General features: G+C 42.3%; 52 protein-coding genes and 3 pseudogenes (2 of these 55 cut by a window edge). 30 read left to right on the forward strand and 25 right to left on the reverse strand.

Annotation, left to right across the window (positions count from 1 at the left end; translation table 11 throughout):
* Positions 1-826: the 3' portion of a hypothetical protein gene (locus AACU25_RS33985; protein WP_096583257.1), read on the forward strand. It extends 134 nt beyond the left edge of the window; the window shows 826 of its 960 coding nt (coding positions 135-960); its start codon lies off the left edge, out of view; it ends in the stop codon at positions 824-826.
* A gap of 77 nt (positions 827-903) precedes the next feature.
* Here the strand turns inward: AACU25_RS33985 and AACU25_RS33990 are convergent, their stop codons facing one another.
* From AACU25_RS33990 to AACU25_RS34000, 3 genes are read right to left on the reverse strand one after another with little or no spacing between them, the layout of a single operon-like run.
* Positions 904-2,718, reverse strand: coding sequence for a recombinase family protein (locus tag AACU25_RS33990; protein WP_321206709.1), 1,815 nt, complete (start codon positions 2,716-2,718; stop codon positions 904-906).
* Between the two features lie 18 nt (positions 2,719-2,736).
* Positions 2,737-2,982: a recombinase family protein gene (locus AACU25_RS33995; protein ID WP_321206710.1), complete on the reverse strand. Its 246-nt coding sequence runs from the start codon at positions 2,980-2,982 to the stop codon at positions 2,737-2,739.
* An 11-nt stretch (positions 2,983-2,993) separates the two neighbouring features.
* Entirely contained in the window at positions 2,994-3,434 is a 441-nt protein-coding gene (locus AACU25_RS34000) for a hypothetical protein (protein ID WP_096583259.1), read from the reverse strand.
* A gap of 35 nt (positions 3,435-3,469) precedes the next feature.
* On the opposite strand from AACU25_RS34000, the pseudogene AACU25_RS34005 reads away from it, so the two are divergent.
* Positions 3,470-4,615, forward strand: a pseudogene (locus AACU25_RS34005) (group II intron reverse transcriptase); the annotation flags it as partial.
* A gap of 368 nt (positions 4,616-4,983) precedes the next feature.
* Positions 4,984-6,933, forward strand: coding sequence for a nucleoside/nucleotide kinase family protein (locus tag AACU25_RS34010; protein WP_190445782.1), 1,950 nt, complete (start codon positions 4,984-4,986; stop codon positions 6,931-6,933).
* A gap of 114 nt (positions 6,934-7,047) precedes the next feature.
* Here AACU25_RS34010 and psbA read toward each other — a convergent pair whose 3' ends face one another.
* Together psbA and AACU25_RS34020 are read right to left on the reverse strand one after the other, a co-directional pair.
* Complete coding sequence (psbA, locus tag AACU25_RS34015; RefSeq protein ID WP_096583261.1) at positions 7,048-8,133, reverse strand: photosystem II q(b) protein; 1,086 nt, start codon at positions 8,131-8,133, stop codon at positions 7,048-7,050.
* Positions 8,134-8,253: 120 nt separating this feature from the next.
* Complete coding sequence (locus tag AACU25_RS34020; protein ID WP_321206712.1) at positions 8,254-8,595, reverse strand: DsbA family oxidoreductase; 342 nt, start codon at positions 8,593-8,595, stop codon at positions 8,254-8,256.
* A gap of 68 nt (positions 8,596-8,663) precedes the next feature.
* On the opposite strand from AACU25_RS34020, the gene AACU25_RS34025 reads away from it, so the two are divergent.
* Entirely contained in the window at positions 8,664-9,182 is a 519-nt protein-coding gene (locus AACU25_RS34025; RefSeq protein WP_096583263.1) for a rhodanese-like domain-containing protein, read from the forward strand.
* Between the two features lie 61 nt (positions 9,183-9,243).
* Here the strand turns inward: AACU25_RS34025 and AACU25_RS34030 are convergent, their stop codons facing one another.
* The 4 genes from AACU25_RS34030 to AACU25_RS34045 form a co-directional block, all read right to left on the reverse strand.
* Entirely contained in the window at positions 9,244-9,834 is a 591-nt protein-coding gene (locus tag AACU25_RS34030; protein WP_096583265.1) for a class I SAM-dependent methyltransferase, read from the reverse strand.
* Positions 9,835-9,865: 31 nt separating this feature from the next.
* Positions 9,866-10,945 carry an NAD(P)H-dependent flavin oxidoreductase gene (locus AACU25_RS34035; RefSeq protein WP_096583267.1) on the reverse strand — a complete coding sequence of 360 codons (1,080 nt, stop codon included), beginning with the start codon at positions 10,943-10,945 and terminating at the stop codon, positions 9,866-9,868.
* A 187-nt stretch (positions 10,946-11,132) separates the two neighbouring features.
* Positions 11,133-11,390: a hypothetical protein gene (locus tag AACU25_RS34040; RefSeq protein WP_190445783.1), complete on the reverse strand. Its 258-nt coding sequence runs from the start codon at positions 11,388-11,390 to the stop codon at positions 11,133-11,135.
* A gap of 210 nt (positions 11,391-11,600) precedes the next feature.
* On the reverse strand, positions 11,601-11,810 hold the full coding sequence (locus AACU25_RS34045; protein WP_096583269.1) for a hypothetical protein: 210 nt from the start codon (positions 11,808-11,810) through the stop codon (positions 11,601-11,603).
* A 216-nt stretch (positions 11,811-12,026) separates the two neighbouring features.
* On the opposite strand from AACU25_RS34045, the gene AACU25_RS34050 reads away from it, so the two are divergent.
* Positions 12,027-12,458: an RrF2 family transcriptional regulator gene (locus AACU25_RS34050; protein ID WP_096583271.1), complete on the forward strand. Its 432-nt coding sequence runs from the start codon at positions 12,027-12,029 to the stop codon at positions 12,456-12,458.
* 288 nt (positions 12,459-12,746) lie between these two features.
* On the opposite strand, the gene cysK is transcribed toward AACU25_RS34050, so the two are convergent.
* Both cysK and AACU25_RS34060 read right to left on the reverse strand, forming a co-directional pair.
* Entirely contained in the window at positions 12,747-13,706 is a 960-nt protein-coding gene (gene cysK / locus AACU25_RS34055; RefSeq protein ID WP_096583273.1) for a cysteine synthase A, read from the reverse strand.
* A gap of 17 nt (positions 13,707-13,723) precedes the next feature.
* The gene (locus AACU25_RS34060) at positions 13,724-16,420 is read right to left on the reverse strand and encodes a cyclic nucleotide-binding domain-containing protein (RefSeq protein WP_199347332.1); all 2,697 of its coding nucleotides are present in this window, start codon (positions 16,418-16,420) and stop codon (positions 13,724-13,726) included.
* A 255-nt stretch (positions 16,421-16,675) separates the two neighbouring features.
* Between AACU25_RS34060 and AACU25_RS34065 the strand changes: the two genes are divergently transcribed.
* The 9 genes from AACU25_RS34065 to AACU25_RS34105 all read left to right on the forward strand — a co-directional run bounded on the left by AACU25_RS34065 (position 16,676) and on the right by AACU25_RS34105 (position 22,188).
* On the forward strand, positions 16,676-17,077 hold the full coding sequence (locus AACU25_RS34065; RefSeq protein WP_096583275.1) for a heavy metal-responsive transcriptional regulator: 402 nt from the start codon (positions 16,676-16,678) through the stop codon (positions 17,075-17,077).
* Positions 17,078-17,079: 2 nt separating this feature from the next.
* Positions 17,080-17,310 (forward strand): thioredoxin family protein, encoded by a 231-nt coding sequence (locus AACU25_RS34070; RefSeq protein WP_199347333.1) that lies wholly within the window; start codon positions 17,080-17,082, stop codon positions 17,308-17,310.
* Between the two features lie 60 nt (positions 17,311-17,370).
* Positions 17,371-18,372 (forward strand): permease, encoded by a 1,002-nt coding sequence (locus tag AACU25_RS34075; RefSeq protein ID WP_096583279.1) that lies wholly within the window; start codon positions 17,371-17,373, stop codon positions 18,370-18,372.
* Between the two features lie 140 nt (positions 18,373-18,512).
* A complete protein-coding gene (locus AACU25_RS34080; protein ID WP_096583281.1) occupies positions 18,513-18,725 on the forward strand; it encodes a YgaP family membrane protein in 213 nt (70 codons plus the stop codon).
* Between the two features lie 50 nt (positions 18,726-18,775).
* Positions 18,776-19,312 (forward strand): cytochrome b6-f complex iron-sulfur subunit, encoded by a 537-nt coding sequence (gene petC / locus AACU25_RS34085; protein WP_096583283.1) that lies wholly within the window; start codon positions 18,776-18,778, stop codon positions 19,310-19,312.
* Positions 19,313-19,465: 153 nt separating this feature from the next.
* Positions 19,466-19,897, forward strand: a complete 432-nt coding sequence (locus tag AACU25_RS34090) for an NAD(P)/FAD-dependent oxidoreductase (protein WP_321206713.1) — start codon at positions 19,466-19,468, stop codon at positions 19,895-19,897.
* 275 nt (positions 19,898-20,172) lie between these two features.
* Entirely contained in the window at positions 20,173-21,000 is an 828-nt protein-coding gene (locus tag AACU25_RS34095) for an MIP/aquaporin family protein (protein ID WP_096584431.1), read from the forward strand.
* A gap of 60 nt (positions 21,001-21,060) precedes the next feature.
* Positions 21,061-21,552, forward strand: coding sequence for a GNAT family N-acetyltransferase (locus AACU25_RS34100; RefSeq protein WP_096583285.1), 492 nt, complete (start codon positions 21,061-21,063; stop codon positions 21,550-21,552).
* Between the two features lie 33 nt (positions 21,553-21,585).
* Positions 21,586-22,188, forward strand: a complete 603-nt coding sequence (locus AACU25_RS34105) for a VOC family protein (RefSeq protein WP_199347334.1) — start codon at positions 21,586-21,588, stop codon at positions 22,186-22,188.
* Between the two features lie 453 nt (positions 22,189-22,641).
* Here AACU25_RS34105 and AACU25_RS34110 read toward each other — a convergent pair whose 3' ends face one another.
* Entirely contained in the window at positions 22,642-23,562 is a 921-nt protein-coding gene (locus tag AACU25_RS34110) for an AraC family transcriptional regulator (protein WP_096583287.1), read from the reverse strand.
* A gap of 221 nt (positions 23,563-23,783) precedes the next feature.
* Here AACU25_RS34110 and AACU25_RS34115 point away from each other — a divergent pair, with 221 nt between their 5' ends.
* On the forward strand, positions 23,784-24,614 hold the full coding sequence (locus AACU25_RS34115; RefSeq protein ID WP_096583289.1) for an oxidoreductase: 831 nt from the start codon (positions 23,784-23,786) through the stop codon (positions 24,612-24,614).
* Here the strand turns inward: AACU25_RS34115 and AACU25_RS37100 are convergent.
* The 4 genes and pseudogenes from AACU25_RS37100 to AACU25_RS34125 form a co-directional block, all read right to left on the reverse strand.
* Positions 24,598-24,768 (reverse strand): GFA family protein, encoded by a 171-nt coding sequence (locus tag AACU25_RS37100; protein ID WP_479688187.1) that lies wholly within the window; start codon positions 24,766-24,768, stop codon positions 24,598-24,600. The two genes, AACU25_RS34115 and AACU25_RS37100, sit on opposite strands and share 17 nt — an antisense overlap.
* Before the next feature lie 378 nt (positions 24,769-25,146).
* Entirely contained in the window at positions 25,147-25,662 is a 516-nt protein-coding gene (locus tag AACU25_RS37040; RefSeq protein ID WP_422641123.1) for a class I tRNA ligase family protein, read from the reverse strand.
* A gap of 48 nt (positions 25,663-25,710) precedes the next feature.
* Positions 25,711-27,072 (reverse strand): annotated as a pseudogene (locus tag AACU25_RS34120) (class I tRNA ligase family protein); the annotation flags it as partial.
* A gap of 170 nt (positions 27,073-27,242) precedes the next feature.
* Positions 27,243-28,430, reverse strand: a complete 1,188-nt coding sequence (locus tag AACU25_RS34125; protein WP_096583293.1) for an RNA-guided endonuclease InsQ/TnpB family protein — start codon at positions 28,428-28,430, stop codon at positions 27,243-27,245.
* A gap of 233 nt (positions 28,431-28,663) precedes the next feature.
* Here AACU25_RS34125 and AACU25_RS34130 point away from each other — a divergent pair, with 233 nt between their 5' ends.
* On the forward strand, positions 28,664-29,884 hold the full coding sequence (locus AACU25_RS34130) for a protein kinase family protein (protein WP_321206714.1): 1,221 nt from the start codon (positions 28,664-28,666) through the stop codon (positions 29,882-29,884).
* A gap of 61 nt (positions 29,885-29,945) precedes the next feature.
* Here the strand turns inward: AACU25_RS34130 and AACU25_RS34135 are convergent, their stop codons facing one another.
* The 3 genes from AACU25_RS34135 to AACU25_RS34145 form a co-directional block, all read right to left on the reverse strand.
* Entirely contained in the window at positions 29,946-30,476 is a 531-nt protein-coding gene (locus tag AACU25_RS34135; RefSeq protein WP_096583297.1) for a DUF6022 family protein, read from the reverse strand.
* A gap of 75 nt (positions 30,477-30,551) precedes the next feature.
* Complete coding sequence (locus AACU25_RS34140; RefSeq protein ID WP_096583299.1) at positions 30,552-31,370, reverse strand: helix-turn-helix transcriptional regulator; 819 nt, start codon at positions 31,368-31,370, stop codon at positions 30,552-30,554.
* Between the two features lie 948 nt (positions 31,371-32,318).
* A complete protein-coding gene (locus AACU25_RS34145) occupies positions 32,319-34,139 on the reverse strand; it encodes a pentapeptide repeat-containing protein (RefSeq protein WP_199347336.1) in 1,821 nt (606 codons plus the stop codon).
* A 236-nt stretch (positions 34,140-34,375) separates the two neighbouring features.
* On the opposite strand from AACU25_RS34145, the gene AACU25_RS34150 reads away from it, so the two are divergent.
* From AACU25_RS34150 to AACU25_RS34190, 9 genes and pseudogenes are all read left to right on the forward strand, one after another.
* Positions 34,376-35,686 carry a restriction endonuclease-related protein gene (locus tag AACU25_RS34150; RefSeq protein ID WP_096583301.1) on the forward strand — a complete coding sequence of 437 codons (1,311 nt, stop codon included), beginning with the start codon at positions 34,376-34,378 and terminating at the stop codon, positions 35,684-35,686.
* Complete coding sequence (locus tag AACU25_RS34155) at positions 35,679-39,218, forward strand: pPIWI_RE_Z domain-containing protein (RefSeq protein WP_096583303.1); 3,540 nt, start codon at positions 35,679-35,681, stop codon at positions 39,216-39,218. The genes AACU25_RS34150 and AACU25_RS34155 overlap by 8 nt, the downstream gene beginning before the upstream one ends.
* On the forward strand, positions 39,208-42,036 hold the full coding sequence (locus tag AACU25_RS34160) for a pPIWI_RE module domain-containing protein (protein WP_096583305.1): 2,829 nt from the start codon (positions 39,208-39,210) through the stop codon (positions 42,034-42,036). Before AACU25_RS34155 ends, AACU25_RS34160 begins: the two co-directional genes overlap by 11 nt.
* 41 nt (positions 42,037-42,077) lie before the next feature.
* Positions 42,078-42,224 (forward strand): annotated as a pseudogene (locus tag AACU25_RS34165) (ISAs1 family transposase); the annotation flags it as partial.
* Positions 42,225-42,336: 112 nt separating this feature from the next.
* A complete protein-coding gene (locus tag AACU25_RS34170; protein ID WP_096583309.1) occupies positions 42,337-43,539 on the forward strand; it encodes an AIPR family protein in 1,203 nt (400 codons plus the stop codon).
* Between the two features lie 497 nt (positions 43,540-44,036).
* A complete protein-coding gene (locus tag AACU25_RS34175) occupies positions 44,037-44,453 on the forward strand; it encodes a XisH family protein (RefSeq protein ID WP_096583311.1) in 417 nt (138 codons plus the stop codon).
* Positions 44,441-44,776, forward strand: a complete 336-nt coding sequence (locus tag AACU25_RS34180; protein WP_096583313.1) for a XisI protein — start codon at positions 44,441-44,443, stop codon at positions 44,774-44,776. The genes AACU25_RS34175 and AACU25_RS34180 overlap by 13 nt, the downstream gene beginning before the upstream one ends.
* 769 nt (positions 44,777-45,545) lie before the next feature.
* On the forward strand, positions 45,546-45,743 hold the full coding sequence (locus AACU25_RS34185) for a DUF2811 domain-containing protein (protein ID WP_096583315.1): 198 nt from the start codon (positions 45,546-45,548) through the stop codon (positions 45,741-45,743).
* Positions 45,744-45,801: 58 nt separating this feature from the next.
* Complete coding sequence (locus AACU25_RS34190; RefSeq protein WP_096583317.1) at positions 45,802-46,170, forward strand: calcium-binding protein; 369 nt, start codon at positions 45,802-45,804, stop codon at positions 46,168-46,170.
* A 34-nt stretch (positions 46,171-46,204) separates the two neighbouring features.
* Here AACU25_RS34190 and AACU25_RS34195 read toward each other — a convergent pair whose 3' ends face one another.
* Entirely contained in the window at positions 46,205-47,131 is a 927-nt protein-coding gene (locus AACU25_RS34195; protein ID WP_321206862.1) for a hypothetical protein, read from the reverse strand.
* Between the two features lie 422 nt (positions 47,132-47,553).
* Between AACU25_RS34195 and AACU25_RS34200 the strand changes: the two genes are divergently transcribed.
* Positions 47,554-47,778 (forward strand): hypothetical protein, encoded by a 225-nt coding sequence (locus tag AACU25_RS34200; RefSeq protein WP_190445994.1) that lies wholly within the window; start codon positions 47,554-47,556, stop codon positions 47,776-47,778.
* A gap of 46 nt (positions 47,779-47,824) precedes the next feature.
* A complete protein-coding gene (locus tag AACU25_RS34205) occupies positions 47,825-48,367 on the forward strand; it encodes a heavy metal-binding domain-containing protein (RefSeq protein WP_096583321.1) in 543 nt (180 codons plus the stop codon).
* Between the two features lie 875 nt (positions 48,368-49,242).
* Here AACU25_RS34205 and AACU25_RS34210 read toward each other — a convergent pair.
* The gene (locus AACU25_RS34210) at positions 49,243-49,440 is read right to left on the reverse strand and encodes a ribbon-helix-helix domain-containing protein (protein WP_096583322.1); all 198 of its coding nucleotides are present in this window, start codon (positions 49,438-49,440) and stop codon (positions 49,243-49,245) included.
* A 309-nt stretch (positions 49,441-49,749) separates the two neighbouring features.
* On the opposite strand from AACU25_RS34210, the gene AACU25_RS34215 reads away from it, so the two are divergent.
* Complete coding sequence (locus tag AACU25_RS34215) at positions 49,750-50,502, forward strand: antirestriction protein ArdA (RefSeq protein ID WP_096583324.1); 753 nt, start codon at positions 49,750-49,752, stop codon at positions 50,500-50,502.
* Between the two features lie 73 nt (positions 50,503-50,575).
* Here the strand turns inward: AACU25_RS34215 and AACU25_RS34220 are convergent, their stop codons facing one another.
* The 4 genes from AACU25_RS34220 to AACU25_RS34235 all read right to left on the reverse strand — a co-directional run bounded on the left by AACU25_RS34220 (position 50,576) and on the right by AACU25_RS34235 (position 53,804).
* Complete coding sequence (locus AACU25_RS34220) at positions 50,576-50,827, reverse strand: hypothetical protein (RefSeq protein WP_321206863.1); 252 nt, start codon at positions 50,825-50,827, stop codon at positions 50,576-50,578.
* A gap of 486 nt (positions 50,828-51,313) precedes the next feature.
* Entirely contained in the window at positions 51,314-52,147 is an 834-nt protein-coding gene (locus AACU25_RS34225; RefSeq protein WP_096583330.1) for a hypothetical protein, read from the reverse strand.
* Positions 52,148-52,188: 41 nt separating this feature from the next.
* Entirely contained in the window at positions 52,189-52,674 is a 486-nt protein-coding gene (locus tag AACU25_RS34230; RefSeq protein WP_096583332.1) for a hypothetical protein, read from the reverse strand.
* 2 nt (positions 52,675-52,676) lie between these two features.
* Positions 52,677-53,804 (reverse strand): ParM/StbA family protein, encoded by a 1,128-nt coding sequence (locus AACU25_RS34235; protein WP_321206864.1) that lies wholly within the window; start codon positions 53,802-53,804, stop codon positions 52,677-52,679.
* A 490-nt stretch (positions 53,805-54,294) separates the two neighbouring features.
* On the opposite strand from AACU25_RS34235, the gene AACU25_RS34240 reads away from it, so the two are divergent.
* Both AACU25_RS34240 and mobF read left to right on the forward strand, forming a co-directional pair.
* Entirely contained in the window at positions 54,295-54,738 is a 444-nt protein-coding gene (locus AACU25_RS34240; protein ID WP_321206865.1) for a hypothetical protein, read from the forward strand.
* Positions 54,738-57,671, forward strand: the 5' portion of a protein-coding gene (gene mobF, locus AACU25_RS34245; protein ID WP_096583336.1) for a MobF family relaxase. It continues 1,713 nt past the right edge of the window; 2,934 of the gene's 4,647 nt are visible here — the first part of the coding sequence; the start codon lies at positions 54,738-54,740; the stop codon falls past the right edge of the window. The genes AACU25_RS34240 and mobF overlap by 1 nt, the downstream gene beginning before the upstream one ends.

The raw sequence follows: 57,671 nt of genomic DNA on the forward strand, positions 1-57,671 counted from the left end.
CGGTAGCATACCCAATGTGCTACCAAGTGAGCTATCAAGTACGCCAAAGCGAATTGAGGATTTAGAGGTGAAGGTGAGTAGTCTGCTTTCTGATGTAGCAGTACTCAAGCAGGCAATGAGTCAGTATACCTGTCAAGGTTCTGGTGAAGACTTATCGCACAACGAATGTCTGCATCAACCTGATAACTACGAGGCATTAAGTGAGCCACCAAACGAATCACCCAACATAATCCTTGACTTGACAAACGAAGCTGTAGTTACCTCCGAGAGTATATCTAGAAGTGAGCTACAAATAACTGGAGCAGATGTTGACACTGAATTATTGAAGTCATCTATTACTGAAACCTTATCCGCCAACAGTGAGCTATCAAATGAGTCACTATTGGTCACACCAACTGCCGAATCTATTTTAAACTACACACTATTTGAGGAGAACACGCCTCCCCATAATGAGTTACTAAGTGAGCTACCATCAAGTGACTCACTGGAATCGGTCAATAGTGAATCACTTACTGACTCACTTGATGGTCTACCACTGTCTGAAGAAAATAATCATCCCAAAGTATCATCGGGCAATAGTGAGCCACTTAATGACTTACAGGATAGCTCACTAGAGCCAGACGAAAGTAAAAATTCCCTGCAAATTCTATCTCACCTGACTGGTGCAGCTTTAGCCAGAAGACTAAATGTTTCTCCCAGCACCCTTCGTCATAAGAAGAATGCTCCCAATTTTGGGCAATGGACTTCTGTTCATGATCCAGATGGAATTGCTTGGCATTTTGATGGTGAAAAATTTATCGAAAAGCCCTCACCCGATATACAGTAAAACCCCTGGAGTAGAAAATTACTCAAAGGGGTTAACAGTATTCCAGCTATTGTTTTCAGCTCACTATCAAACTGGTATTATTCAGATTTAACTGGCACACGGCGGATTTTTTCACGTAAAGTCTCTAAAACTTCGGGTGTAACTATATGCCACCAAGGGCTTTTGGGAGTTTCCTGGAAACCCTGAATAATTCCTTTTTCTCGCCAGTAATGGATGGTATGAATTCCAACACCCAGTTTTACAGCAAGAGCACTGGTGGAATAGTAACCTTCCGGACTGACCCCTGATTTGGCAACATTTGGATCACTTAAAGGCTTATCAATACCAAATTTCCAACGAATCCATGCTATACCTTTTTTGGTAAAAGCTCGCCCAGTAGCATTCACTAAACCCCGACGATTCAGTTCCGAGGCAATTTCGGTATCAGTTCGACCAGGAGTTAATTCTTCAATGAGCTCAATGATTTGCTTGGGTGTTCGGAATTTTTCTGCATTTGTTGGGCGTGTCGCAATCAATTCGCTTGTAACTCCTGTATGCCAGAGTATTTGGATACGAGTAGAGCGTTCTGGAGTATCTATTGGGGTGATAGCAACTTGTTTTACTAACAACCCTAGTATTTGTTTACGCTCAAGGTTAGTCGTAGTACTGGCGTGCCAAAGTGTGGGAATATCGTTGGCTAACTGTAAAATTTGTTGCCGTTGCCCTGCTGTTAATTCCAGCCTTTCTACTTGATGGGCTTTCTGGTATGCCTCTTCTAATTGCGCTAGCTGTTGTAATTTTTCATTCCAACGCCTTTCTAGTGTACGGGCGACTAAACGATTCTCTGGCTCGGTTGCATCATATTGACGAAAAGCTCTGTCAGCTTCGTAACGTGCCCTTTCAAGTCTTAGTTGCCATGTTTTATCTGCCTCATGTGCTTGATTTTCAAGCTCAGATAGCACTGCAAGGGAAATGTCTAGTTGCTCTTCCGTAAAAGCTGACAGCACATGAGCCGTTACGGCTGTATCAATTGCTGCTCCCGCAACGCTCCAGCAAGCACCGACGCTACCATCAAGTTTACGAGCTTGGGTACATTCATAAGCTGCCCTACAACCACCATTACCGTGGTAGCGAGGACTCATTTTTCGTCCGCATTTACCACAAATTACTAAACCTTGAAGAAGAGCAAAGCCTTCCCTTGGTGTTCCTGGACATCCATCAGACATAGAAATTGGGCAATTGCGTCTGAGTTGCTCACAATTAGATTCATACTCTGACCAACTAATATAAGCCTCGTGAGCGTTGTGAATTACAACTTTCCACTCCTGTTGGGGTAGTAGTTGGGTTTTTACCTTGGTTATTTGTCCATTCTCAATCACGTTAAGACTGCGTCGTCTACCATACACATAGGTTCCCGTATAAGTAGGATTACGCAGTAAGGCAGTTATGCGGCTAAGATTGGCTGGCCCCCAATGAAGTGTACCAATATCCCCAGGTCGCCAACGTCTTCTTGGGAAAGGAATTTGATTCACACAAAAGTAGCGCATCACCTTAAATGCCGTTCTAAATTCGCGGAACTGTTGAAAGGCTAACTGTATTGCGGCAACTACACCTTCATCTGGGTCTAACACCAATTTTCCTTCTGGGTCGTAGACATAGCCAGTAGGTGGAGAGCAGCGCAGTTCTCCTTTTTTCGCCTTGTTGAGTTTGGCTCCTTGTAAGCGTAGACGCATACCGTGTAGTTCTGTGTGGCTCCAAGTTCCTTTAAACCCCAGTATCACTCGGTCGTTAAAATCATTTGGGTCATAAATTCCGTCGTGGTCGATAACCAAGGTATCTGTAAGGGCACAGATATCTAAAAGTTTATGCCAATCTGCTTGGGAACGAGAAAATCTTGAGGCTTCCAGAGCCAAAACAGCCCCCACCTCCCCTCAACCAACAGCAGCCATTAGTCGATGAAAATCTTCGCGTCCCGTTGTAGTTTGACCACTTTTACCAAGGTCACTATCCAATACGGATATTTGACTCTTGTCCCAACCCAAGGTTAATGCACGGTCAGCTAGAGCATATTGTCTTTCAGTACTTTCACGGTTAAATTCTACCTGAGTGGGTGTTGACTGTCTTAAATACACAACAGCACGGCGTTCCAGATGCCTCGAACTAATTTTATTATTCATCTGGTTCACTCCTAGTTATCGCGTTCTGTGTCTGTTGAGTGGAGAGGATTTTGTCCACTAACCTTGCTGTTAGCTTTATGAGGCGATTTAGCCTTTCTGAGTTTTTGGCTTGAGCGGTTGCTAGTAGATGCTTTTTTCTCATTTTTTTTCTTGTGTTCGACTTCAATATCATCAAGAACACAAGAAGATTCGGACGTGATAATTTGCGATCGCGCTGCTACCCATTCACTCAATCGCAGTAGTTTTTCAGGTAAAAACTTCTCAACTCTTTGGGTTGTGAAAACTTGTTGTGTCCATAGGTCAGTTTCCGTTGCTGGTAGAGATAAAAATCCTCCCAATGGATTTTCCACAGTTACTTTCATCTCAATCCCTACTTTGCGGATTTGCTGTACTACAACGGACTGACCATACAGTGGATGAATGGGATTGGTGATTGTGACACAACTTCCCAAAAGTGACTTGAGGTTATGTGCAGTCTTATTATATTGTGCCCACTATTGCAGATAGGGCTTGGCAAGCAATCGCCAAGTATGCACTGGAACCAGCACATGAAGCAACGTTCCACGCCCGGAGCTACGGCTTTCGACCAGGACGAAGAGCGCACGACGCACAAAAAATCCTGTTCCTCCACCTAAATTCCAGGGCAAACGGAAAGGAAAAACGAGTCATCGAACTCGATATAGAAAAATGCTTCGACCGGATAAATCACTCAGCCATCATGGAAAGACTCATCGCCCCAAAAGGCATCAAAATCGGAATCTTCCGATGTCTCAAAGCAGGAGTCAACCCAGAATATCCCGAACAAGGAACCCCGCAAGGGGGAGTGGTGAGTCCCTTATTAGCTAACATCGCGCTCAACGGGATAGAAGACATACATCATGCAGTCCGTTACGCAGATGATATGGTCATTCTACTCAAGCCTAATGATAACGCAGATAGAATACTTGACAAAATCAGCCAGTTTCTCGCCCAACGAGGAATGAACGTCAGTAAAAAGAAAACCAAGCTGACCGCTTCGACAGATGGGTTTGATTTCCTCGGCTGGCACTTCAAAGTGCAAAGCAACGGAAAATTTAGATGTGTCCCTTCAGTGGATAACTTCAAAGCACTCCGTAAGAAAGTAAAACACATCGTCAACAACTCGAGTTATGGAGCCACAATCAAAGCCAAGAAATTAGCACCTGTGGTCAGAGGTTGGAGGAACTACCACCGCTACTGCAAGATGGACGGCTCACGATTCTCGCTGTACCACATTGAACACAGAGCGCTCAAGGTATTCAACAAGGAAGCTAAACAGAACCGCAAATCCAGCAAAACATTGCTAGAAAAAGCGTTCCCCTCAATTCCTTACTCCGAAAATAAACACGTCAACGTCAAAGGGGACAAGTCACCATTCGACGGAGACCTCGCCTACTGGAGTGAGCGTAACAGCAAGCTCTATGACGGAAAAACCTCTGTTTCCCTAAAACGGCAAAACCATAAATGTGGGCATTGTGGATTAAAAATGCTCAGTGAAGAGAAGGTACACCTACATCATGTAGATGGAAACCACAACAACTGGAAAAACAAAAACCTTCTAGCTATTCACGAAAGCTGCCACGATTATATCCACATGGGCAAAAACGGAAGTTAAGAACATCGAAAGCTGGGTGCAGGGAAACTTGCACGCCCAGATTGAACAGAGAGGTGCGGCGGATAACACCGCCCATCGACTCTAACGAGTCAGAATGCAATTAGTGGCGGGTCTGAATTCCCCACTCTCTTACAAAGTTCAGATCGGAGGAAGCCTCCGCTCTGACTTTGCGCTAATTGTAGACCGCTAAATTTTTAATTTAGCGGGGGTCTTAAACCCACTTATTCATTCCGCCCTACGGGTTCGGCAGTTCCTTTAAGCGGGGGAACCCCGCCAACGGACTGCCTCACCAGTCGTACAGAATTCATGACTTTATTCTGACTCCTGACTCCTGAATTCTATTTTGATAATCAGTATTGGTGAACTCTATGGATTTTCTCAATTATCAGCCAGACTCTGCATCTCATCAAAACCAGACTCATCAGAGCAGCCAAGTACCATCTTTAACTACGCTAGAAACTGCTCGACTCAGAGAAGATTATCCTTCTATTGAACACCTGGAAGCAGGAAATGTTGCGGCTTGGTTAGTTGAACGCACCGATCAGCTATTAATTAGAGCCAAAGATGAGCGAGCCGGGATGAACTTATCGAAACTGATCACTCTTGCAGGTGGGGCAATTGGAGCGGTATGTTATGCAACCAGTCCTTTGGCACCCATCGGTGCCTTAATTGCCAGTGCTGGGTATGTTTGGGCGGTTGCAACTGACATGAATGCTTCCCATCAGTTTGCTCCCATACCTTTTATTAGAGGTAACTTCTTCGAGTTTTTATCAGCAATGGGTGATAGTCAGGCTAGAGAAGAATGGTTTTCAAACCAAAACGAATTTGTTGACTTGATGCATCATTTAGAACCGTGCGAGCGTTATGAATTTGCCATGCTCAGGCAGCACACCCATACTTTAACTGAGTTTATTAATATTGTGGAACCTGGGAAACGCTTTTACGCTTACCGATATTTGCTGGATTGCTTTGTCAATTTTCGCGGTGTCTTCCCTACGTTTGACCAACTCAATCAGCATCTTGCCAAAGTTTCATTTGACCCCAGGGTGAACTATCACCATGTTCAAGCGATTCAACAAATACGCCCACCACAATTAGAAGCACCTCAAATTAACTTACCGCCTCCGCCTATTGCTCACTTACCTTTATCTGCACCAACAACTGATTTACCGCTTGGTATTCCTTGCTCACCAACTTCAGAAACTAACACACACATTGATGAATACAGCCCCCAAGCTCCTCAAACACTTGATGTGATTGAGAAGATGTCACAACGGATTTCTAACCATTTAATCATAGGTATTCCTGGGGCTGGAAAAGGTTTGCTTGTCAGTAATGCTTTGCGGCGAATTAAACAGTTGCATCCGCAGACTACCATTTTCTACATTGACCCCAAAAACGACCCAAAGGAAACTGGTTATTTCTCTGGTTGTGTAGATGTCCTCAAACGGGCTTCTACTCCATCTATGACTCCTGTTGAAATTGTCAGTTGGTTTCAAAACTGCATCAAAGAATTCGATGCCCTCAGGGGTGACAAGTTGCTGGCTTTTGATGAAGGGACACAGATTGGTAGTCAGTTCAAGATTGCTAAACAACTTGATTGGCTCAAGGGCAAATTGACCAGTTATACTTCCTGTGGTGACTCAGCAGGGATTAGAGTTTGGATTTTAGCCCAGAATCCCCATACTGAAGATTTAGGCATTAGCGGCGGATTGCGCTCGCAGTTTACTCCCCTGGCAATTGTTTCTGCTGTGAATATTGCAGCCTATAGTGCCATGATTTCTACTGGTTTTATCCCCAGTTCTCAGAAAATCAGTGATGCCAAACTTCAGGAGTTCATTGATGCTTCACCTGTAAATCGAGCAGTTTATCATGGTGGTCTCAATCGTTGGTTTGCAATGCCTAAGCTGGAAAATCATTCTGGCTATGACCGTGATTCCAGAACTTTTCTTGAAGGATTTCAGCCGCCCACACCAGGAGAATTTCTCAGTTCTGATATCGACACTATCAAGAGATTGGAGTCAAGTTTCTTTACTGATGAAGCCGTTTCGGATTCCTTACCTGGCGAAACGGCGAAATATTCATCCGAAACGCCGAAACAACGCGAAATCAATAGTTTCAGTTCACAAGAACAGCGTTTCACCCGTTTCGCCTTACTCCGAAACGAGGCAATAGCGGAGATTTTGCGCTTGCGAAACGAAATGAACCTCAACCAGACCCACATCATCAGAATCCTTTGGGATGCAAGACCTGGGGAGAATGAGGCTTATCGAAACGCTGTTTCGGAATATAAAGACCTGATGGTAGATTGTGATTAAGAGTAACTATTAATACGGATGTATTCTGTTCGATAAAAAGCAACCCGAAGCATTTTTAACTTGGGTTGCTTACATTGTTTTTGAGGAGTTAGAACGAACTGAATCCAAAATTCATTAACCGTGAATGGCAGGAGCAACTAAAGCTACAGGTTGAATATCTCCAGCCGCTAAATCTAAGGGGAAGTTGTGAACATTGCGTTCGTGCATGGTTTCCATTCCCAAGTTAGCGCGGTTTAAAACATCAGCCCAAGTATTAATTACACGACCTTGAGCATCAAGAATAGAGTTATTAAAGTTTAAACCATTGAGGTTAAAAGCGAAAGAAGATACGCCTAAGGCAGCACACCAGATACCAATTACTGGCCAAGCACCTAAGAAGAAGTGTAAAGCACGACTATTATTAAAAGATGCGTACTGGAAGATTAACCTGCCGAAATAACCGTGAGCCGCAACAATATTGTAAGTTTCTTCTTCTTGACCGAATTTGTAACCGTAGTTTTGGGATTCAATTTCAGAAGTTTCCCTAACTAAAGACGAAGTGACTAAAGAACCGTGCATGGCAGCAAATAAAGCACCACCGAAAACACCAGCTACTCCCAACATATGTAATGGGTGCATGAGAACGTTATGTTCTGCTTGTAGCACAAACATGAAGTTGAAAGTACCACTAATCCCTAAAGGCAAACCATCAGAGAAGGAACCTTGACCTACAGAGTAGACTAATAGTACCGCAGTAGCAGCAGCAACAGGTGCGCTGTAGGCGATAGAAATCCAAGGACGCATCCCTAAGCGGTAAGATAATTCCCACTGCCGACCCATGTAGCAGAAAATACCAATCAGGAAGTGGAAAATAATTAACTGGTAAGGGCCGCCATTATATAACCACTCATCTAAGCTAGCTGCTTCCCAAATGGGGTAAAAGTGCAGACCAATAGCATTGGAACTAGGCACAACCGCAGCAGTAATGATGTTATTGCCATAAAGTAAAGCACCAGCGACAGGTTCGCGAATACCATCTATGTCTACAGGTGGTGCAGCAATGAAAGCGATGATGAAACAAATGGTTGCTGTTAAAAGTGTGGGAATCATCAGTACACCAAACCAACCAATGTACATACGGTTGTCAGTACTGGTAACCCAATTGCAGAATTTCTCCCAAAGATTGTTACTACTTTGGCGTTGTTGCAGAGAAATAGTCATAATGTTTAATTCCGAGGTTAATCGTTGTTCAAGGCAAGTTAACCTTATTTGTATTATAACCATATAGTTATATAGCTTGTCAACAAAATTGTTGAAGTGACTAGCGATCGCTTAACATCCTTAACACCAGGATTGTTCTCCCGGAGGATTGTGCAGTAACTCCCGAATATTGGCTTCAATCACCCGGTAGCCTACATTGCCGTTGAGTTTCTGCCGTCCTTCATTAAAAATCAGGGTGGGACTAACTGTAACCGTATGCTCTTTGACTAATTCAAAATCTTTGGATAGCTCGGCATAAGCTTCACCGCTATCGATCTGAGCTTGGATAGCTGCGATCGGCAGTCTTAATTCCTCCGCAATTTGAAATTGCACCTTGCGGTCAGAAACATCTGCCAGTTGGGTAAAAAACGCCTCCCGAAATGCCCTGGTTGCTTTTTCAAATACCTGTTGATTTTGCTCCACTAAACCCTTCGCTTCTAGTATTTGAAAGTTAAAACACCTGCGAGTGCTACCTATTTTAGGAGAAATTTATGAAGTTTCAAAAGTCAATCCAAACTCTACTGCTCGCCATTGTTTTGTCGTTCTGTCTGTTTTTAAGTATTCAACAAAACTTGATGGCATCGGAAATTTCCACTTCATCTGGCTCAATAGCTGAAACTGATATTTTGTCAGATCCCAAAGGATTTCCTAAATTGGAATCAGCCATAGATCAGTATCTCATATCAATACCATCAGGATATTATACGATCGCCAAGGTTGAAGACTTAAAAAGTTTGATGGCAAGCCGTCAGCCGTTATTGGTTGATGTGCGAGAGCCGTCAGAGTATCGGTCTGGTCATATCCCTGGCGCAATCAATATTCCGCTCCGAACGCTAGCTCGTAATCTAAGTAAAATTCCCAACGATAGTCCTGTGGTGATGTACTGTTCTACTGGCTATCGTTCTTCTATGGGGGTGATGACATTGCATCTGCTTAATTATGATAATGTCCAGGGTTTTCCACCTAGCTTTGCAGGTTGGAAGGCTTCAGGGGAGGAGATCGCCAAGTGAACAGAAGCAAATCTGGTCAGCGTACCAGATGAATTCAAAAGCTATCCTCAACTGGCGGAAGCTAGCTTTGTTTTCTACCAAGAATTTGAATGACTGCGGCTGTGCCATTGTGGTAGCGCCCTTCGAGTAAATCTCGTTTCACTTCCCTAGCAATTTCCCAGTGGAGATCAGCTAGTTCCTGTTGCAACGTGGCAAGAGAAGGGAGCATATCTAGATTTTTAGGGCCACCCGTATTGTATTGTAGTTGTTCAGGTGCAAAAGCTTCGAGTACGAAAACACCATTCGGTTTCAATCCCATCACAGCTAGGCGGTACACTTTAGTTCGCAACTCTGAGGGCAGATGGCAAAATATCGAAATAATCCCATCCCAAGATTGAGGTGCGATCACAAAATCGGCGAGATCACTTTGGATAGTTGCGATCGCTACTTGTTTCTCTTGCGCTAGTTTTTGAGCTTTTGCTAGTCCCACACTAGATTGATCTACAGCTACCACTTCATAGCCTAAAGATGCTAGATAAGTTCCATTCCGTCCCTCTCCCTCTGCCAAACAGAGGATTTTCCCTTGGGGAATTTTGGATGCTACCGAAACGAGAAAATTATTTGGTTCAATACCGTAGATATATTCTGAAGTCCCAAAGCGTTCATCCCACATAATTACTCAACCTTAATCAATCCACTGCCGATTAGCTAACAAGTTCCCCAATTAATTCTGCAACAGACATAATACATTCAGCACGTCCAGCATTACTCCCAGCAAAAATTAAACCATTTTCCACATCACCACGGGCAGCTTTATCTAATGCTTGTACAATACAATAGGTTTGTTGATTATCTCGGCATTGGCAAACCTCTAAGCAGTTGGCGATACAGCGTTTTTCCAAATCTGGAGAACGAGCGATTGCTTTTTCCACAAAAGTATTTTTTAATGCCCTTCCCGGCATTCCCACAGGAGAAGGTATAATTACCACATCTTCGGGGCTGGCATGAAGATGAAACTCCTTGTAACGAATATCTGCATCACATTCATCGGTGGTAATAAAGCGAGTCCCCATCTGTACCCCTTTAGCACCCAAAGCCAACATCCGATCAATATCAGCACGATTCCAAACTCCACCAGCTGCAATCACTGGAATATCTGTACCAACTTCTGAACACAGATATTCCACCAATTCTGGAATGACTTGCTCCGCATTGAAGGCAACATTCCCTAACTCTTGGTATTTTGCACCCAAATGACCCCCTGCTGTATTCGGGTTTTCCACCACAAAGGCATCAGGTAAACGTCCATAATTACGTTCCCACTTCCGGCTAATCACCTTTGCAGCACGAGTACTGGAAACAATCGGCACTAGTGCGACATCTGGATAACTCTCTGTATATTCCGGTAGATGTAATGGTAAACCAGCACCAGAAATTATTAAATTCACACCATGCTCTACGGCTATACGTACCAGAGTTTCATTATCTCGCGCTACCATCATCGAGTTAATCCCAATCACCCCATTTGGACTAATTTGACGAGCTTTCTGGAGTTCATCAATTAATGCCAAGCGATTTGCTTCAAATAACTGATTTTTTCGGTGTTTAAAGCTGAAATAGGGAGAATTGAGTCCTAATCCCACGGCAGAAACAATACCAATCCCACCTGCATTAGCCACAGCACCAGCCAGATTCGCTCCAGAAATTCTGATTCCCATTCCCCCTTGAATAATCGGGTAGCGGGCAATATGTTTACCAATAATTAGTGGTGGAAGTATTGTCATATTTGATTTTTAATTTCTTAACTATGAAGTTTTGAAAGTTACCAGCAGTTCAAAGTATCTTCTTTGTGCTTTAGCGTCTACTTGATGAAAAGTAGAAAAGTGCTTTGATAAAAAACTACTAAGATACTAAATATTTTCCTGTAGCAGTATACTAGAAAAGTACTAACCTTTTTCATTATATAATCATTTAGTTATATAAGGGTAGCGTTCGGCAGATTTTCCTTGGGTTTAGTTTCAAGGTTAGAGGAGTTTGACTGTAGATTAGTCGGGTGTGCCAATGATTTTCTAGCTGTGGCAATCGCCGTTGCTGACGATTCTGCATCAAAACCGAAACTGCAAACAAAAAATAACCAAAAGTTTTCTCAAGTCTATTAGCTGTAACAAATTTAGTTAAGTACGTACTTAACATTGTTCCCACACTAGCAGCCACAATGACAGACAACATAGTATTTAGCCGAGATACGGATACCGTTGGCGAATTCCCTAAACAGATAAACTGAACCAACTAGTTCAGTAATAAAACGATTTATTTTACACAAAACTTGATATTCGCGAGACTTACGCAATCAAGCAGTGGTTAAATTTCTTTGTCAGGTCTATGTTTTGGGCGTTAAAGTTCCGGTTGAGTTCCGGAAGTCAATCGGAACTTAGCTAACTATATGCATTCTGTTGCAACAAGACGGTTGAGGAAAATTTTCCACAAGCGTTGACATTTTTGAGAAGCAGTGTTTAGGTACTCCTGTCTGTGGTGCATCATCATCTCAAGCACGATGGCACTGGCACTACTTATTACATTTGCGATCGCTTGAATTAAAAGTTGAGGTTCGATTGGTTTGGCAATATGTCGCTGAAATCCTGCCGCCATTGCCTGCTGATAATTAATTTTTCCGGCATCAGCAGTAAGTGCGCTCGCTCTGATTGTACAGACGATCTAGTGAGGGACGCTGAGGTGAAGGGCAATGCAGGCTTAATTTTATTAAATAAATTTATTTGCGTTTATTAAGCGAAAAATTTTAATATTAAACTATTAAAAAAATTAATGCTCTCTAAAAATTTGAATTTCGCTTTTTAAATTTACTTTATGGAACTTTCGCATAAATTTGAATACGCTCTGGTTGCTATGTTAGAAATTGCCAAAAGCTACAAAAGTAGAGAACCACGACAGATTAAAGAGATAGCAGAAATACAAAATATACCTGTTAGATATCTGGATCAACTGCTGGGAATATTAAGAAGTGGTGGTCTAATTAAAAGTATACGTGGTGCCAAAGGTGGCTATATTTTAGCACGAAAACCTGAAAATATCTCAGTGCTTGATGTTTATAGATGCATTGAAAGGTTAGATGATGTTGTATCAGTTTTTGACACTAAGATTAAATCACCAAATGTGGCTCAGGAAATCTGGCAAGAAGCAACTGATGCAGCGCAGTCGGTTTTACAGAAATATACGCTCTTTGACCTTTGTGAAAAACTAGCAGTTCGTAAACAAATGGAACTTATGTACTATATCTAGACGTAAATTGGCATAAAGATTATGTATCATGTTAGATATTTAATTTGATATTGAAGTGTTATATACAACCAGAATTTCATAGCTTACTAAAAGCTGCACAGTTCGATATAGAAAGTGCAACCAAATTTCGTTTTAGTCTGGTGTGGGAAAGATGATTGCTAAAGCTATACCACAGAGTTAGTATATAGCAATCCGCTCTTGTATTTGCGAAATCTTACATCAAGGATTGTTGATTGTTAACAGCTAAAACCGATATTTTTCCACAGATGAAATAGGATTAATACATTACTAAATTACCTCTATTATTTCTGTGCTAGTTTGGTTCCACATGACCGTGCTGAGATAGCGTTCTCCAGCACTGGGTTGGAGAATCAAAATTCGTTGCTGATTGTAGTGATCTCGCTTTCCTATTTGTAACCCAGCATAAACCATTGCACCTGTGGAGATCCCACTAAGGATGCCTTCTACTTGGGCTAATTTTCGTCCTGTGTCGTAAGCTTGCGTCTCGCTGACTGTAAAAATTTCATCGATGAAATCGACTCGCAAAACATCGGGAATGAACCCTGCACCAATACCCTGTAAATTATGTTCCCCTGCGGATTTACCACTTAGCACCGCACTATTAGCGGGTTCAACGGCAATTATTTGGAGGTGGGGATTTTGCTGTTTGAGATAGCTGCCAGCACCGGTGAGAGTGCCGCCTGTTCCTACACCGACAATTAACATGGCAATGTCACCATCAGTATCCTGCCAAATTTCTGGCCCAGTGGTATCGTAATGGATTTTGGGATTGGCGGGATTGCTGAATTGATGGGGTGAGAAAGCATTGGGAATGGTGGTGAGAAGTTGATTCGCATGGGCGATCGCTCCTTGAATATCTGCGGCGGCCGGAGTTAAAATCACCTCTGCACCATAAGCTTGGACAATTTGCCGTCGTTCCTGGCTCATGTTTTCTGGCATAGTCAGAATCAAGCGATAGCCCTTGGCGGCACATACCATTGCTAACCCAATCCCGGTATTTCCAGAGGTGGCTTCGACAATGGTGGAAATTCCCGGTTGGATTAACCCCGTCCGTTCTGCTTCTCGCATCATGCTGATAGCAATTCGGTCTTTCACCGACTTGGCAGGATTCATCCCCTCCAATTTCAGGACAATCTCCGCCACACAGCCAAACAGCTGCGGTAAGCGTTGTAGTTTTACCAGGGGAGTATGTCCAACAATTTCTGTAATGTCATGATAAATTCGCATTCAGAAAATTATGTAATTTACTCTAAAATCATCAACCGAAACAGGAATGCTGTAAAACCCAACATCAATAAAAGATGGGGAAGATTTTTAAATATTGGTCGCTGAGTAATTCGTAACAGGGGATAAGGGCTGAAAATCATTGCTGAGAGTAGCGTTACCCCTTGGAGAAATTGAGCCACATCCCAACTCCAGGTAAGTGTGGGTAAGGAAGCACCACTAAATCCTAAGGTTCTGGCTACTACAAGTAAAATTTGCCCTGCTTCCATCATGGCAGCGGGAATGTAGTGAGCGAGATTGGCTGCTAAAGTGAAGGGAAGATAGGCGTAGATGATGGTGAGATAGTGCGGTTGCTCTGGATCGAAGAAACGAGCGATCGCATGAGTCAAATAAGTCAAGATGGCGGGAATAGCCAAAAATACTAGGGCAATGGGAATGCTCATCAGTAAATGATCGGCATCGATGGGAATCCCACCCCATCCCAACCATCCCAGAATTGTCTGGGTATGGTGCATGAATACGCCACCAAACAATAACAGCAACAAAGCCGCTTCTGCCCAGAAACCGCGATGATTGTCTAATAAATCTGATGCCGGAAACCTAAGATTTAATTGTGCTGAACGATTGGGACAGGCTTTCAGGCAAGTCATGCACAGCATACAGTCTCGGTTATCTTGCAACTGTGCTGGGTGGGAATAAAGGGGACAGCCGCCTGTAGCCTGTCCTTCATTGGGTAAAGCATCGGCAAAGGTCACGGGTGTAGCATCACTGCCCTTATAGCAGCCAAAGGTGTTGCACTGACTGCCACACACCTGTTGCGTTGAGCGTAACTCCACCATTGAGAGTTTAGCAAACATTCCATTCATGCCCCCAATTGGACAGAGATAGCGACACCATAACCGCCGTTCATAAATCAGGCTAAAAATCACGGCTCCGGCTGTAATCACCACCAGTAACCAGGCAGAAAGATAGGCATGGTGCGGTAAATCCCAGAGTTTTTCCCACAGATAAATCGCCACAAAACCTGCAAACAAAATCCAGGCTCCCCAACGGTTGAGCCATTGGGTATTCCACGGGAGTTGTTGACGCGGCCATAGCCACAGAGACAACCTTCGCAACCATTCGCCAGTAATCATAAATGGGCAGACAGCACACCAAAGCCGACCGACAAAGGCAAACAGAAACAAATACCCAGGCCACCACCATGCCCAAAATAAATTCAGGGTGACGCTGCTCTGGCGTTCTTGGGGGCCGATAAATCCTAGCACCGTCACAGGCACAAAAACTGCCATCATCACCACCCAGATGCCTTCGGGATACCACCAACTCAATAAAACTCGTCGCAACCAAGGGACATGAGTTAACAAGTCAAGGCGAAACGCATTCTTTGTGGATTGCACCGACCACAAGGCCTGCTCGGGAATGACTGTATGACCAGATGGTGTCATAATCACAGCGCGGTGCAAAATTTCTGCCAGTTCTGATAAGTTGCCGGGATAGTCGTAACTGAGGAGACGGCGTAGATTGGATTGATCTAGCCTTAACAACGAGCGATTCTGTTCTCGGCAGAACTGAGAAAGAAAGTAACGGGCAAAGTCGAGGATATCTGCTTTGCGTTGGGGTAGAGTAAAGAGTCTGATGGTGATGGCCTTAACATCGGGCAACTCTAGTTTGTGAGGAGATGCCAGGATTAGCCGTACCCAAGACTGGATGGGTTGAGGTGGTTGAGTTGCCAAATCCGTTTTGCTGACAATGCCATGATTGGGCAGCACTAATCCGGTTTTGAGATAGTGAATTAAGCGAGTGCGATCGCCTTCACTCAAAACTTGGACATTTTCTAACAGCAGAGTACCCCGCTCCAAGAGTTCCAAGATGCCAGGTTGCTGACCGATTCTACCAAACAAAGTATCGGTATTCAGCCGACCATCTTCAGAACGTGGCAAATTAGCACAGTCCATTTCTGCAAAGGGTTGCGTTGCCAATGCAGAACGAGCATGGATTAGCCCTGCTACAAAGGTTTTACCTGTACCTGCTTGCGCCTGTAAAATTACAGGTTGGAGATTTGCGGCTGCTTGATGAATCTGCTGTGCGAGTTTTTGGGCTGCTTTACTACTGCCGAGAATGCTGGCTTCGTTAGGAACAGCTTGAATGTAGGATTTTAAACCTTGGATTCGCATCTGTTCTTTAGCAATGCGCGCCGCATATTCATGCAAATCTTGATCGAGGAGGGAATGAATTACCTGTTGTATTGCTGGGTATTCCCCAATTAGGGTTTGAAACTGAGCTTGGGGGAGAAACCAAATTTCACTTTTGGTAAGGGCGATCGCACTGGTTTGATAATTGCCCTCAACCGCATTGGCAACTAGTGTATAGCCAAACAAATCTCCGGCATTGCGGTAACGAATTAGCGATTTCCCAATGAGGGATTGACGGAAGATTTCCACACTTCCCCATTTGATCAGGTACATACCAATGGGCGTTTGTCCTTCCTGGTAAATAAACGTTTGTGGTTCTACATGAAAGCAGTAAAAAGATTGAGCGATCGCCTGTAATACTTCTTTGGGCAATTTACCCCAAACCCGATGAAAACTTAGCCAACTGCTACATTCAGCCACTAACGACTCATTCAAAGTTACAGCACTAGCGTTGTCTGTTCCCAAAGGGGATATTTGTCCTAGCATTACCAGAACTGGCTCTCTTTGAAGACTATTGGTCAAAGTTTCTCCAAAATCCATAACGCTATTTTATCGCCGTAACTCGAATCATCAGTACATCTTAACTGTACCTATTCTGAGTGCTTTCGCTGGCATTGATGAGCAGTTAAAAGCAGATGATTTTGCTGGCTACCACACTCCGTTTCTACGGGCGCAAAATCTGCTCTCGAGCGTGACAAAATTTAACGATTCAACCCTTGACTTTATACCAAAGTATAAGGTTTAGAATCAACACACTTGGATCGGGAAGGGTACAAAATGCTGCAAGTTGGTGAAGTCTGCCGCAAAATGGGCTTGAATCCGCAAACCATTTATTTTTATGAGCGAATTGAGCTAATTCCTGCACCAAAACGCACAGAATCTGGTTATCGTCTGTTCAGTGACAAAGATGTCGAACGCCTAAGTTTTATCAGTCGGGCGAAAGCATTAGGCATGAGCCTCGATGAAATCAAAGATATCTTGAAACTCAAGGATGGGCGATCGCTCACTTGCCAAGCCATGCAAGCACGATTGCTGAAAAAATTGCAGGAAATCGAAGACAACATTCGACAACTCCAGGGATTGCGGGATGAACTGTTACCTTTAGTTGATCGCTGTCGTCAGAATGCAAACCATCCCGATCCCAGTCATGAATGTGTTGTCCTAGAGGAGAGTGAATAACTATGTTAAAAGTGGAAATTCTCGGTCAAGGTTGCAAAAAATGCCATCAGCTAGCAGCCAATGTCCAAGAAGCGATCGCTACTCTCAAAATTGATGCTGAAGTTACACATATTACAGACCCGATGGAAATTGCTCAACGGGGTATCATAACCACTCCAGCTCTAGCCGTTAATGGCAAAGTGGTTAGTAAAGGTCAAGTTTTACCTTCCGAGCAAATTCAAACACTTTTGTAGTGAAGTCTGCGTTCTTTGCTCCTGTCCCCAGTTTACTGCTATTTCTGGAAGGACTTTCTGATGTTTGACTTATTCTATCCCTTTGACTGGCTCTCGACCCAAATTGTTACCCAACTATTGAGACTATCACTCACATCACAATTAGGAGCCAGTTTGCATTTCTTCTTCTACGATGTTCCTAAAGTATTGACCTTGCTGCTGGCGATTAGCTTTTTGGTGGGTACGGTGCAAAGCTTCCTACAACCGGAACAAGTTCGCTTTTGGCTAGGTGGGAAGCGCACCTTAATGAGTAATATGATGGCGGCAACAGTAGGGATTTTTACTCCCTTTTGTTCCTGTTCGGCAGTGCCTTTATTTATGGGATTTTTAGCAGCAGGCGTACCTTTAGGGGTAACTTTTTCTTACCTCATTTCTGCCCCAATGGTGAATGAAGTTGCAGTAGTCTTACTATGGGGCTTGTTTGGGCTAAAGGTCACCTTATTGTATATTGGCTTTGGTGTAGGATTGGCGATCGCTACAGGCTACATTATCGGCTTACTCAAGCTAGAAAAATGGGTAGAACCTTTTGTTTGGGAACTGCAAAAAGCCAGATGTGAGCAGCCAAATAGCCCAGAAGAGTTTGAGACAACTCAATTAACATGGGGCGATAGATTTAAACAAGGACAGTTTCAAGCGAGCGAGATTTTTAAGTCAGTCTGGATATATGTAGTCATAGGCATAAGTGTGGGCGCTGGGATTCATGGTTACGTTCCTACAGAATTGATCACTCGTTGGGCTGGTGCAGATAATCCTGTTGCTGTTCCCATTGCAGTTATCTTAGGCGTTCCTCTCTATGCCAATATTGCCGGAGTTCTGCCGATTACTGAAGCTTTAGTCAACAAAGGAATGCCTTTGGGAACAGTGCTATCTTTTACAATGGCTGTGACAGCGTTGTCATTTCCTGAAATAGTTATTCTCAAAAGGGTACTAAAACCTCAATTGTTGATAGTATTTGTGACGCTCATCGCCTTGGGAATTATCAGTATTGGTTATCTATTTAATTGGTTGCTGACTTTGAGATGAGAAAAGCGTAGAAGAAGCGATCGCCCCTAAATTTACTTTGTTATTATATAGCTAATTAGTTATATTAAATCAAGTTACAAAAACAGGATTGCAAGACCAACAAGGTATTTGCAATCTGTTCAACATGGGAGATTGCAGCTATGAAAACGAATGTTGGCTCGCTAGATCGCCTGATCCGCGTGTTGTTAGCTTCGGTGTTGTTTTATCTGGAGCTATTACTTTACAAAGGTACAGGATTGGGTATTGGCTTAATCGTTGCAGCTGGGGTATTGCTGCTGACTGCCCTGGTAGGCTTTTGTGGTCTTTATAGCCTTCTGGGTATTCGTACCAGCCAAACCAACGAACAACTTTAACGACTCTTGGGCAAATTACTGTTAACTCATCTGTATCTAGGAGGCTCATCATGGATAATAGTTTTCCTCTCGACAATCCATCCCTATCACGGCGGCAGTTACTAAATTTTTTGACTGGAGCAACCGTTGCTGCTACGGCTGGTTCTGCGCTTTACGTTGCTAGCAAATTCTTCATTGCGCCACCAGAAACCACAGGAGAGGGGGGTGCAATTCTCGCTAAAGATATTTTGGGTCATCCGATTCCTGCCGCGCAAATCTTGGCAGAGCCACCGGGAACCCGTGCTTTAATTGCAGGTTTAGCAGGAGAGCCTACTTACTTAATTGTCAAAGAAGACAACACCCTAGATCCTATCGGGATTGTTAATAACTGCACTCACCTTGGTTGCACCTTTCCCTGGAATCCCATAGATGAGCAGTTTCAATGTCCTTGTCATGGTTCCCGCTATGCTGCTGATGGGACAGTAGTGCGCGGCCCTGCTCCTTTGCCACTAAAGATTGTCCAAGTTGCCGTAATAGATAACAGCATTTTAATTTCGCCTTGGACACAAACCGATCCCCGCACTGGAGAAAAGCCCTGGTGGGTTTAACGATTACAACAGATAAACAGGCTTTAAACCCTCTCCTAACAAGAAAGATAGCTGGCTTAAGAGGAGGGGGATACCAGTTATTTTTAAGTACATTGACTTACTGATTTATATCTTTCCGTCGCGTAAAATCCTATCAATTTCTGACAAATCACTATGCAACTATCTAAACTAGAACTTCAAAACCGCAGCGATCGCGTCTATGATACCTTAATTATCGGCGGTGGTGCGGGCGGATTATCAGCTGGCATTTATCTTCAACGCTTTCGGCTTTCCGGTTTGATTGTAGATAAAGGTAAAGCTCGCTCTTTCTGGATGCAAGAATTGCAAAATTATTTGGGACTACCCCCCGGTACTCCCGGAAGAGAACTGTTACATCAGGGTAAAAAACATTACTTGTCGCTGAATGGTGACTGGCTCAATGGTTTTGTGGAAGAAGTAGTAGATGAAGGCGAAACCTTTGCTATCCGAGTTAAGGTTGGTCGTCAGAATAGTATTTATCCAGTATTGCGAGCAAAATACCTGATTGCCGCCAGTGGCATTAGGGACATCCAGAAAATAAATAATCCTAATTTATGTCTAATGTGAATTAGATCGGTTGAGATTGGAAGGTGAGGAGATTGATACCAAAAAGACGACGAAGCAATAGACGTAGAGTGTGAGAAGCAGCATCTAATAAAAGTTTAAATTTTACTGAGAAACTCATAAGAATTTTCTCAGCCATATATGAGTATTACCACATTTTATATTTAGATAATTCTAATTGATTAATTATTGTTTGAATTAATAATTAATAATAATAATAGGTTCTAGATTGAACACTATTAAATTGTTAAATGACCAAAAAAATTGGTTGCGCTATCATGCAGACAATACGAAAGCATTATCCTGAATACTTGATTGAAGCTGCGGGTTTGGGCATCTTCATGATTTCTGCCGCAGTAGTAACTGCACTGTTAGAGCATCCAAATTCACTAATTAGACAGGCAATTACTGACCCAATTTTACGGCGATTTATTATTGGTATAGCAATGGGATTGACTGCTATTTGTATTATTTACTCGCCTTGGGGTAAGCAGTCAGGTGCACATATTAATCCAGTTGTAACTTTAACTTTCTTCCGTCTGGGCAAAATTAAACCTTGGGATGCAATGTTTTACATCTTGGCTCAGTTTATTGGTGGATTGTTGGGATTGCTAATCGCAGTGAGGATATTGAGAGATGCGATCGCAGATCCATCTGTCAATTACGTTGTTACCATACCCGGTAAGCATGGAGCAGGATATGCATTTTTGGCTGAATTAATCATTTCCTTTGCTGTGATGCTGATGATACTGTTTGTATCGAATAATCGCAAACTAGCCCCATTTACGGGAATGTTTGCGGGGTTGCTGATTGCAACTTACATTACTGTAGAAGCACCGCTTTCAGGTATGAGCATGAACCCAGCTCGTACCTTAGCATCGGCAATTCCCTCTCATAATTGGACAGCTATATGGGTTTATTTCACCGCGCCACTGTTAGGAATGCTTTTGGCAGCCGAAGTTTATGTGAAGCTAAAAGGCAAAAAGGCTGTGCGTTGTGCAAAACTACATCATCACAACAACAAACGCTGTATTTTTCGCTGTAGCTATCGATATCTAGAAGCAGATCAAAAATGGTTGTTGAGTGATAAGTTACCTAAGCCCTAAAAAGGCTCGCCACAAAATTTCCGTCTAGTCTTCTGTTTGAGATATTATCTGTTCAAATCCATGTCAGCTGATTTCACAATTCGCACTTTTACCCATCAAGATTATCCAAATGTAGACAAGCTCATAGAGCAACTGCAAAACTACGAATGGCAGCTACACCCAAGTAGAGCACCAGGGAATGTGGTTGGTAACAAACACTTGGCTTATCTTATCAAAATTGTTCAACGGCAGAATGGGCAAATATATGTTGCAGAGTCGAATCAAGAAATTATTGGTTTTATAGTTTGTTTTGTTGAAGAACTTGATGAGGGCGACTTACATATAGTTGAAAATGAGCGAAGATATGGTTACATTTCCGATTTATATGTTTCGTCACAAATTCGCGCAAAAGGTGTAGGTGCTGCCTTGATGGCAATGGCTGAAAAGCATTTTCTGGATTTAGATTTAGAAATGGTAAGACTGAGTCTTCTGCACAACAATGAGGCTGCGGCAAGTTTTTATCAGCGAGTTGGTTATCAACCCTATGAACTTGTATATGAGAAAAAATTGTGAATGTTAATGTAATTAATTTATGAGAGTACCGCTATGGCTGCAAAATTCAGCAACAAGATAACTGGGGCAATTCTATCGACGGTTGTTTTCGCCACAATAGCTCTAGCTCAAAATCAGGTTTTATCTAATGTTAACCGGCATAAAGATAGCGATGATGCACAAATAGTCCAGAGCCAAATATTAGCATCGCAGCCTGTAGTGACCGCAGTTGAATCTGTAGGTATGACGGTTTCTGATATGGATCGTGCAGTTGAATTTTATTCTCAGGTGCTTTCATTTAAGAAAGTCTCAGATGTAGAAGTTTTGGGTACAGAATACGAACAACTGCAAGGATTATTTGGTGTACGGTTACGTGTGGTGCGTATGCAATTAGGTAATGAGACAATTGAGTTAACTGAGTATCTGACACCCAAAGGTAAACCAATTCCAATAGACTCACGCAGTAACGATCATTGGTTTCAACATATTGCGATCGCAGTAAGTAATATGGATAAAGCTTATCAGCATTTACGCTCATTTAAGGTGCAACACGCTTCCACCGCACCCCAACGCATTCCCAACTCCAACAAAGCCGCAGCCGGAATCCGCGCTTTCTATTTGGCATCACCGTGCCAAAAAAGGAAAATCGTACGCTAAGAAAATTCGGAGCCAGTGCTACGCACAGTCGTTGCGCGGTTGAGGCTTGATAAATGCCCTCTACAACTGGCTTTCAGCTACAAAGTAAGAAACGCAGCTATCAACGTTTCTTAAACGGAATTTCAAGTTACGTCTCTATCTAATGAAATATTACTTCAGATATACATGGCTGAAAGTATTGCTATATAAAGCTTTCAGCCTTAGCGTACGATTTTCCCGTTTTGGCACGGTGATGCCCAATTGCTCAACGTTTACGAATTAATAAATCTGCGTTTGTTTCTCCTAGTGTTGTGGCAATTCCTGGGCAGACATTAGGGTTTAAAAAGGGGTTTTTGGTTAGAGATCCAAATGGTCACATGATGCGGATTGTAGAGAAGTAATCAAATGAGTAACCAACAGAAAAATATTGTTACTTTAACGTTAATCGAGAGCGATCGCTTTCGCAGTCAATACTCAAGCAATTCGTAAACGCTCAATATCCTTCATTGGTGGCGCGCCAAACATACGGGAATATTCGCGGCTAAACTGAGAAGGACTCTCATAACCCACTTGGTACGCCGCATAGGTTGCATCCGCATTTTCAGCCAGCATTAGACGACGGGCTTCCAATAGCCTCAACTGTTTTTGATATTGCAACGGACTCATTGAGGTCACTGCCTTAAAGTGCCGATGAAATGATGCAGGAGACATACTCGCTTGCTTTGCCAAATCATCAACGCGCAATGTTTTTGTAAACTCAGCTTTAATCTGTTTAATCACCTCTGCAACGCGCTGCATATGGCTGCCAGAGGTCGCAATCTGCCAAACTGCTTCGTTTTGATCGCCCATCAAAAGACGGTAGTAGATTTCGCGAACGATCATCGGTGCCAGGAATGGAATATCCTGGGGCGTATCCAGAAGCTGCGTGAGTCGGGTGGCACAATCAATCAACGGGATATTAGCATCACTGACAAATAAGCCTCTGACTGAACTTTCTTTTTGAACTCGATTGCACTGGATTTGATCGATAATCTCCCAAAGCCCAGTCGCGTCCAGGCTTAGTTTAAAGCATAGATACGGCTTATTCGGTGTCGCTGCGACAATATTTCCACTAAGTGGTAGATCCACTGTGGCAACAAGATATTGAGCAGCACCATAGTAATAGGTTTCCTTGCCTAGTAAGGTTTCTTTTTTACCCTGAAGAATAATGCAAAACGTCGGTTCATACACAGCGCAGACTGCTGTAGGCGCAGTTGATTCCCGGATAAATTCCAACTGAGCGATCGCCGTTGAATGAATCCCATCCCCCCTGCCATCCGTGTGACGGGTCACTAATTTCGTCAGTTCTTGACAAGCATCTATTGTGGTTTCGTGCTTTCGGGATTCATCTGCCATACTGTGTTCTTGTTAACGCTTAGCGGCGTGTCGTGAGAGAGATATGTCTCACCCTTTTGCTGTGCCTATTATAGAGGATTCTGTTGAGCATCGCCCTACTGCTTGAGAGGATTAGGCAATAACCTGCAAGGTTTGTGTATTTATAACTTCTTTTCTAAAGCCTATGATGAACCCATACCAGAAAGGCAATGAAAGGATAAGGCAATCAAGGAGATCAACCAATGACTCAGAAAACATGGTTCATTACAGGTGCTTCCCGTGGAATTGGAGCCGAAATCGCGAAAGCTGTTTTGAAAGCAGGAGACCAATTAATTGCCACCGCCCGCAACAAGACTGATCTGGATCAATTCGAGTCAAACCCCAATGTATTGACACTGAGCCTGGATGTTACCGACGAGGCTCAGGTGCAAGCGGCAGTTGCAGCAGGATTGGAACGCTTTGGGCAGATCGATGTGTTAGTCAACAATGCCGGATTCGGTGTACTGGGCGGCATCGAAGAAACCAGTGCAGACGAGGTTGAGCAGGTATACCGCACTAATGTCTTCGGGCTGTTGAATGTAACCCGCGCGGTATTGCCCAGTATGCGCCAGCACCGAAGAGGACACATTATCAACCTGTCGTCTGTTGGGGGCTATCAATCCTATCCAGGGTGGGGCATCTATTGCTCAACCAAATTTGCAGTTGAAGGCATTACCGAAGCTCTGCATGATGAGTTAGCGCCTCTGGGCATCCATGCAACTGTGGTCGAGCCGGGATACTTCCGAACCAATTTTCTCGATGGCAGCTCGCTCCAGCGAACTGCAATACAAATTCCTGATTATGCGGAGACTGTCGGTAAAACTCGTGAAATGGCATCCCAACGGAACTATCAACAACTGGGAGACCCCACCAAGCTCGCCCAAGCGATGTTACAGATCGTCAATGCAGATACTCCACCTCTACGCTTACCACTCGGTACAGACACCCTGCAAGTCATTGCTCTTAAAAACGCTTACGTCGAGCAGGAAACAGATCAGTGGCGTGCTTTAGCTGAATCTACTGATTACAGATAGTGGGCGGTTCAACGGTTAGATTTGTGGCATGGCCTGTGCCCGTGCCTTTGCGACACCTTGAGCAGTGGCAATGAACCATTTTTTGGAACGGCGGGTTCACTTCAAATTTCACCGTTCCACAAAGGCAACTACCCTGAATGCTAGAGTTGTTCATCTACCTCCTTGTTCAACTTTCGCATACCCAGCCTATTAATATGTCGGCTTTCTGTAAAAACCTTCTATCTTGAGAGGGATAAATAGTAACTATACCACATGCAAAATTACCAAAGTATGAATTGCCAAAGTAAGGAAACTCATGAGTTCATTTGTTCTTTGTTTTCAAGATATTGATCAAACAAAACTCACCTTTGTTGGGGGTAAAGGCGCGAAGTTGGGGGAACTATCCAGAATTGAGGAAATCGCACGCCCTTGTAGGTACTGGTGGTAGTTATTGGACGATTTAAACACAATCTGCGGTTCGGTTGTGATTGCCAAACCGCAGATTGATTACGGGAACCGAAATGTGCGATCGCTTTCTACAGTTAAGTTGTGTTCAGGTGACAAAGTTAATTACTCGACCGGGAACGTAAACCACACGCCCAAGCTCCTGATTTTTGAGATACCATTGAACTGCTTTTGTTTGTCTGGCGATCGCTATTGCTTCCTGTTGCGAAGCTTGCGGTGAAACGGTAATTGTCGTTCGAGTACGTCCATTGATTTGCACTGCGACTGTTACCTGTTCGGTAATCAAAAATTCTGGCTCGAACTGAGGAAAAGTCTGCTGATGAATCGAGCCTGATTCACCCAATTGTTGCCAGAGTTCTTCAGTTACATGGGGTGCAAAGGGAGCCAACATCAACAGATATGACTTCAATTCCACCTCTGCAATACTCAACTTGGACTGCAACACATTAAAATAACTCATCAAGGCGGCGATCGCTGTATTATATTTCAGCGATTGCATATCTTCGGAAATCTTGTGGATTGTTTGATGTAAACGCCGCTGTGATGCCAAATCTGGGGAATTGGGTTGCAAAGTATTTTTGTGTTTGCTCACCCATTGATACACTCGATCCAAGAATCGCCGGATACCAGCAATCCCGCGATCGCAAAAATCGCCACCTTGGTCGTATGGCCCCAAAAACATCAAGTAAGTCCGCAATGTATCTGCACCATATTCCTCAATGTAGCCATCGGGATTCACCACATTGCCCTTCGATTTACTCATTTTGCCACCCTGTTTAGTCAGCAATCCGTGGGCGCGGAATCGCCGAAAGGGTTCCTCAAAGGGGATATGCCCCAAATCATGCAACACCATTGTGATGAATCGACTGTACAACAGATGCAGCACAGAATGTTCTGCCCCACCAATATACATATCTACAGGTAACCATTTAGCGGTAATTGCAGAATCAAATGGCACATCAGCGCGATCGCAGCAGGGATAGCGTAAAAAATACCAAGCGGAATCCAAAAAGTTATCAGACACATCCGTTTCTCGTCGCGCTGCACCACCACAGCCAGGACAGGTTGTATTGACGAATTCTGGAATGTCTGCCAAAGGGGAATTCCCAGTTCCTTGAGGCAACCAATTCTCAGTTTCCGGTAACTGTACTGGTAATTGCTCCTCCGGAACAGGTACTATACCACAGCGATCGCAGTAAATAATCGGAATTGGCGGCCCCCAATAGCGTTGCCTGGAGATTAACCAATCTCGCAAGTGATACTGTACTGTGCCATCTATTTCGTCACGCCCAATCCAGTTGCGTTGAGCCGTTTTGACTTTTTCTGACCAATCCAATCGCTCCAAATTGTCTAACAATTTTTGAGCATACTGAGTGATTTTGAAAAACCACTGTTCCAATTCTCGTTGAATGACAATGGTATTGCAGCGTTCGCATTCACCGCTAATCACCTGCTCATCGGCAAGTACTGTCTTGCATGAAGGACACCAGTTCACCGCCGCTTTTTTGCGAACGGCTAACCCAGCTTTGAACAACTGCAAGAATATCCACTGCGTCCATTTATAATACGCAGGATCGGTGGTCTGAATTTCGTGATTCCAGCAGAAACGATTGCCAATTCTTTGCAACTGCGTTTCTCGAAATCGCTTCACATTACGGGCTGTCAATTCACGGGGATGAATCCCTTGCTTAATGGCAAAATTCTCGCTGTGAATGCCAAAAGCATCAAAGCCCATTGGCTCAAATACCGCTTTGCCCTGCATCGCCATGAAACGACCATAAATGTCTGCTCCAGTAAAAGCATAGACATTCCCAACGTGCAAACCCTCAGCAGAGGGATAGGGGAACATCATCAAATTGTAAAAAGGCTGAGCAGTTGTTGCTAAATCGACCTCATGCAGTTGTGTCTGCTGCCAGATGGATTGCCATCGAGCTTCGATTGCGCGGTGGTCGTAAGTAAAAGCAGGTGGAATAGAATTGATCGGATCTGTTTGATCCGGCTTTATAGGTCCCAGTCGTGCATCATAAAATTCTCAATGCTTACTTGTAATATTATTGTAATACAATCAATAGAGTTTGTTGCCAAATTCTAGCTAGGGAAGTACGCGCATTTTCGATTCCTGAGATTGGCTACATTGACATCCACTCCCGCTAACCTTGCGGTGTAGCGGGAGATTCCCAAGACTCACGACTTAGGTTTCTGTTTCTTCCCATTACTGGTTTTTCGCAACTGCCCTTTAGACTTATGCCCATCAGGTCTTATGTTCGCTCCACAGACTGTAACGGTGTGTCCCACCGCCAAAATATTTCGACTGGCGTTGATATCCCTGTCGTGGTGTGTTCCGCAGTTGGGACAATCCCACTCTCTGATATTCAACGGCAGTTTATCAACGATATGCCCACAGTTTCCACAGCGTTTAGAACTAGGAAACCATCGGTCAATCTTTACCACTGTTCGACCATACCAAAGAGCTTTATATTCCAGTTGCCTGACCAACTCGCCCCACGCTGCATCACTGATAGCACGGGCAAGTTTAGGATTTTTGACCATGTTCTTAACTGCCAAATCCTCAACTACTATCGTTTGGTTTTCACGAATCAGTCGAGTTGTCAGTTTGTGCAGATGGTCAATTCTTGCATCGGAAATTTTAGCTTGAAGACGAGCTACTTTGAGTCTTGCTTTATCTCGATTGCAGGAAGATTTCTGTTTGCGACTCAAAGACTTTTGTGCTTTCCTCAACTTTTGATAGTGCGCCTCATACGCCTTGGGGTTAGCAATCTTTTCACCCGTACTCAAGGTAACAAGGCTACTCACCCCAACATCCAACCCTACAGCACTATCAACTGGTTGCAAAGTTTCGTCAGTCAGATTATTAATCCGCAAGCTGACAAACCATCGCCCAGAAGGTTCAAGCCTAACTGTGATGGTACTAGGTTCGCACAATGCAGGCAGTTGTCTAGACCATTTAATCGGCAAAGGTTCAGAACACTTAGCCAAGTAGACTTGCCCATCCTTCCATCGGAAAGCAGACTTGGTAAACTCTGCACTACCCCCACTACGCTTCTTTTTGAAGTTAGGGTAATTTGCCCTACCAGCAAAGAAGTTAGTGAAAGCAGTTTGCAGATGTCTCAAGCCTTGTTGCAGTGGTACGCAGCTAACCTCATTCAAGAACTGAAGTTCTTCAAGTTTTTTCCACTGCGTCAACATAGCAGAAGACTGAACATAATCAACCTTCTGTTGTCTCTCATACCAAGCTTCGGTTCTCGCTGCCAAGGCTTTGTTAAACACCAACCGCACACAACCAATTGTCCGGCGCAATATCTGTTCTTGCTCGGTAGTTGGGTAAAAACGGTAGCGGTAGGCTTTTTCCATACTTCACATTTTATCATTAAATCTGTGAAATACCTACAACTCGCTATGCATCAAAGTTTATTTACTCACTCGTCGCTCACCCCGTCACCTGTTTTGGCTTTGCCTAAATTCGGCTCAGGGGTGAAGCTCAAGCGGACTCCCCATTCCTGCGCCAGCGCTGCGGGAGGGTTTCCCTCCGCAGGCGACTGGCATCCTCACTGCCAAGCTGTCGCTGTGGCGGGAGTCTCCTGGGGGTGTTAGATGAGAATCTAGATATTACGGAAAGTCAGCCGGAAAAGCCACTCCATCTAGATTCGTTAACTGCTGACACTCAATGCACTGTAGCTAGACCCAGGAAAATGGCTCAGAATCCTATAGAAATTAGAACCAAGAAATATTTCCACCTCAGTTCACAAATTGCTCAGTTAGATAATGCACAATTGCTTTCTTTGTTTAACAATAGTGAGTCGAATGATTCAAGTACAGGTTGGGGGAGAAATTACACCATAACTCTGGGAGAATCCCAGGTTTTCGTGAAACTTGTTCCTGTGACGGACATTGAATTTGACAACCTCTTTTCTACTAGAAACCTCTATAACTTACCGACTTACTGTAATTACGGCTTAGGTTCCACTGGTTTTGGAGTCTTTCGTGAACTCGTAACCCATATCAAGACAACTAACTGGGTATTAGCAGGTGAAATTGCGACTTTTCCCCTAATGTACCATTATCGGATTATTCCCTTTTCTGGGCAGCGTGCTGATGTAGATAGAGAGCATTACAAAAGTTACATAGAGTACTGGGGTAATAGTGAGAATGCTGGGAAATATTTATTAGATAGAGCAAATGCCAACTATGAATTAGTTCTCTTACTAGAATACATTCCCCATATTTTGGAAACATGGCTACTCTTAAACCCGGACAAACTTCAGCAACCCTTGGATGAGTTACGCACAACGATTGACTTTTTGAGGATGAAGGGAATCATTCACTTTGACGCACATTTTCGTAATATTCTCACTGACGGCGAGCAAATTTATTTGAGCGATTTTGGCTTGGTACTGGACAAAAGTTTTGGGTTAACAACAGAAGAACAATCTTTTTTTGAGCAGAACAAATTTTATGATTACGGCGAAGTTCTGCGAAATCTAGGTCATTTGATTCGCGCACCTTATGATTCATGTTCAGAAAACGACAAACGCAGAATCAGAGAAAAATATAGCATTCAAGAAAGTTTAAAACCTTATGAACAGCGCTCAATATTACTCGACAACATCGAACAAATATATGCTGACGGCGATATCAAGTTAAATGTTTTCTATGTTGCCAGCATTATTAAATACCGTAGCATCATTAAGCTGATGCAAAACTTCTTTGCTGCAATGTGGGATAACAAAAACAAGGATACAAAATTTCCGCACGCAGAACTAGAAATACTGCTCAAAGAGACAGGATTTATCCGTGATGCTGGATAACACGGCGGATAGTTCTCTTTTAATATTATTAATTCCTGCTGTATGCGTGTTTTTGAGAACTTCAATTTTGACTTTGCAAATATTCTGCATATTCAATTTTGAATTCGCGTGCATTCTTGAAATCAGTAGAAAACTGCGAAAGCACTTCTACAACAGCATCTGTATCTGTTTGAGCTAAAGCGATAATTCCGGGCTGTTGAGGGATGCGAAACTGGTTGTGGTCGTGAAAAGTAATGGTGACAATTGTTCCTAGCGAATCTCCTTTTATTGACTTGATAGTACTCCACATCCAACGCTGTTGATTTGTTTCTTCATGATTACCCCATTCTCTAGATATACTAAAATCACCAGGGAACCTCGGGTTTGGATATAAACCAACCTGTTTTATCTGTATATGAACTAGTCGAAACAGGAAATTTAAATAAACTCCATAAGCCATATCTCCCGCTTTGTTAAATGCACGCAATAATTTATCATTATGCTTTTGAATTAAGGTTTCCCAATTGATAGCGATGTGGGCTTCAATGTATTTACCAATTGTAAAAATATCGGTTTTTTGGTTGGCTGATACAAATTCTGTTAATAATTCCATTTATAGAAACCTCACGATTCTGTTGCATCTTAATTTTGGCGTATAAAATATGGGAGGTATTGTAAAAAAATGACCTTAATCTGGTAAGACAATATGGCAGGGATGAAGACCTCGGTGTTTGATATACTCGCTAGGAGTGCAAAGAGCTAAACTGCGGAAGTCGTGGATAAAATGTGCTTGGTCAAAGTAGCCACAAGTGAAAGCGATATCATTCCAATCAGTATGTGTTTTTCCAGCTAATAGAGAAAGAACTCTTCGCAAGCGTTGAATGCGACAAAATAGCTTGGGTGTTAATCCCACATAGTTAGTGAATAACTGACCAAAGTAACGGGGACTAATACCAATTTGATTTGTAATTTCTCTAACTGTGGGTGGATGTAAATTTGCAAACTGATTTAATGCAAAATCAACAACTGGATGTTGTGGGGATGATTGCACCATCATAGTTAGGAGATAATGCTCCAAGATGCGGAAGCGAGTTTCTAATTGGGAAACTTTGAGCAACTTTTCTCGCAATTCGTCAGCGCGATTGCTCCATAATTCATTGAGCGAGATTACCCGATTATGTAATTCTTTGATGGGAATCTGAAAAAATGGGACAGTACCACCAGCTTGGAAACGCACGCCCATAACGGATATCTGGCTGTGCTTGTCAATTATCAAGCTTTGAGAATGGATTCCCAAGATTCTCATGCTGCTTGTACTACCGCATCGTTCCCCGCTGTTACTATCGTACAGAGGTATTGTATTCTCCCGGAGATTTATCAGTAATTCCATTGAGCCAATCGGTAGCAACTTCACCCGTGATGAAGGTAAGTTATCGCCCTCACTCGACCACAAAAATTTGACGAACTTAGATAAAGGCGATCGCGGAATATAAGTATGGTAAATCATCGTTTTTCCTATAGAATTCGCTTTTATTGGGGGAAATTATTTGTGTATTCAGGTGTAAAATTTGTCTCAAATAAATGGTCACACAAACTTTATCTAAAAATGTAAGTTTTTTTGTATTTCCAACACAACTAAGATGCTTCTCAAATAATTAGTTAAGAAGCACCTATGCTTTGAATCATAATGTGAGAAAAATTTTGATCCATAAATTAGAAAAGAGTTAACGAAAATTCAGGCTTTCGCGCTAATCACAAATTAAAACTTTGAATCAAATTATGAGTGAGAGTTAAAATTCTGAATCATAAATAAAGAATGAGTTGAAAAAACACAATTGGACAAAACTTGCACAAAAAATCCCTGACAAAATTGTTCTAACTTAAACTTTCAATTCAAAATATGGTTCAAATACCCATGTTATAGTTCAAAACTTTTGTTTTATTAGATATCTGAGTAAAAATCAAATATTTCATTGAACATGCGATCGCCCAACAACAGAGCGATCGCTAACCTCAAATCGTAGCTGAGTAATAATGATAATCAAGCCAAAGGATTGATACAAATGTTGCTTGTATCAGTCTTTTTATCCCTTATACGATAATCATTATTAGTAAAAAACTCGAATATAAAAAGTGAACTATAAACTGGATACTCATTTCTGAAGCATATCATGAGTTAAAATCTCAATTTTTAGTTCAAATCACAACATTGTCTATCGTAAATAGGGACTCAATTAAGTTGGATTTAAATTTACCCAACAACTTGAATCTTAGCCGCTCTGTTAGAAGTTTCAAGTACTAAAGTAAAACGACAGGAAAACACCAAATATGTGACGATAAGTATATATGCATAATATATTTGCTATATCTTAAAACTCTTCCATCGACTAGTTTTCATATTCTCCTGCTGGCGTAAGTTCTTGCTGATGCTAAAAGAACGCCGTATATTATCAAGCTACTCGTGAGTTGTACTATCCGGCATGATTGCACCAGTGAGCTTTGCATTTTCCAATGTAGCTCCACTTAGGTTTGCGTCTTTTAAATTAGCTTTTTCTAGCTTGGCATGATTCAAGTTCGATCCACGCAAGTCTGCTCCAGTTAGGTTAGCTCCTATCAGGTTCAATCCATAGAGAGTTGCACCACAGAGATTTGCTTTACTTAAATTTGCTCCACTGAAGTTAGCGTTGATACTTAAACCAACCAAATTTACCCCACTAAGGTTAGCACCGCTGAAATTTGGAGCATTAAATTTTGCGTTTTTCAAGTTTGCATTACACAATTCTGCGGCTGTTAAGTTAGTGCAATTTAAGTCTGCTTGCATCAGGTTGGCTGTATTGAGTTTGGCAGCAGTTAAGTTAGCACCAGCCAACTTTGTCTCACTCAATTTTGCTCCACTCATATCCGCTTGAATTAGTTTTGTGTTGCAAAGATTTGCTCTAGTTAAATTCGCACCACTTAAGTTAGCTTCACTTAAATCCGCACCTTCCAGGCTTGCTGAGTTGATGTTTGCCCATTTTAAGTTGGCTCCAGTTAGGTTAACTTGTTTTAAGTCAGCACCAGCTAAATTAGCATTTGTTAATGATGAACACGGAGCTATCAAATAGGCATTTTTTTCAGGAACAAAATCTGTAGGAAAGACAGTATTTTCATTGTAAATCGCTTGTTCTAGATTTGCTCCAGTTAGGTTTGCTCCTTCCAAATTTGCTTCTAAAAGATTAGCATTACTCAAATTAGCATTACTTAAGTCAGCACCAATCAGCTTTGCTTTTCTCAAGTTAGCCCCAGTTAAATTTGCTCCGCTTAAGTTTGCTTCGCTAAGGTTGATATCACAAATATAAGCGCCACTGAGATTAGCTTTTCTTAGTGTTGCTTTCTCTAGATTTACCGAGGTTAGTCTTATCTTTAACAGGGATGCACCGTCTAAGTTAGCTTCACTCAATTTTGTACTATGTAGAGTTGTATCGCTAAGATTTGCTCCAGTCAGGTCTGCTTTACTCAGATTGATATTGCTGAAATTTTTTCCATTCAAATTTATTTTTCTCAGATTTTTCTCAGTAAAATCACGTTCTCTAGCATCATACAAACTTAAGAAGTCTTCGGAGTTAATAGGTATTTCCTGGACTGACTCCTGGGCTGCATAAATTCTATTGGCTAGCCACATCATTCTCTCAATCTTGAAGTCTTGCTCACTAAAAGCTCTGCTATTTTGAGCCTGTTCTTCAGTTATATCAATTAGATTATCTTGCTCTGTTTCGTCAAGAGAAACATTTTCGACAATAGTAACTGTATCTAGTGTTGGTTTTTGCAGTTCAACCCTTTCAAAAAACTTTTTTACTATTTCGTCATCATCAATATCTACTTTCTCAGTAGTTGTGTTAGTAACATCATTATTATTTAAATTATTCAAACTGTTACTCAAAATAGATGAATGATTGAAGTGCTGTTGCAACTCAGCAACTTGTGCAGTTAACTGCGAAATTGCCTCTTCCATACATTGAATCTGCTGTAACTCAGGCCTGTTCTGGAACTCCTGTTTCAAGGCATCAAAATAGTGTTTGAGCCAGGCAATATTTTTCCTTCGCAGATGTTGCTCTGCTTCCAACTGTTCTATCCGTGCAGCTAAAGATGCTAAATCCATTTTTGAGCTAAAGATATTTATCAAATTATTGTCAACAGTTGTGTAATCGATACTACTGAGTACTAACTCAGTAGTTTTTTGCAACCCTACATATAAATATTGCCCAGAATCAAACCCAAAGTAGCAGCCAATGCTCATACAGCAAAACTTAGCTTTGGAAGCATTTGGCTTTGATTCCCATCTGGGAGATCTGGGATTGCTCTTTCAATGGCTTAATGCGTGTGGTGAAAACAGGTATCGCTGAACTGGCATTTTAAGCTTTTCTCTAAAAATGGAAACATTGGAAACTTTATAGAAACATGACAAATTTTTCTTGACCCTGAATGAAGGAAGTGCCAAAATTGGGCAAACAAGCGCGATTAGGAGACTGATCGATGAAAGCCACCAGACATCGAGACAAAATTTTGGCAGCGCTACGGGAATGGTTTCGCATTCACAAACAGGCACCCACTCTGGAAGAGTTCTGTGCTGAACTGGGAATGCAACCCCGTCAGAAAGCAACGCTGCAACGATGGTTGCAGACGATGCGAGGTATCGATGTGGATTGGGAAGATAATGCTGCTCGCAGCCTTCGCTTGCTTACCCCTGACCCAGAAGAACCTGGGCTACAAATACCTGTAACAGAAACATTGCGATATCTGGCCACTGGCTTGACAGAATGGGAGAAACGAGAACCCGAACACAGATCGCATATTCCCAAAGCCCTGCGCGTGGGGATGTCCAGAATGTACTTAACATCTTTGCTCTCTGGAGATGAACAGGCCCCTTCAAACCTGCCAGAATTTTTTGACTGGGCAAAAAAACCAGTTGTTCAATGGAAACCCGCAATAGAGATTAAACACCTTTCGCCGGAAGTCACTTTTATAGAAGATGGGATAGCTTCTGACTTTGCCCTCCAGTGGCAGGTTACGGGTGCTGATGTAGAAATGCAGGTGCAAGAGAAAGTCCTGCAAGATGTTCTGGAATACTGTCGAGCCAACCAACTAGAAGAAAATTATCGCACTTTAAGAAAGCTGATTATTGAGCGTCCTATCCTCCCATACTCTGAATATCGCCGCCTTTTGTCTTCATCTCAATTAAGACCTCTACGCGATTTCTTATTGCAAATCTATGTAGATTTAGTTGACCTAACCAGTGAAAGTACTTACCATTTCTGCCCCCGCTGCAAATATATAATGCGCCGTCGTCGAGATGGAACTTATAACTGTCGGAACATGACTTGTGAACAGCTGAGTGCAAAACTCCGCCTCCCTCCCCAACCGCAAATTCCCAAGCATGAGGCAGAAAATTGGAAAGCTGTTACTCCTGGCGTACATCGGTACGGCACACTGCCAGGAATTTGGGAAATTCAGCTAGCCCAAGCCCTTACAAAACTGGGAGTACGCGTCACTCTTTGGCCGGAGATTGATGAATTCGACTTACTCGTGGAGTTTAGCAAGAAAGTCCGCTGGGCGATTGATGTCAAAGATTGGTCGTACCTTGATGAGCAGCGTTTGAAGAAAGTGCAGTATCGCTTTGATACTACAGAAACCTTTATCGTCTTTCCCGATGAGCGAAATGATGTATTGCGAATTGAGGTGGAACGTCAAAGACTCGAACCTGAATTAGACTCTGTGCGTTTGAAGCTGGTTAGCGAAATTATCTCCCAGGCTAAAAAAATTCTGGAGAAGAAAAATCATGCGTAACATTTCTCAATGGGGCAAGCCATTACGCCAAGCCCTTCGCAAATCACAGGAATTAAAAGCTTATGTAGAAGAGACCTTACCTGATGCGGAGGCTAATCTACAGCAGCGGGAAATAGCACGTCTTGCCTTACTGATTGCTGAGGTCGAATTAGGGTTGACTTTACTGATGGAGGTAGCAAAAGAAGAAAGTGCAACTTCTGTATCAACGTTACTTTTGGGATACCGTTTCCCTGTCGAAGCACTTAAAAGTGATGAAAACTGGCTCCTTGTAAAAAAAGCGCGTTTTTACCTCGTGCGCCGCAAAGGAAGGCAATGGGAACGCTCTTTGGCTGAATATATCAAACTACCTGAAATTATCAGAATATTCAGCTTAAACGATATTAACGATGTTCCCCAATGTATCCCGTCTAGCACCTACCCCCAGCGCTTACAGCTATATCGCCAAACCCTATCAATCACTCCGCAACACAAAAAACGAAAAGTCAAACTAGCAACTTCTGGATACTGGTATGCCAAAGTTTCCCACAATGGTCATTCTCCAGTCGAGGTTCCCATAAATATTCCGGAAACTGTTGCTAATCTTGCGCCTTCACCACAAATATCTTTTCAGCGCACGCGTCAGGGCATTAACCCTAGCTATACCGTTACTTTAAAAAAGTTATGGGAAACTGCTCAAGAAATGGATGAAAAACTAGCGCAAGCTAAGTATGAGCCAGAAAATTATCATCAACGCCTTAAAGGAATTGCCTTAAGGTTATACGACTCATCAATAGATGATTTTCAAGCTTCCCAAGCAGATACCGAACTGGAACTAGAGCAACTTGTCCACATTGTCGGTTTATTGAACGTGGGCAAATCTACACTGCTGGAAGTTCTCATTTACCACTTTGCCAAACAAGGATATCGCTGTGCATTGCTTGTCAATGATGTTGTCGCAGCAGTGCGTATCGCTTCTTTATTTCGAGATGGCTTGGGAATTCTGGCGGCCCCTGTGTTGGGAAGCAGCGATCGCTTGCAACACTTAGAAAAAGTTTATGAACCGATTTTGTCCACCAAGGGTGAAGAAATAGAAGCAGGAGCAATTCACCCCGCATGGCGTTGGTTTAGTCCCGTCTGCCCGCTACTGGCTTTAGTGCCATCAGAGGATAAGTGGGAGTTTGGCGACGAACCCTGCCATAATCTTTACCAAAAACAAACCCTAACTCAGAACGATCATTCCAACGCAGAAGATGAGGATTTAGAAGATTTGGAGGAGGGTGAGACTGAAGATAAATATACCTGTCCCTTTTATTACAAATGTCCGCGTCACCAATTAGAACAAGACATAGCCCAAGCTATGTTGTGGGTATTAACCCCAGCCAGCTTTATTCATACTCGTGTTCCTCTCCAAGTTTTTGCCGAAAAACTAACTTTCGCTGAAGCCGTTTACCGTGAATGTGAGTTTTTCTTCGTTGATGAAGCTGACAGAGTACAGGTACAGTTTGATGAAGCTTGTGCCCCTGATGAAGTCTTAGTGGATGCCTCTGGAAACTCCTTATTAAATAAGTTAGGAATCAAATTTGCTACTACCATTTACAATTCAGATCGCCGCAGCATGGCAGCTGAACTTGTGGCTGCGGCAAAAAGAGCCAATGACTACGCTCAAATTGCTACAGACCTAATTCTCCCTCGACTTCACAACCAGCCAAAACTGGTGGAATGGGTGGGACATAACCCCTTCACAGGTCGTTCGCTGTTCGCCCATATTATCCGCGACATTCTGGAAACACCGGAAACTGAGGAACAAGAATTATCTCCCCAGTTCAGCCGAGCCGAACGCAGCAAACAACGGCATCAACGGATAGAGGCGGGTTTACCTCCTGAAGAGGAACGCCAGCGCCGTAAAAAAGTCATGCAAACACTAGAGGGATTTTTGCAATCTCCCCTGAATCGACGGCAAGGAGGAGAACTTTCAGACCTTGCCTTGAGCCTACTTAGTGCCGAAAATGATGCTTTGGCATTAGCTGAGGTTGCTGATTGGTTGCACAAATGGTTGGAATCTCTAGGAATTTCTATTGAAGAAAAAACCAAGTTTGAAGAAGTTAAGCGCCATATGCACTTAGCTATCCTGGTGACGGTACTCAACGACAGACTGGGTTTTTTAGTTGACAACCTCAACGCACTGATGCGGGCGCGGGTCATTGATCTACACGATACTAGTTTGGCTTTAGTGTATCGCCCACCCCGTGACTATCTGCCAGTTGTGCCATCTTCACCAGTTGGCAATATCTTGGGTTTTAGATATACCCGTGACCGCAGCAACATATCTGGTGGGAAGTTAGAGTATTTCCGCTATGTTGGGCTGGGTCGCTATTTACTGCTTAATTTCTCCACTCTGTTTGCTGTTGATGGTTGGCAAGGCCCCCATACAGTGCTGATTTCAGGTACGAGTTACGCTCCAGGAACACCTGCTTATCACATCACAACCAAGCCTACTATATTGCTAGAACCTGCTAGTGATAATGACACTGCTGGTGACGCAGGAATTAGCGAAAGTGAATTTTTCTTCAAACCTCAACAAAACACAGCAGGATATCATATTGCTTTGTCTGGACTGCCGCCTGCTGAGAGAAAAAAAGCTGCTGATGATATGGTTAAAGCTATTTGTCGCAGCCCTGGAGAAGCCAAAAGCTTTATTGCTGAGTTATTTGAAACGTTAAAAGAGAAAGAACACAAAGACCCAAAACGGTGGAAAGATCGCCAACGCTTGCTGCTGATCACTAATAGCTATAACGAAGCAGAGTTGGTTGAATCGATTTTAAAACCCCTTTACCGCGTTGAAAATCTTGATGGCATTACCACCCTACGCCGTGACAATGCTCCTGCTCACTTGAGTGGTATCCGTCGGGGAAAAATACGAGATGTCGCTAAACTTCCCACTCAGATTGTCGTTGCTCCTTTAATGGCACTGGAGCGGGGTCACAATATTCTCAACGAGAACCGGATAGCTGCATTTGGGGCGGCGGTATTCTTGAGCCGACCAATGCCAGTTCCTGATGACTGGCAAACTACCGTCCAGCAGCTTAATCATTGGGCACTGGAAAGGTCTGCCGATTTGAGTCTTTATCAAGCAATGCAAAAACGAGGTGATGCTCTGACGCTGAAGAATGTAGAAAATGAGTTCTACCAATATGCGGTAGCAAAGATGCTTGACTTGAACTGTCGAGCAATGTCCTTCAAGCAGTTGACCTATGATGAACGGTCTGTACTCTGCTGGACGCAATTTGTAAGTATTTGGCAAATTGTTGGCCGCTTAGTACGGGGTGGTGTACCTTGCATTGTCCATTTTCTAGATACCAAGTTTGCACCTAAATCAGTTGACAGCCAACTCGATAGTGAAGTCACCTCACTTTTAGTTGGCATTATTCAAGAACTTCAACTTGCTATAGATGCACAAAGCAACCAACCTTGGCAAAGAAGTTTAGCCAAATCGCTGTACGGAGCTTTCTTCAGAGCACTCAAAACAACAAAGGGATTACATTATGAGTTTTAAATATATTCTTCCTGGAGCTTGGGAACTGACTCAGGATGAGCAATACGAGCTTTTTTCTCTTCATGCTCCTATAGCTTGGCAGCAAGTTGCTAAATCTCTGGCGCAAAAACGTGTCAAGCTTCTTGGTAAAGGTTATCCTTCCGTCCCTGTCTACTCTCTTGACCGTATTATCTCTGCGAGTTTTCCCAGAATCGTTCAGACAGTTCGTCATGGCTGGCAACGCCCTGGTGTCCCTTGGCTATTAGCCGCGGAACGCGCCGAGCTTTTCGATTTACCTGGGTTGATTAAAGATTGGTTGCGTGAGGAATTTAGCAATTACTTAGGTGATGATGAAGTCGAGTCTATTTTCGACAAACTTGATGATAGTGCTTGGCAATGGGAGGAAGAGCCGACAATCTATCCCTTGCAACTGCCAGCAAAAAACCCATACAACATAGATATTCGTTTTCAGGCAATTCCAGACTACTTGGCTATGAAATTTCTGGAAAAGCCACAGGTTATTTTCGGTTGGGACAATCAGTATCAACTTACTTTTTATCGAGTGGTCAGTCTTAACCAAGGAGCCGAACTCATGTCATGGCCTCCCTCACAAGTTCCACTCATTAAAAATCAAAAATCTGTTGGCACTGCCAACATTTCTTTTGTCATCAACTTCAAATTGCAGACGGTTCCTTGGCGCAATCAACCAATTATTTACCATCAACTTTCAATTCGACGATGGATTACCGAGCCTAAGGAAAGTCTACCTTACAGAGGTGTTACCGCTTTTATTGGTGATAATCGACGCTGGTTAGATGGCAAGAGTCAACCATTCTGCTTCATTCCTCTGGCAATCAAGCAAACGATGACATCACAAGGGAGGGAACCAAGATGGCCCAGAGCTATTAGCGAGTTACTTAAAATTAATGACTCTCCACTTCCAGATCCTAACACCTTAGCTAGTGAACCAGTTTACAATTGGTCAGCATTTGCTCCCGATCCGATTGGTATACAAGCTGCTATTGCTTATGACACTCGCTATCGCGGCGATGTACCTTGTCTTCCCGGTGTTAGTCCACTGGATTTAGCAAGTTTAGATAGGGCTATTCAAAATCTAATTGAGCAAGAGAATTTCCCTGTTCGTCGAGTTGGTGAAGCTGTAAAGAAATCAGGTGTATATCTGCCTTTCTGGGGAACAGGAAAACCACAAAAGAAAGGTAGTAAAGAACTGAAAAATCCTGACGATTTATCTACGCCAATGCTGCGATCCAAAATTGCTGCACCTGTAACATTTAGTTCGTCAGAGAATTCGCCTAACACGATATTAATTCTTTGGGAAACTAAAGAATGTCGAGATGCGTTGATTGCTGAAATTTGTAAGTTACTTTTATTGTTACCCAAAGGGGAAGCAAAAACATATGAAACTATTCCTGGTATAACAGGAGAAGAAACTATTTATGAAAGTCCTTACGGCTGTCTGCATATTAAAACTCAGCATGTCTTAGACCTCACACAGATATTTGATGTTGATAACCCTTCTGTGGCAGGTAATAACAGACAACAACGGCGCATTAATTTAATGGATAAACGCATTCATCAAATTATTTCATATTTACCTAAACCAGAGGGATTAAGCGGTGCCTTAATAGAAATTAAGCCCAAACCTTTGATTCCTGAATCAGATCCCAAGCTAGCATTGCGGATTGGGGTGATGCAAGCAGGCTATGTTAATCAGCATATACACGCATTAACAAATCGTAAAAAGAATGGCGAGGAATATGTCACCAAAGATGCTCCAAATCGAGTACAAAGAGCCGTATCGGACTTAATAAGACAATTTGGGATTTTGCCTGCACCTTTAATCGACACTGAAAAGGATGGCATAGATCCAAATATGTGGTTGACTTGTTTCCATGTTTTACGCCGCACTCGAAAAACAACAGCTAATAATAAAGCTTTCACTGTGGCGCTAATGGTACGAGTGAACCCAGTAACGGGAACCGTACAGGTTACTACCCCTTATTTATTTGCTACCCAAGGCTGGGTAGTCTATCCAGAAGCACTTGGATACCTACTGAATGAAAAATGGAACCCTGATTCCTCTGCTGATGAAACATCTAGTGACATTAGCAACGAACAACAGTCTGGCGATATTAGAAGCGAACAGCAGCTTCTTAGTAAATTTGTGACTGACTGTCTGCGCGATTGTTTAAATACTCCAATTGCAGATGAAAAACTTGAGCGCGTGCTATTCATGGCAGAAGCACAAAATGCCCGCCAAATGCTGACGTGGCTGAGAAATCCTGAACTACCAGCCAACGATTTACCTGATGAATTTAAACGTCACATGACTGAATCTGAAATCAATCGTCTTTTGGTTGTCCGCTTACGCTTTGGAGGTGGAGGTGAAGTTCCGCTAGGTATTGTTAAAGGTTCTCCTGGTAGCAGAATCAGTAAGGGTGGTGTCTTCTGCTGGCAAGATGTTTGTGACGATAAGGAGACAGCACTTTACCTAAGTCTTAGAGAACTGTTAAATACCGAACAAGGTACAAATACATTACAGCAGAAACAGTCCCGGCTTGATAATGGCAAGTTACAAGCAGGAAACCCCAAGCCATTGGAAATAGCCATTATTCATCACCCAGGAATAGAACGCGATCAATTAGCTTGCTTTGTCCATAATCTTCGGGGTCGCTGGCCTTACTTTGCTCATGATGTTTCTCTACCTTTTCCGTTTCCTCTGGCGACTTTAGCTAAGGAGTATGCGGTCAGTGCTAGGGATGTGGTGGAATTCGTTGACTTAGAAGACTTGGAAGAATCAGCGGAATCAGTTGATTAAGTGGTGTCAGTAGCATTGAAACCAACAACCGCCTTTGGGATGGCACTATCATCACCATTGATGCAATGGGAACACAAACCGAAATTGCCAAACAGATTATCACCGAAAAAGCCGATTATGTCCCTGCGCTTAAAGCCAACCATTCGACTCTCTATTCTCAAGTCAAAGAATCGTTTGACAAAGCGCAAGCACAACAGTTGCGATCGCTTTGAGCACAAAGAATGAAATTTCTTTCGTGCCATTTGATTCTGAATTTTGTATTCTTCTTGAAGAGCACCTGCAAACTCATACAAGAAGACTATGCCAAAAATTTGGGCTTTGAAAGTAGATCAGTTTTTCAATGCAAATTCTAACTGCATTGTCGCTACCGCCCATGTAGATACCTTTCCCACTGACCTTCCATTAGAGCCCAATATCAGAGAACCTAACCGCAAAAGTTCCACTTACAGACAAATCTACGACTCATTGACCACTGAACCTGAAAAATTCTTTGAGCGGCATGGCGGAATCGTGCTGTGTGCAAATAAGGTTAAGCCTAACAGTAAAAAGACACAGCTAGAGTTAGAAATCCTTGAGGCACAAGAAGGTGGTAGCGATGGCATCATTAACGGGGGGCATACGGTTTTGGCTTTTCAACAGGCCAGAGGCTACAACTTTGACCTCTCGAAAGCCAGGGTTAAAGTTACCATTCATATTGGCTTAAGCGAGGATGAAGCAAAAGATATCGCCTTAGCATCTAATACATCTGCCCCTGTAGATGCGCGCTCAAAGGTCAATGCCAGGGGTGATTATAAATTCATTAAACAGTTTTTAGCGCAACTAGAGCGTGACCAAGAAACAAAATTCCGCATTGCCTATTACCAAAACCAAAGCGGTGCACCCAAAAGTCCGCAATGCAACGTCAACCATTTGATTAAGTTGATGAATTGCCTGGACAGAAACAAATACAACCCAGACAGCAAGAGTAGAACCAAACACCCACCTGTCAGTAATACACCGTCCTTGAGTGAAGCGGAAAGACAAAGACTATCGAAATTACTGCCGCTACTGCCAAAAGCATTGTGGATTGAACAACAATTATTTAAGACTATTGAGGAACATATCACCAAGCCCAGAAAAAAAGGAATCATTGACTTAGCCTCAATTGACCCACGCAAGAATACGCTCTTGCCAGATAGCCGATATTCTTTTGGGTTTAGCGCGCCTGCTGATATTGCTATGCCCATTGTTGCTGCTTATCGGGTGTTTTTGGACGAGCAGTACAATTGGATTATTCCTTTTGATGAGTTCGCTCTTGATTTCCTTCAACATCTGTGGACTAACTATTACAGGAAATACTTGGTGTCAGAAAAATTAGCTGGGAATACAGTTGGGACTAAAATCTGCCGCAATCCGGTAATTTGGGATAACCTTTATGTTTCAGCACAAAGCTACTTGAATCAGCACTTGATCAAGATGGTTGGCTCAAACACCAAGCGCGAAGATTTGAAACTAGTGAATTGATTACTATGGTGGAAAGCGTATTGTTAGACTTCGATTGCAAAATGCGCTTTCCAAAAAAGCATCACCATAACTGGTATTACTCATAAAAGCGATCACTACTATCAAGCTAGAGTATTTAGGATTCTGACATCTATCTACTGCGAATTCAATTAAAGTTTTGATTAATTCCAGCAGATTCGATGTTTATGAGGTACAGCAACTGAATCAAATTCAAAGTTTAACAAGTATCCCTAAAATTAGTGTACCTCCCTTATCTCAAAAGTGCTGTATGTGCGTAATAAACCAATGCAATTGCATTTACAGTAAAGGTTGAATTAGAAATGCGATCACTTTGCAGTACGGGTTAAATTAAAAGTGCAATTTGCTCCCGTTTTGTGAGATGTGTAGGCGTATCCCATCGTAGACATCGCTTGATAAGTTAGGTAGGAGCCAATAGTACTTTGCACACCTTAACGATGAGGTAGAATGGTAATACTCTCAGATAAATAAATTAAGTTATGTCAGCAAAGGATAAATTTCACGATATTGTGAGATTAGCTTTGGAAAAAGACAGGTGGAATATTACAAACGACCCTCTGTATATTGATTTTGGTCAAGTTCAGATGCGTATCGATTTGGGAGCAGAGAAGTTACTTGCAGCAGAAAAGGAAGGTGAAAAAATCGCTGTTGAAATCAAAAGTTTTCTAAATCCATCAGCTATCACTGATTTTCATCTGGCTCTGGGACAATTCCTTAACTATCGTACTGCTCTGAGAGAGAAAGAACCAGAGCGTCACCTATATTTAGCTGTTGATCTAGAAACTTATAATGATTTTTTTACGCTTCCATTTATACAACTTCAAATTCAGGAATTTCAATTAAAGCTAGTGATTTACGATACTGAAACTGAGGAGATAGTAAGATGGATAAGTTAGAAAAATATAGGGAATACATACAGCAACTTTTGACAAAATATGGTAGTTATAAACCTTCTTATGGCGATGTAGAAGTAGAACAAATATTTGATACTGTACGCGACCATTATCAACTTGTTAATGTAGGCTGGGAAAATAAACGTCGTGTGTATGGTTGTTCAATACACATCGATATCAAGAATGAAAAAGTTTGGATTCAGTGGAATGGAACCGAGATAAATATTGCGGAAGAGCTAGTTTTAATGGGAGTTCCAAAACAAGACATTGTTATCGGATTTCATTCACCTTATAAAAGACAATTTACAGATTTTGCTGTAGGTTAGCAAGTAATAAATAAAAAAGCTATAGGCACAGTTTTGTGAATGTAGTTTATGAAGCTAAATACAGTCGGATACAGACATTAAGTTGATGGTGTGTGTGCCTTGAGTATGTCAAGTGCATTTTCTGTAACTCTTGGAGAATTAATAGCTTTATTCATGGGCGTTGCCTCCCTCTAGTTGCTCAACAGCTTTGCATTACTTCTATTTGAGTGGCATCTGTGCTATGACTTACGCGCTCGTGCAAAAAGCAGATACAGCAATTTTTCTAGGAACCTTTGAATACTGCCTAGTTTATTTTTCTCAAATTCTAATGTGCAATTAAATTTTTGTAAATCTTAATATTAACTGGGCTTTTCCAGATTAATTCCACAGCTTTTCCACAATTATTTCCGCAGTTTTCCACAAAGAGTTTACAAGCTCATAGGCTTTTGTTACTTGGCTGGGGATTTCATCTTCTTAGCGTTCAGCCTGGTTATTTACTGAGTTCTAATTAAGTAACGTAACAAAAATCTGTCTCTAACTCTGATTCTGTCGTAAATATTTATTTATTCTGTACTTGTACTTAATATTTCGTAGCATTGACAAACCTACCCTCTCTAGTTGCACAATAATTCGACTAGCTTGTATCGTTCCTTGAACTCGTAGAACAAACTGTATAAATTTATCCAAAATTTGACACAGTTTGTTCAGTAGTGAAAGAATGATTTGCTTTTGCTAGAAATTCTCATTGTGTCAACGACCCAACACTCTTGGGGTCTCTTGGAGGTTTTAGATGAACGCAACTGTTAGCATCTTCACCGAAATTCCCTCACCCCTGCATGAGTGTCTGCAAGACTACTTGCAGCAGCATCCTGATTGGGATGAGAACCGCTTATTAACGGCGGCTGTGTCTCTGTTTCTGCTACAAAATGCTGATAGCGATCGCCTTGTTGCTCAAGTTTATCTTGATGCTTTGTTTCAACGTCCTTAAATCAGCATCAATTGCACTGTATTGTAAATGTTTAAATTTATCGGGATAAACACAACCCATGTCACAGGTAGAACGAGACGAAGAGCGAGAAGAACGTATTGATATGGAAGCCGTTGTTGATGCTTACGATGAAGAAGAACGCGCAATGGGTTGGTACTATTATCTGGAAGACAGAATTAGTTTTCCCTTTGCAGCAAAATGGATTAGCCGTAAGCGTCCACAAGGAAGGGATGTTGAAGCCATAGAGATGTCCCCAGAGGATGAGTGTTTGCACGATATGTTTGTAGAAGTGCGTTATCACGAAGGAGACATTGACGATATTTTTTCTGCACGCCTGTCAGAAATCAACCCTATTGAGGTGGATGAGGAAACCACCCAAGCGATCGCTGACTGGCATTATTGGATTGCAAGAGGATACGAATTTTAGCTCAAACAGCAAGAAGCTGCATTGATTTTAGTGGTCAAAGTGCCAACAATCTAGCTTTTTTCAGCCGAGAGAGTAAACCTGAACGGCTACTGTAATCCTTTTGTATTTGTTGAATGCTGGCTTGAAATTCATCTAACGCTCCTTGATGTTCCGCCAAGTCTCGCAAATCAACAAGATATGCAACTGCTTGTTCATAAGGTTTTGATTGCTTCAGTTCGATTAGCTTGTATACTTCCAACCACACTTGCTCTTCTTTCAAAGCCAGTGCTTCTAATTTAAGGATTTTCTCCTGTTGTACTCTCAGGAATTCCTGTTTATTGCGGCGTTCATTTTGCTCTTGAGCACCTGCCAATAATTCTGCTAAAGAGCGTCTAGTAATCTTATCATTACCAGAATTTTTTGGATTTTTAAATATTGCTCTTAGTCTCTTAATAAGCTGAAGCTTAACATTAGGTTCATCCCTAATTACTTTGAGTAGAAAGTCATTTTTCTCCTCTGATGACAAAGCACCAATCCATTCTTCTATTGGTTCAACTTCATCTTGTTGCGAAACACTTTCTTCTGTTGCAAACGCTATCAGATCTCGGTCGATATCAAAAAATTCTACAAAAGCTTCTAAATAGATGGGTAGTTGATTCAAGTTAGCAGGTACAGGTGGTTCAAGCAACTCCTCTTGCTCTTCATAGATAGAGATGGAAGTAGCTTTTAGCCAAGCAAGGTATAAAACTCTAAAATCTCCCTGTAAAATGTCATCTCGAATCTGCAATAACCTAGTTAACCATCCTTCACCTTCTATCCAAGTTCGATATTCTTCATCATCAATATTGATATCTAAGATTATATAGCTTGAGTTTGTAAATACTGTAATTTGCTCGGGTATACAGTAAGGCTCAAAAATTGATGGATCAATGACCGATTTTGGTAGACGAAATACTAATTGTCTAGTACCCCAATTCGCCATATACAACATCATGTCAAAGCACTTTTCTAGAAGCTCTTTAGGTTCGCCTCGAAAATCTCCATAGCTATAAGTAAAAATTGCACTTCTTGATGTTAGCTGTACACGGCTAGAAAAGCTACTAATGTAAGTTTGTTCTGATGTATTTAATGGTCGCTCTAATGCTTGAAACTCTTAATATTGATATTCACTCATTATCTTTTTGACTTTGGGGATGCTGATTAATTACAAAAGCTTACCGCAAAATTAATTTACTTCAATCCCACCAATAACTAACAATAACTCCATCACTGGCAGTTTCAAGGTGCCTGAAGGAACTTTAGCCTTTGCAACCTGGTAGTTCCGGTTGGTCAGTTGGCTCTGTCCCAAAGCCAATACGCTTCATAGGGCATTAGTACCCTGCATTTTTGTTTGGTTTAGGTGCGGTGACAGCAGTTACCCTCTGCTTTGATGATTATCACTACCAAATCAACCGCGATCGCTATGGAAGTATAAGAGCTAAAGTCATGAAAATAGTAGGCGGTGTCAAAATTAAAACTACTGAAGTATCAGTTACAGAATGGAGTCAAGCAGTAGCAGCAGCATTAGTGCAAGTATCATCTCGCAATACCGAGATGCGCACCGCTTTAAGTAAGTTTATTTTGGGCTAACAGTTCTACATAAATTTCCCACATCAATGAAATTGGACTGCTATGTATGGGATTATTCGCAAAACTCACTAACCAGATTTGGACTGCTACTAAGTTGGGAGTAGGTTCTATATCTCGACAGAGTTCTTCAGTTCCTAAAGCGGGGTTTACCATTCCTACTCATCGGGTCAAACAACACAAAGATATTGATAAAAAGTCTGGCAAATCTTTCTTTACAAGCGATTTAACTACCAATGAATATTTACTCACCCGTGAAACAGGTTGTGAACCTGTGGGTTTGGTGATAGGAACTAGCTTTTATAAAGTCGGATTTTATGGTTATTTTTGGGGCTATCGTAACCAAACCGGAGAGGTAGCTGCTTTAACTCAAGCGCAACTAGCAGCACGAGAACTGACTGTGAGTAGAATGCAAGCAGAAGCGGCGATGTTAGGCGCTCATGGCATTATTGGAGTACGTCTGCATCAGCGTCGTCAAGTTTGGGGTGTGGGGATGGTGGAATTTACAGCGATTGGGACTGCTATTCGCATACCTAACCGTCCACCCACAAATAAACCTTTTACCAGCGACTTGAGTGGACAGGAATTTTGACAACTACGTCAAGCTGGTTATTGGCCAAAAGGCTTAGTTTTTGGTGCTTGTTCTTATTATGTGCATAGCGATCGCACTACTCGCGCTTTAATGAATAACTCTGCTTGGAATCTTTTATTTGGTCAAGGTAGGCGTAACCAAGAATTAACCCAGTTTACTCAAGGCTTTCAAGATGCCTGAGAATTAGCGATGATGCGACTTGCAACCCAAATCAGTCAATTGTCGGCTAAAGGTGCAGTCGGAATGCACATCGAAAAAAGCGAAGAAATTATTACCTGTATTAGCGCCACCTAGTCCTAAGCATTAGGATTTTGCTGCAAGATTTGCTGTTACGAGCTCAGCTAAGCCATTCCACACTAATATTTAAAATCACCAATTTTCAATAAAAAATCACTTAGACAGCTATTTTTCACAGAGCACTTGCAGAACTTTTAGATCTACTAAAAGCAGTCAGCAGTAACTAACTAATCGGCTCGATCTCTGATGGGGGTCAACTTCTGTGACTAAAATTAAAATTGCCTTGTGATAATTTCAAGACTTTGGTTTACCTTTTTGAGCTATTGCTAGCCCTTTGTTCCCCCGGTTGTAGCAAGTGGCGTGCTACTTCTTAGACTTTCTACTATTAAGTCGATTATAGCGTTTCTCAATCTAGTGAGGTACGTTTTTGAAGCTGATTGTTTTGATATAAAAGGTTCGTGTGTACTTCAGTTGCCTGGGAAACGCTATAAGTTATATTTCTCTTTAACGGTAAAACTATGGTTAGGGTTCAATATTCCCTTGGTTGTCTATAAAGAAATACTTAATACCAACCACTAGAGTTATGACTTGGAACAACAACGGGAAGCAACGCGATCGCTCAATAGCAAAATTTACAATTAATCTTCCTTTTGAGCTTCCGCTTGTTCCTTAGCCACAGCAAGAGCAATAGCCTGTCGTAGCCATTCAGAACGGTTGGGCTTGTTACGCACATAAGCATCTAATTCCTCTGGCAACAGTACAGATATAGGTTTTGCACCAGATTTTACTCCTACTCCTTTTGATTGAAAGCGAGTAGCAATATCGTTTCTTTCCATAGTAATTAGCCTTTTGCTATAAGTCTATCTTAGCAAAACCCGTATATATACGGCAATACATTAATTATTTTAATCATTTAATAGAGGCGAAAATATTGAAATGCCCATATATATATGGGATAATAAAAGAGTGGGAGATAGGAAATGGAGCGCCAAAAAGACTCTCGGCAACGGAACCGATACCGAAGCGTGAAGTTTTAAGATGTAGCGCTAAATCCAAAACTCTTACATACACAACAGAAAAAGCACCCCCGACGACCAATCTAAAGGTGCTTCTTCTGAGTTTTAATACCAGAAGGATTCTAACACATGAATTTACTTTCTAACACCCTAATATTTCACTCAGAACAAGATGCTCAATTAGTTGCCCAACAAGTTTACAACTGCCATCTTGAAGGTAATCTTTTAATCTGTCCAATTCGAGAACAGAGGGCAGTAGATTTAGCAATCAATTTAGCAGGTGTTGCCTTACCAATAGTTGAAGGTGCAAGCTGTTTACTTCCTTTCCCCAAGCATGAGCGTGAGTGTCAAGATGACGATGCACCACAGATTTATGCAGCCTGTTTATCTGCGTACAATAACGGGAAATTACACGGAATGTGGATCGACTGTACACAAGATGCTTCAGACATTCAAGAGGACATTGAATGGATGTTATCATGGTCGCCCTGTCGTAATTATGAAGCCTGTGAAGAATGGGCAATACATGCTTTTCAAAACTGGTATGGTATTCATCTTGGAGAATACGAAAGCATAGAAAAACTAGCCGAACTTGCTCAAATTTTATCAGAGCATGGTTCAGCCTATGCAGCTTATTATGAATATGACAGTAGTGAGGCTAGCGTAGAGGATTTTCAAGAACATTATTGGGGTGAGTACGAAAGCGAAGAAGACTTTGTTTATGACCAATTAGAACAACAGGGATTGATTAAAAATTTAGAAGACATGGGTATTCCTAGCTTCTATCTTAATTGGTCAGCAATAGCCCGTGATTGGTTTATTGACTCTTACTATTCAGTAGAAGAAAGCTACAACAAAGTCTACGTTTTTAGCCGTCACTAATAAACAAAAATGACCAGAGGGAAATCAAAAATCCCTCTGGGGTCAATATATGAATTGATAAATTAGAAATAAACTAATCCAAAATATCAATCTCTTCATCCTCTTGTTCAGGACAGAGCCGCAGTTGCAAAGCATCCACTAGAAACTCACCAACTTTTAGCCAATCAATTTCGTTTAGGTCTATTTCTGGAAGTGGGTAATTTTTTAGAATGTTGCCACAGCTAGTCCAGTCATCCCAAGTGCCTTCAGCCAAGTAGTCAAGTTCTTCATTCGTAATGAAGTGAGTATCAATATCCAGTTGAACTCTCTCCTTAATTTCTGTCAAAACTGACAGAGACCGCTTGTTTTTTTTGATGATGTTTGCAAACCAGCTAATAACTTTAGTGGATACATGACCAATTCTCAATAGGTATTGTTCAGTTTTTTTGGCGTGTTTCTTGTTGAGGAATAGGAGGAATAATCACTGTTGTTTTATCCAAGCGGAAAAAATAGCAGTAACTTGTCAGACTTGGACAAGCAATCACAGATGGATAATTAACCCCCAAGCCAAAACCTAAGAAAGCGAAGATGCTAAACGAAGTCAGATAAAATAACCAACCTGACCACCCTGAAGTCATCCAGCGCGCATAGTAAATTAGATTAACTTTGAATTCCTGAGAGCGCTGACGACGTAGTTTTGCTTGCTTATGTTCAGCCTCAATCCATTGCTGAGATTCATTGAGCTTGGTTAAGGCTATTTCTGTGGCCCTCTTTTTGGCTTTTTCCTCAATAATTTTGTGTGCTTTGACCTCAATAGTCCGCTTTTCCTCATCTAAGAGGATGTTGACCCATTCTCCGATGTCGGTGGCAAGCTCATCAAAGGCAACTGATGCGGGAATGTTGGGGAAGTTGGCTTTTTTCCCATGATCCTAGCTTTAAAAGCATCCCGTAGTTGCTGCCATTCCTGTTGAAATTGTGGCGATTTCATCTCCTCAATTAAGGACTGCAAATACAACTTGGGCAAACCAGCCATATCACCCTTAGCTTTCTGTCGCACCATTTCCCTAATTAACTCTCGCTCCTCTTCCCCCAGTAAAGCTGTAGTCTCTCCTAGTTGTTGCAGAAGCTCATTTGTATCTACATCCTCAAATTGTGTAGGGTTATCGGTAGTTACCCCAAAATGTTGTGCCACTTCCTCAACGGATTTGTTTTGCTTTTTAATTAAATCGCAAGCTTCGAGAAAGCGTAAGCACTCGGCTTGGTTATATTCATCCTGGTCTTGGAGTCCACAAGACAGCAAAATCTCCAGAGATTCCGAGAGCGTAATTCTTGTGCCTACTCGCTCCTTGGCTAATGCCAGTAATTGAGAAATATCCTTTGGTTCAGTGTCTGCATATGGCTCATCTGACTGGGCTTCATCTGAGCCAGCAGAATTTTTTTGTCTCTTAGGTTTTGGCAGAACTTTAGTTGCAACAGCATCACGCTGCTTTAACGCTTCTATCACCTCAGAGTCAGTTTTACCCTGCTCAATTAATTTACGACATTCGCGGAAGCAGTCAGCTTCATCCTCTGTATATTGTTCTTTTTGGGTAATACCACACAGAGACAAAGTTCTGATGATTTCTTCTGGTGTAATGCTATTAGAAAGTTCTGACTGACGATACATAAAAGAATTCCTTAATCAAAATGAAGTGAAATTGCGTTGTGCTATCGAGGTTTCAACGGATTAAACCATTCTTGTTCTTCAGAAGGACTGTCCACAGGCTCCTCATTTTGTTGCAGAGTAGTTATATCTGCGTGGTTATCGTGTAATTGATTACTCACCACTGACTGCTCAGACTGAGTTGTTGATAATTGACCCAGATGGCTGTTTGCAGGTAGGGAATCAATTAAATCATCTGCCACACTCCCATTACCTCCTGCCAGCATTTCTTGCAAATACTGCTGGTGAAGTTTCAAGCGATATATACAATCTTTAATGCTTTGTTCTAGATTCTCCTTAGCCACCTGACCAGCAGCGCGATAGGCTAATGGTAGCCAATAACTCATCAGTGCAATCATCGCCATATCCTTGGAAGGATAGAGAGTAGCTTTGGAGTTAAGATAGTTCAGTAAGATAGCTTCTGAACTATCTCTTAAAGTTCTGGTGCGGAGACGAAATTCCAAATCTTCTAGCATGGTGTTATTTTCCATAGTTACGTGTCTGCTAGAGCATGAGAAGGTGAATAAGTCACCTGATTTTGCAAATATCGAAATAATCCGTAAACATCAGTTACACGAAGAATGAGCGCATCTTTGTGGGGAGGTAAGTTAAATGCTAGACGCACATCCTCTTCTAATTCAGCTGCCCAGGAAATTTTGGTATGGGCAAAAAAGGCTTTTAGCTCGTTACTTAAATATTGAGATGTACCGCCGCCAACGATCACCTGATCAACGTTGGCAGGAACATGACTTTTAAGCCAATCTGATACCTTCGCCCAGTATTCCTTTCGTGCCATAGTCGCCACTTCAATAATTTGTGTGACTTCCTCGGCTCTGAATTCAGCTTTCTTACTCCTGGCTAAAGATTTAAAGTATTTAGCTTTAGGGGTAGCTCCTGAAAGATGAATCGCCAATAGTAAATCTTGTAGATTCTGCCCAGAGGTGCGGTTTTTAATTTTTTCTAGCATCCAAGCCAAACCCAAACTAGCTGATGAGCCAGAAGATAATCCGCGCTCAAACCTAACGGCGGAGATATCCCGAAAGCCGAACATCAACACAACTATACTCAACTGATTAAAATTCGCCCCCAGTTTTTTGCTTCGGGTCAGTATCAGCCCCCCACCTTCGGGCATACATTCAAAGCATTCGAGATTTATAGAAAACTGCTGACCACGAAAGGAGAAGTTAGACAATGCCGCAGTTAAACCCCTTTCCAATCGCTCTCTATCTTCCCATTCCCCATAAGGCAACAACAGTGCTAATGATAAACAAAAGCTAGTTCCTAATCCCAACTTCGTGGCGATCGCTCCTACGGCGGCTAACACTTTGGGGATGGCATTTTCATACTTGAGTTCAGACAACTTGACCTGAGCCTCAAAATGCTTTTGTGCCAGAAATCCTACTGCATAATATTCCGAGTCAAATTCTACCCAAGCTTCATTTTCTGGATTAGGGCTATTGAGCCTACCTGACTCGTACAGGTCAATTGATTCTTTAGCAATGGCAATTAACTCTGGTTCCATACAAAATAATTCTGGCGGCTTGTATGGCATAGAATCAAGGACACGGTAAATCATTTTAGTCATGGAAGAACCAGGGTCAAGACTGAGCAATAAATTCACTGCCAGCTACCTCTTTGTTTTGTGACTATTAATTGCGAAATCCTGCTAATAAAGAATTAGGCACGATTTTTCAAGGGTTTCGATGCTATACCCTGTTCTATTTTGTTTGAAAAGCCTTCTATTTATCGATGGGAACTATTAAAAAGTTATTTTAGTTCCAATAAATACCAATATTACCCTACAAAGAAAAAATATATTACCCAAAAGGTAGATTTTTGTCCCAATCTTTCCCAATTAATCCCAAGAATCAACATGATTATTATACATTATTGACAAGATTGTCATTAATCTTAAAACTCACCAATTTGCACCAATAATTATTAGTTATATCCCCAGATTTCCCAATATTTCCCAACATCTCCCAAAAGGGAAACACCTCTGAAATACCCAAAAAAGTTTCGCACAGTACGCAAAAAAGTTTTGCCCAAAAAAATGGAGTTTAATTTAAAATTTAAAAAGGTATCAAAGCCGTATTAACAAATATTAAGTTTTGAATTACTCAGTACTACAAAAAGTAACTATTGCGCTTTTAAAGACTCAAGCGCAGCAGATGATGTCAATGTGTTTCTGGAAGCACAGCCATTACTGGAGTAGTGGTTCATCTTCTAAAACAAGGGATTCTGGTAGTATCGTAGTCCGTATCGCCTATTTCAAAACGCTTGACTGGATAGGTTTTAACTTTTGTAAATATCATCCGGACGCTGTGGAAGTATTTAGAAAGCTACCCAAAAGTGACAAATTTTTTTATGAGATAAAGCCCAACCTTTATGCTTCATTCAAAGTTTGGTGTGTTAATGGTCAGCACTTTGAAAAGACCATCAGCTTCCTCAAGAATGTCCCAGACATAGAACTTGAATTTGTCATTAGTGAGCCTAACCAAATACCTGAATTATTCCAACCGCTAAACCTGACATTTCATGAAAGGAGTGGTTAGTGTTAACAGCTAAAAACTCAGACCCACAACAAGCAGTACATTACTTCCTAGAAGGGTATTATCAGGAAGGTACTTCACGTTGGTCTGGTCAAGGTGCAAAGAAACTGGGATTATCAGGAGCAGTAAATTATCAGGAAACATTCTCTAACATTGTTAATGGGAGATCGCCTGACGGCAGCCAAAACCTCTGTGCTAGGAAGTTGAACTCATCTCAACGTCGCGCCGCAACAGACTTTACCTTCTCTGCACCGAAAAGCGTCAGCTTGCAAGCCTTGGTGGGTGGGGATGAAAGACTGATAACAGCCCATCAGTTAGCAGTACAAAAGACATTAGAACTGATTGAACAACGTTATAGCTACACCAGAGCCACAACTGAACAAGGGCAACAACTGATCCGGACTAACAACCTAGTAGTCGCGGAATTTGACCATATTGAAACCAGAGAATTAGACCCACATCTGCATACTCATGCTTTAGTCATGAATATGACTTATCTAGAGCAGGGGAAGCTGGGGAAGCGGGGGAAGCTCTTGGAGAAGGAAACTCATGAAGTGGAGGAAGAAGAACAAAGTAGAAGAACAGAAGAGTTATTAAAAAGTAATTCTCTTTCTCCCCCAACTATCCCAGATCTGCCTGTTTGTGATCGCGTTTTTGAAGGAGAAGGGCATTCCTCCCCAGCTTCCCCAGCTCCCCCAGCCCCCCCAGCTCATGGTTCTTGGTACAGCCTGTTCAATGATGAGATTTTCAAAAATAAGAAATTTCTCGGCATGGTCTACCAAAACTACCTAGCTCTCGAAATAGAAAAACTAGGGTATCAGGTAGAACCTAAAAAGCACGGGCAGTTTGAGATTAAGGGCTTTCGAGACGAAGACCTCAAAGAATTCTCCAAACGCAGACAGCAGATATTAAATGCAGCAGGGTCTGATGCAACCTGGGCAGAGCGAGAAGCGGCTTGGACTGCCACCCGTAACAAGAAGCAGAAAATTAACCTCCAAGAGTTAAAAGCGTCCTGGAAAGAAGAAGCCTTAGCACTGGGTATCAACTTTGTACAACCTCTCAACCCACAAACCCAAAGACAACCCCGATTAGTCAGCAAAGAGAACCTAGAGGATGCGATCGCTCACTGCTCAGAAAGAAACGTAGCATTCACCCAGGAAGACTTAGAAAAATTCATCCTCACCCAGGGATTAGCCACAGATGTCAGCTTGATTGAGCCATTAATTAAAGTTAACTCTGAATTATTGAGCCTATCTCAAGATAAACGCGACTTTACTACCCTAGCAGCAGTCAATCGAGAATTAGCAACCATTAAATTGATGCAGAAGGGGCAGGGTCAAGTTAGCCCACTTGCTCAAGGAGAAATAGTTTCTAATCACCTAGAAAAAACTGCTTTAAACCAAGATCAGCGTCGAGCGGTACTAGATGCAGCAACCACAACAGACCAATTCATGGCATGGCAGGGAGTAGCTGGTGCTGGTAAGACTTTTGCACTCAAGGAACTAAAAGCGATCGCCACCGCATCAGGCTACACCATCAAAGGCTTTGCCCCCAGTTCAATGGCGGCTAAGGTTTTGAGTCAAGAGTTGGATATCCAAGCCGAAACAGTTGCTAGATTGCTAGTATCTGAACCACCCCAACAAACAGAGCTTAATCAAATATGGGTAGTAGACGAAGCTGGGTTACTCAGTGCCAAAGATGCCCTAGCTCTTTTAGAACGGGCAACTGTTGAACAAGCCAGAGTTTTGTTAGTAGGAGACACAAAACAGTTATCCGCCGTAGAAGCTGGTAACCCCTTCAAATCGCTGCAACAGGCAGGAATTAAAACCAGCCACTTAAACGAATCGAATAGACAACGTGCGCCGAAACTCAAATTAGCAGTAGACCTAGTAGCATCCGGTCGAATTCAAGAGGGATTTGAACGCTTAGATGAAAATGGCTACATCCAGACTGTAACCCCAGAATCCAAAATTGAGGCGATCGCTGCTGACTATATCAAATCCACGCCCGAAGAACGAACAAGAACCCTAGTATTAGCAGGAACAAACTTTGAACGTTTAGCCATCACCCAAGCCATTCGGGAGCATTTAAAAGCTGAAGGCAGTTTAGGAACCGCGACCAATATCACCCAACTGCAAGCCAAAGACCTGACATCGGTACAAATGCGCTACACCCACAACTTTGAGTTGGGTGATCTGGTTATGCCCACTCGCAGTTATAAGCGTCGGGGGCTATCCAAGGGTGAGTTGTATGAAGTGGTAGGCAAGGACACCGACCGATTGCTACTAAAGGCTACCGATGGCAAGCAACTTGAAGTAGACACGGGATTTAATAAAGCAGTTTACCAACGACAAAGGATTGAAATAGCTAAGAGCGATCGCCTGCGCTGGACAAAGAACGATAGACAATTAGGACGGCGCAACGGTCAGGAGTTTGTTGTTACTGCCATTGACCTTCATAACGCTCAAATCCAGTATTTAGATAGCGGTCTAACCGAATCAGTAAACCTACAACAAGCCCAGCACTTAGATTATGCGATTGTCAGCACTACATATAGTAGCCAAGGGAAAACTGCCGATAGGGTGCTGCTAGCTGCGGATCAGACTATTGGGCAGGAAAGCTTTTATGTTGCTGTTAGCCGTGCCAGGTATGACTTGAAACTATACACGGAGGATAAAGACAATTTACTAGCCTTAGCGCAGTTGAGTAAAGCTAAAGAAAATGCTCTCTTTGTACTGCGGCAGAAAGAGTTGGAGAAGCAACACCAGTCAAAACTAGAGAAAGAACAGGTTGCAAATGCTGTAATTGTAGCTAGAAGCCCGGAAGAAGAGGAGCTCTGGAGCTCTGGAGCTCTGGAGCAATCTTACAGTAAGCCTTCCCCTCTACACCCCAGCACCTCTGCCCCTCTGCCCAATTCTTCCCCTCAGCACCCCAGC

Origin of the sequence: Tolypothrix tenuis PCC 7101 (assembly GCF_963874875.1) — a bacterium.
GTDB lineage: Bacteria > Cyanobacteriota > Cyanobacteriia > Cyanobacteriales > Nostocaceae > Aulosira > Aulosira tenue.

Excerpts from the sequence above, each read along its gene's own strand:
- AACU25_RS34210 (WP_096583322.1), bottom strand. The coding sequence starts at position 49,440 with ATGGAAAGAAACGATATTGCTACTCGCTTTCAATCAAAAGGAGTAGGA.
- AACU25_RS34175 (WP_096583311.1), top strand. The coding sequence starts at position 44,037 with ATGTCAGCAAAGGATAAATTTCACGATATTGTGAGATTAGCTTTGGAA.
- AACU25_RS34080 (WP_096583281.1), top strand. The coding sequence starts at position 18,513 with ATGAAAACGAATGTTGGCTCGCTAGATCGCCTGATCCGCGTGTTGTTA.
- AACU25_RS33995 (WP_321206710.1), bottom strand. The coding sequence starts at position 2,982 with ATGAATAATAAAATTAGTTCGAGGCATCTGGAACGCCGTGCTGTTGTG.
- AACU25_RS34075 (WP_096583279.1), top strand. The coding sequence starts at position 17,371 with ATGTTTGACTTATTCTATCCCTTTGACTGGCTCTCGACCCAAATTGTT.
- AACU25_RS34100 (WP_096583285.1), top strand. The coding sequence starts at position 21,061 with ATGTCAGCTGATTTCACAATTCGCACTTTTACCCATCAAGATTATCCA.
- AACU25_RS34145 (WP_199347336.1), bottom strand. The coding sequence starts at position 34,139 with ATGAGCATTGGCTGCTACTTTGGGTTTGATTCTGGGCAATATTTATAT.
- psbA (WP_096583261.1), bottom strand. The coding sequence starts at position 8,133 with ATGACTATTTCTCTGCAACAACGCCAAAGTAGTAACAATCTTTGGGAG.
- AACU25_RS34170 (WP_096583309.1), top strand. The coding sequence starts at position 42,337 with ATGCCAAAAATTTGGGCTTTGAAAGTAGATCAGTTTTTCAATGCAAAT.
- AACU25_RS37100 (WP_479688187.1), bottom strand. The coding sequence starts at position 24,768 with ATGAACAACTCTAGCATTCAGGGTAGTTGCCTTTGTGGAACGGTGAAA.
- cysK (WP_096583273.1), bottom strand. The coding sequence starts at position 13,706 with ATGCGAATTTATCATGACATTACAGAAATTGTTGGACATACTCCCCTG.
- AACU25_RS34110 (WP_096583287.1), bottom strand. The coding sequence starts at position 23,562 with ATGGCAGATGAATCCCGAAAGCACGAAACCACAATAGATGCTTGTCAA.
- AACU25_RS34215 (WP_096583324.1), top strand. The coding sequence starts at position 49,750 with ATGAATTTACTTTCTAACACCCTAATATTTCACTCAGAACAAGATGCT.
- AACU25_RS34195 (WP_321206862.1), bottom strand. The coding sequence starts at position 47,131 with ATGGCGAATTGGGGTACTAGACAATTAGTATTTCGTCTACCAAAATCG.
- AACU25_RS34065 (WP_096583275.1), top strand. The coding sequence starts at position 16,676 with ATGCTGCAAGTTGGTGAAGTCTGCCGCAAAATGGGCTTGAATCCGCAA.
- AACU25_RS34125 (WP_096583293.1), bottom strand. The coding sequence starts at position 28,430 with ATGGAAAAAGCCTACCGCTACCGTTTTTACCCAACTACCGAGCAAGAA.
- AACU25_RS34185 (WP_096583315.1), top strand. The coding sequence starts at position 45,546 with ATGAACGCAACTGTTAGCATCTTCACCGAAATTCCCTCACCCCTGCAT.
- AACU25_RS34225 (WP_096583330.1), bottom strand. The coding sequence starts at position 52,147 with ATGTATCGTCAGTCAGAACTTTCTAATAGCATTACACCAGAAGAAATC.
- petC (WP_096583283.1), top strand. The coding sequence starts at position 18,776 with ATGGATAATAGTTTTCCTCTCGACAATCCATCCCTATCACGGCGGCAG.
- AACU25_RS34045 (WP_096583269.1), bottom strand. The coding sequence starts at position 11,810 with ATGGCGGCAGGATTTCAGCGACATATTGCCAAACCAATCGAACCTCAA.
- AACU25_RS34035 (WP_096583267.1), bottom strand. The coding sequence starts at position 10,945 with ATGACAATACTTCCACCACTAATTATTGGTAAACATATTGCCCGCTAC.
- AACU25_RS34140 (WP_096583299.1), bottom strand. The coding sequence starts at position 31,370 with ATGATTTACCATACTTATATTCCGCGATCGCCTTTATCTAAGTTCGTC.
- AACU25_RS34150 (WP_096583301.1), top strand. The coding sequence starts at position 34,376 with ATGAAAGCCACCAGACATCGAGACAAAATTTTGGCAGCGCTACGGGAA.
- AACU25_RS34095 (WP_096584431.1), top strand. The coding sequence starts at position 20,173 with ATGCAGACAATACGAAAGCATTATCCTGAATACTTGATTGAAGCTGCG.
- AACU25_RS34115 (WP_096583289.1), top strand. The coding sequence starts at position 23,784 with ATGACTCAGAAAACATGGTTCATTACAGGTGCTTCCCGTGGAATTGGA.
- AACU25_RS34025 (WP_096583263.1), top strand. The coding sequence starts at position 8,664 with ATGAAGTTTCAAAAGTCAATCCAAACTCTACTGCTCGCCATTGTTTTG.
- AACU25_RS34180 (WP_096583313.1), top strand. The coding sequence starts at position 44,441 with ATGGATAAGTTAGAAAAATATAGGGAATACATACAGCAACTTTTGACA.
- AACU25_RS34190 (WP_096583317.1), top strand. The coding sequence starts at position 45,802 with ATGTCACAGGTAGAACGAGACGAAGAGCGAGAAGAACGTATTGATATG.
- AACU25_RS34010 (WP_190445782.1), top strand. The coding sequence starts at position 4,984 with ATGGATTTTCTCAATTATCAGCCAGACTCTGCATCTCATCAAAACCAG.
- AACU25_RS34205 (WP_096583321.1), top strand. The coding sequence starts at position 47,825 with ATGGGATTATTCGCAAAACTCACTAACCAGATTTGGACTGCTACTAAG.
- AACU25_RS34155 (WP_096583303.1), top strand. The coding sequence starts at position 35,679 with ATGCGTAACATTTCTCAATGGGGCAAGCCATTACGCCAAGCCCTTCGC.
- AACU25_RS34070 (WP_199347333.1), top strand. The coding sequence starts at position 17,080 with ATGTTAAAAGTGGAAATTCTCGGTCAAGGTTGCAAAAAATGCCATCAG.
- AACU25_RS34040 (WP_190445783.1), bottom strand. The coding sequence starts at position 11,390 with ATGTTGTCTGTCATTGTGGCTGCTAGTGTGGGAACAATGTTAAGTACG.
- AACU25_RS34105 (WP_199347334.1), top strand. The coding sequence starts at position 21,586 with ATGGCTGCAAAATTCAGCAACAAGATAACTGGGGCAATTCTATCGACG.
- AACU25_RS34230 (WP_096583332.1), bottom strand. The coding sequence starts at position 52,674 with ATGGAAAATAACACCATGCTAGAAGATTTGGAATTTCGTCTCCGCACC.
- AACU25_RS34050 (WP_096583271.1), top strand. The coding sequence starts at position 12,027 with ATGGAACTTTCGCATAAATTTGAATACGCTCTGGTTGCTATGTTAGAA.
- AACU25_RS34090 (WP_321206713.1), top strand. The coding sequence starts at position 19,466 with ATGCAACTATCTAAACTAGAACTTCAAAACCGCAGCGATCGCGTCTAT.
- AACU25_RS34160 (WP_096583305.1), top strand. The coding sequence starts at position 39,208 with ATGAGTTTTAAATATATTCTTCCTGGAGCTTGGGAACTGACTCAGGAT.
- AACU25_RS34135 (WP_096583297.1), bottom strand. The coding sequence starts at position 30,476 with ATGGAATTATTAACAGAATTTGTATCAGCCAACCAAAAAACCGATATT.
- AACU25_RS34030 (WP_096583265.1), bottom strand. The coding sequence starts at position 9,834 with ATGTGGGATGAACGCTTTGGGACTTCAGAATATATCTACGGTATTGAA.